Below are 45549 nucleotides of genomic sequence, written 5' to 3'. Positions count from 1 at the left end.
CGCTCGCCGAACTCGACGCCATCGTTGCCGCCGCCGGCGGCGCCGCCGGCGCCTCGGCGCTGCTGCGGCTGGATCTCGCCTTCCACCGCGCGCTCTACCGCGCCTCCGGCAACCCGGTCTTCGAGACGATGACCGGCCCGCATTTCCCCGCCCTCGCCCGCGCCATGGCGGCGGTGCTGGAGACCGAAGACTACCGCGCCCGCGCCTGGCGCGAGCACGCCGAAATCCTCGCCCGCGTGCGCGCGGGCGACGAGGCGGGGGCCGAGGCGGCGGCGCGCGACCATGCGCGCAATGCCGGCGAGACCACCGCCCGCCGCCTCGCCGAACTCGCGCGGGCGGCCTGACGCCATTCGACCAGACAAGGAGGACACGACATGAAACTCACCCCGCAGCAGATCGAGGATTTCCACCGCGAGGGCTGGCTGTTCCTGCCCGAGCTGTTCAGCCCCGAGGAGGTGGCGCTGCTCAAGCGGGAATCCGAGGCGATCTACCGCGAGCATCGCCCGGAAGTGTGGCGCGAGAAGACCGGCGCGCCGCGCACCGCCTTCGCCGCGCATACCTATAACGAGGCCTTCGGCACGCTCGGCGCGCATCCCCGCCTGATCGGGCCGGTCGAGCAGCTCTTCGGCGAGCAGGTCTACATGCACCAGTACAAGATCAACGCGAAGGCCGCCTTCACCGGCGAGGTATGGCAGTGGCACCAGGATTACGGCACCTGGAAGCGCGATGACGGGATGCCCGAGCCGCGGGCGATGAACATCTCGGTGTTCCTCGACGAGGTGATGCCGATCAACGGCCCGCTGCTGCTGGTGCCGCGCAGCCACAATGCCGGCGACCTGGAGGCGAGCCACGATGTCGAGACCACCTCCTACCCGCTCTGGACGCTGGACGAGGCGACGGTGAGCCGGCTGGTCGCCGAGGGCGGGATCGTCGCCCCCACCGGCAAGCCTGGCGGCGTGCTGATGTTCCACGGCAATCTCGTGCATGGCTCGGCCGGGAACATCACGCCCTATCCGCGCCGCATCGTCTATCTCACGCTCAACGCGGTCTCCAATTACATCCGCACGCCGACGCGGCCGGAGTTCATCGCGCACCGGGATTTCGCGCCGATCGTGCCGGTGGCGGACGACGCGCTGGCGCGGCTGGCGGCGGCATCCCAGCCCCGCGCGGCGGCGGAATAGGGCGATGAACCTCTCCCACCTCCTCGCCGCCCGGGCCGACGCCGGGCGGCCGGTTCGCGTGCTGCTGATCGGCGCCGGGAAATTCGGCTCGATGTTCCTCTCGCAGGTGCCGCACACCAGGGGCATCGAGGTCGCCGCCATCGCCGATCTGCGGCCGGACGGCGCCCGCGCTGCCTGCCGCGCCGTCGGCTGGGACGAGGCGCTGATCGCCGCCACGCGCTTCACCGACGATGCCGGCGCCGAATTGCGGCGCGACGACATCGACGTGGTGATCGAGGCGACCGGCAACCCGCCCGCCGGCATCGCCCATGCCCGCGCCGCCTTCGCCGCCGGCAAGCCGGTGGTGATGGTCAATGTCGAGGCCGATGCGCTGGCCGGCCCGCTGCTCGCCGCCGAGGCGGACGCGGCGGGGGTGACCTATTCGCTGGCCTATGGCGACCAGCCCGCCCTCGTCGCCGAGATGGTGGACTGGGCGCGGGCCTGCGGATTTTCCGTGGTCGCCGCCGGCAAGGGGACGAAATACCTGCCGCTCTATCATGGCGTAACCCCGGATACGGTGTGGCAGCATTACGGGCTGACGGCGGAGCAGGCCCGCGAGGGCGGGATGAACCCGCAAATGTTCAACTCCTTCCTCGACGGCACCAAATCCGCGATCGAGATGGCGGCGATCGCCAATGCGACCGGCCTCGCCGTGCCCTCGTCCGGCCTGCATTTCCCGGCCTGCGGGGTGGACGACCTGCCGCATCTGCTCCGCCCGCGGGCGGCGGGCGGGGTGCTGGAGCGCGCCGGCATGGTCGAGGTGGTCTCCTCGCTGGAGCGCGACGGGCGGCCCGTGTTCCGCGACCTGCGCTGGGGCGTCTATGCGGTGTTCGAGGCGCCGAACGACTACGCCGCCGCCTGCTTCGCGCAATACGGGCTGCGGACCGACGCCTCCGGCCGTTACGCCGCGATGTACAAGCCCTATCACCTGATCGGCCTCGAACTGAACGTCTCGGTGCTCTCGGTCGCCCTGCGCGGCGAGCCGACCGGGCGGCCGCGCGGGTTTGCCGGCGATGTCGTCGCCATCGCCAAGCGCGATCTCGCCGCCGGCGAGGTGCTCGATGGCGAGGGCGGCTACACGGTGTGGGGCAAGCTGCTGCCGGCGCAGGCAAGCCTCGCCGCCGGCGCCCTGCCGATCGGTCTCGCCCATCACGCGCGGCTGCGGCGCGGCATCGCCGAGGGCGAGGTGGTGGGGTGGGACGATGTCGATTTCGCCGCCGCCGGATCGGCGCTGCAAACGGCGATCGCCGCGCGCCGGGAGATGGAGCGCCGCTTCGCCGCCCCCCGCGCCGAGGCCGGCGCCGCCTGAGGAAGCGCCGCCGCGCCGCTTGATCTCGATCAACGACGCGGCGGCGCCGGCGGCCCAGAGAGAAGGCATGGAACAGGCCCTTCTCGCGCGCTACGACCGCCCGCTGCCCCGCTACACCAGCTATCCGACCGCGCCGCATTTCTCCGCCGCGACCGGGGCGAAGGACCATGCCCTCTGGCTTGCCGCGATTCCGCCCGGCGCCCGCGCCTCGCTCTACCTGCATGTGCCGTTCTGCCGCACCATGTGCTGGTTCTGCGGCTGCACCACCAGCGCGGTGCACAGCGTCGGCGCGCTGGAGCGCTACGCGGCGGCGCTGGAGACCGAGATCGGCCGCGTCGCCGCCGCGATCGGCCATCGCCTGCCGGCTGGGCAGATCCATTGGGGCGGCGGCACGCCGACCGCCCTGCCCGCACCGCTCCTGCGCCGGGTGCATGCGGCGCTCGCCCGCCATTTCGCGCTGGATGGCACGACCGAAATCGCCATCGAGATCGACCCGCGCACCCTGCCGGACGACGCCACGGCGCTGCTGCGCGATCTCGCCGTCACCCGCGTCAGCCTCGGGGTGCAGGATTTCGCGCCCGCGGTGCAGGCGGCGATCGGGCGGCACCAGAGCGTGGCCCAGACCAAAGCCGCCGCCGATGCGGCGCGGGCGGCGGGCATCGCCTCGGTGAATTTCGACCTCGTCTACGGCCTGCCGTTCCAGACCATCGACTCGCTGGAGGCGACGATCGGCGAGGTGCTCGCCCTCGGGCCGGACCGCATCGCGCTCTACGGCTATGCCCATGTGCCGTGGACGCGCAAGCGCCAGCAGGTGATCGCCGAGCGCGCCCTGCCGGATGTCGCGGCGCGCTTCGCCCAGCAGCAGCGCGCCGCCGAACTGCTGGTCGCCGCCGGCTACCGGCGGATCGGGCTCGACCATTTCGCAAGGCCGGAGGACGCGATGGCGCGCGCCGCCGGCACCGGGGCGCTGCGGCGCAACTTCCAGGGCTATACCGTCGACCCCTCCGACCTGCTGATCGGCCTCGGCGCCTCGGCGATCTCGTTCCTGCCGCAGGGCTACGCGCAGAACGCCGTCGGCACCCAGCCCTACCTCGCCGCCATCGAAGCCGGCGCGCTCGCCACCGCCAAGGGGCTGGCGCTGGACGACGAGGACCGGCTGCGCGGGGCGATCATCGAGCGGCTGATGTGCGACCTCGAAGTCGATCTCGCCGCCTTCGGCGCCGATTCCGCCCGCTTCGCCCGCGAATGCGAGTCTCTCGCCCCGCTGGAAGCCGACGGATTCCTGCACCGCGAGGGCAGCCGCATCAGCATCACCGAGGCCGGGCGGCCCTTCCTGCGCCATGCCGCCGCCGCCTTCGACGCCTGGCTCGGCCAGGCGGGGCGGCACGCCGCGGCGATCTGAGCGGGGTCAAAATTCCGCCGCGCGGATCGCCTCCCAGACCCGCAGCGGGGTGCAGGGCAGCGGCGGCAGGGCGGCGCCGATCTGGCGCAGCGCGTCCGCCACCGCATTGGCGACCGCCGGCAGCGCGCCGGTCGTCCCCGCCTCGCCCAGCCCCTTGGCGCCGAGCGGATTGTTGGGCGAGGGCGTCGGCAGGTCGAGGGTGATGAAACCGGGCACGTCGGCCGCCCGCGGCATCGTGTAGTCCATGAAACTGCCGGTCAACGGCTGGCCGGCGGCATCGTAGCGCATCCCCTCGCCCAGCACGCCGCCCACGCCCTGGACGATGCCGCCATGGATCTGCCCCTCGGCGACGACGGGATTGACCAGCACACCGGAATCATCGGCGGCGACATAGCGCGTGAGCCGGACCAGCCCGGTCTCGCGGTCGATCTCCACCTCGGCGATGTGGCAGCCGGAGGGAAAGGTCGCGGCGACGGGTTTGACCCCGGTGACGGCGATCTCGCCGCCAGAAGCCGCCACCGCCTCGGCGAGGGTCATCACCGGGGAACCGTCGCGCCGGAGGATGGCGCCACTGGCGATGGCGAGGTCCTCCGGTGCTTCATTGGCGCGCAGCCCGGCGAGGGCGAGCAGCCGCGCGCGCAGGGCGGCTCCGGCATCGGCCACCGCGCTGCCGGCGCTCACCGTCGAGCGCGAGCCGATCGAGCCGGCGCCGGCCAGCGTGCTGCCGGGCGGGCTTGCCACCAGCTCGATATCCGCCGGGTCGAGCCCGGTTTCGCGGGCGAGGATGAAGGCATAGGTCTCCGCCTGGCTCTGCCCGCTGCCGCCGGTGACCGTCTCGATCCGGGCGACGGCGCGGCCGCCGGCGAGGGACAGCGTCACCTTCGCCTCGTCCTGCGCCGCCGCGCCGCCGCCGGCGATCTCGGTGAACAGCGCGGCGCCGCGCCCGAGAAGCGCGCCGCGCGCGGCGGCTTCGGCGCGGCGGGCGGCGATATCGTCCCAGCCGGATTCCGCCCGGGCGGCGGCGATCAGCGCGGCATAGTCGGCACTGTCATAGGTGGCACCCAGCGCGGTGCGCCAGGGAAAGGCGGCGGCGGGGATCGCGTTGCGCGCCCGCAGATCCAGCGGGTCGGCGCCGGCCGCGGCGGCGGCCTCGTCCACCAGGCGCTCGACCAGCAGCGCGATATCCGGCCGCCCGGCGCCACGATACGGGCCGAGCGGCCCGGCATTGGTGAAATATTGCGCGAACCGCGCATGCGCCGCCGGGATCGCGTAGGTGCCGGTGCCCGATTGCAGCGCGTTATGGACGTTCACGAAGGCGCCGACGGTGGTGACATAGGCGCCGAGATCGGTCTGATACTCGATCTCGATCGCGGTGAAGCGGAGATCGGCATCGAGCGCGAGGCGGCCGGCGAGCCTGGTGCCGCGGCCGTGATTGTCGTTGAGGAAGGCCTCGCCGCGCGTCGGCACGTAGCGCACCGTCCGGCCGGTGGCGCGGGCGGCGAGCAGGAGGGCGGCGTGCTCGGGATAGGCCGGGCTGCGCAGGCCGAACCCGCCGCCGACATCGGGCAGCTCGATCATGATGCGCGACGCCGGGACACCCAGCACGGCCTCGAGATCGAGCCGGATCTCGTTGATGCCCTGGTGCGGGGTGACGAGGTGATAGACGCCCGAAGCCGCGTCATACCGCGCGACGATGCCGCCCGGCTCCATCGTGGAGGGGGCGAGGCGCGGCAGGTCGAACCGCACCGCGGCCACATGCGCCGAAGCGGCGAAGGCGGCGGCGACCGATGCCGCGTCGCCCGCCACATGCCGGAAGGCGAGATTGCCCGGCGCCTCGGGATGGATCGGCGGCGCGTCCGGCGCGGCGTCGAGCCCGACCACCGGCGGCAGCATCTCGTACTCCACCGCGATCGCCTCCGCCGCGTCCATCGCCGCGGCGAGCGTTTCGGCGACCACGCAGGCGACCGGCTCGCCGGCATAGCGCACCCGCCCCTGCGCCAGCACCGGGCGGAACGGGGCGACGAGCGGGCGCTCGCCCTCGGCGCCGTAGCGCATCAGCGCGCGGAAATTGCCGAAGCCGGCGGCGGCGCAATCCTCGCCGGTCAGCACCGCGACGACGCCCGGCATCGCCCGCGCCGCCGCCGCATCGAGGGAGACGATCGCCGCATGGGCGTGCGGCGATCGCAGGAAGGCCGCCGCCAGCGCGCCCTCCGCCCGCACATCCGCCACATACCGCCCCGCCCCGCTCACCCAGCGCGTCCGGTCGCGCGCCGATTGCGTGGGCCGGCCCGAGATGCCCGATCCGTCCATGTTTTCCTCCCTCCCGCGCGTCCGGCCAGCGTCCTTGAAGCGCCACGGCCGTCGAGAAATAACAGCACGTTAACAGAATACCCCGCCATCGCGGGCCCGCAAACCCCGGCCCCGCCAGGCCGGCAGGCCCGCAGCCGAATGCGTCCTCATGAAACTTCAGGTTCGCGAGGATCGGGACAAGCGCCGGCCCGGCGTGCCGGATCAGCGCCGCCGATGCTTACAGGATTTCGGGGTGCTCCGGCATGAACGCAAGGTCGGTATCGTCTGGCCTGACGCCTGCGGCCGTGAGCATGGCATGGATCTGGCCGCGATGGTGTGTCTGGTGATTGAAGAGATGCATGACGATCACGGTCTTCGGCCTCGAAATCTCGCGTCCCAGCGCGCCCGAAAACCAGACGAGATCTTCGGCGAACCAGGCGGCATCCAGCTGCCCTGCCCAGTCCAGCACCTCGCGGTCCATCGCGGCGCGTTGCCCGCAGAATTCGTCCCAGCTCCCGTCAAACCTCGTCGAGCCCGGAATCCCTCCCTCGGGCGGCCGCGTGCCCTTGAACCGGCTCATCCACATGCGGTCCGCCCAGAGCAGGTGGTAGAACGTCGCCTCGATCGATCCGAAGAAGGCGCCCCGGTCGAGCGCCCGCCCTTCGGGTGGCAGCTGGGCCGTCGCGCGGAGAAGGTTCCGGTTTTGCCAGGCATTGTATCTGGCCATCGTCAGCGCGTATTCGGCATTGGCCATGGTGGCCCTCCGCATGGAAATCCCGCTTGGCGCAGTCTTCATAGCGCCGATGGATTGCCATGGGAATGACGGGCCGGGACCGGCAGTCCCGCGAACGAACCGCCGGTCCCCGGCGTGATTGCGAAACGGCGGCGGCGCGGGCGGGCCGGGTATCCGCCCTATTTGAACTGCTGCCCCATCTTCGCCCCCTTGGAGAGTTTGGTGAGATAGGCGATCAGGTCGGTCATCTGCGGGCTGGAAGCGCCGGGCGGCTTGCCTTGCAGGCCGCCGCGAATGCAGTGGACGAGCTGCTGCTCGAGCGTCACCACACGATGCGCATGGCCGTTATATTTCGGGAACTGCGCCGCAACCCCCTCGAGGCTCGGGATCTTCGCGCCGCCCGGCAGGTGGCCGGCCGTGGTGCCGCCATTGACATGGCACGACGAGCAGGTGCGCACGCCGCCGAACTGATCATGATTGAAGATGTGCAAGCCCTCCGCCGCGGCCTGGTCCGGCGAAGTGGCCGGGGCAAGCCCCGCGGCGGCGGCCGTGCCGAGGCCAAGGCCGAAGGCGAGAAGGGCAGCCCCGACGAGACGGGGGCGGGGTAACCGGGTCATCACGAAGCCTCCCAGAGATATATGTCAATTCCGGAATACAGCTAACGTCCCGGCGGCGTGGCCTGTCAATCGTCCGGCGGCGGCGCTGCCCCCCGGCGCGATCAAGCTTCCGTGCGCATGACGGGCGAACACCCCGCCCCGCGTGGCGAACGTGCAGACGGCGCAACGGCCCGTCAGAAAATCAGGGGGACCAGATGCCAGCGCACCCTTGTGCAGTATTCCGTGTATCCCGGCAGGTTTTGCGCGAGGAAATTCTCCTCATCGAGGAGGCGCCAGACGAGGCCGAGAACCGTGAGGGCCGAGGGAATGAGCGTCCAATAGGAACCGAGCGCCAGGGGCATGCCGATCAGGTAGACCAGCGCGCTCGCATACATCGGATTCCGCACGACCCCGTAGGGCCCGGTCGAGACAACCCTCTGATCCTCGACGACCCCGACAGTCGCGGCGCCGAACGGGTTCTCCTTGACGACCCGGTACACCATGAGCATGCCCGCGACGATCAGAAGATCGCCCGTCACCACGAGCCAAGGCGGCACGTTCGACCATCCGAAGCGGTCATCCAGTCCCGGAACGATGAATGCGACGACGATTGAGATGAAGCCGAGCAGCGTAATGCCCTTTTGCACGGACCGCTGCTCCGCCGTCGGACCCGCTTTCATCCTGGCCTCCAGCAGCCTCGGGTTGTCGAGCAGGTATCGCACGTAGGGAACGGCGGCGATGCCGTTCACCGCGAGATACACCCACGCTTGCCAATACCTCACGGTACCCGCCGCGAGAAACAGCACGAGCGCAATGAGCCCGGTGCCAGCCAGACACAAGATCAGCATTCGCATTCTGGCGTTTTTCATGGGGTATGAAACCACCTCGGGCGTCGTCCGATCGGACAAGGATGCCATGATGATCGATATGATGGAGCGCTGCATCCGATCCTGAAGGATCGGAACGCGCTCCAGCCTCGCATTCGCTTCCTCACCTCATGCTCGTATTGACGCCGTACAGAAATCAAGAAAATTTTGTCTTATTAACTGAATTTTTATTCAAATATCGGTTGATATTTTAACGATATGAGACGGGAGGTGGCTGTGCAGGCGGCATTACCGGCGAGACGGCGAATTTTCATCAAGCGATCACGGATCTCGATCGCGTTATGCATCCTGATCACGGTATCGATCGTGACCATGGCGGTCCCCGTTCTGACCTGAACGAGCGCCCTGCCCCTCGACTCTTCGCGACCGGATGTCAGGGATCGGCTTCCGGGCGCCGGCTCGCCATTCTCCCCGATCCCCGGCATCACCCCGATCTGATCCGCTGCCCGGCCACGCCAGGCCCGACATGGCGCGCCGCCGCGTCACCGCACCGCCGAAGAAGCGACACCCCTGGACGGTTCGCGACACCGTGGCCATCGGTCACGGGAATTTCATCACGCCGCCGCGCGAATGCGTTAGGAAGCCACGATGAACACCACCCACCCCCAGGCGGCCGGCATCCCTCCGCGATGCCGCCGGGAGCCTTGAGTCCGTGCCGGAGAAATGCGGTTGACCGTCTGGCTCATCATGGTTCCGGCACTGATCGCGGGCCACCCCGGCGCAACCGTGCCGCACTGGCACCGCACGCATGCCGGATGCCGCGCCGATGAGGCCGCCCATCACCTTCCGCCCGGATCATGCCTGAAAACCGAGGGCGACGCGCCCCCCCACGACCGGCCCGGCGGGACCAGCCGCCCCATTCCACCGCAACCCACCAGATGAACGCGATTGACGTCGCAAAGAGGGGGGTCGGCACGAATCCTCCTGCTTTTGGACGGTATGGACAAAATAGAGACGTATGGCACATTCTTATTATTAAGTCTTAGGAATGAACCATGAGCATCAAACAGATTGGCTTTCTGGTCGGCGACAAGGCTGCCACTCTGTCGGGCGCTCATCCAGCATATCTGTCCGCGTTCGACGGCCAGCAAACGGCCGGGAATGCGCTGTCGGGATTCATCAAGGCGCTTCCCGAGAATGCGCTCTATGTGGATATTGGGGCGAATGTCGGCGCCACCGTTGTCGCGGCGGCTCTCCTGCGGCCCGACATCACCATCGTCGCGTTCGAGCCCGTACCGTCGAACTTTCAGCTTCTGGTGCGCAATGTCGCCGACAACGGCCTTACGAATTGCAAGCTCGTCAACGCGGCGGTCGGCGACCGCACTGGTGAAGTCCTGATCAGCGACAATGGCCCCTGGTCTCTGATCGGCGCCGGCAGCGTTTCCGTGCCACTCGTGACGCTCGATGATTACTTCCAGACCACCCCTCAAGGCCGCCCCGTGGATCTGCTGAAGGTGGACGTCGAAGGTTACGAGCCGCAGGTCATTTTCGGAGCGAAGCGGACCATTGAACAGAGCCGGGCGCCCATCTTCATGGAGTTCAATTCGTGGACGCTCCTGTGTCAGGGCTGCAACCCTCTCAACTTCGCGGCCCAATTATGGTCCATTTTCTCGGTTTCCGACCCGCAGGGGTCACCTCTTCCGTCATCTGAAGTCTTTGTGCACGACAATCTCGTCAAGCACGGATGCGTCGAGGATGTGGTTCTGCGGCTCAATAACATTTCCGCATTGAGATCGTTTTTGTTCAACATGGATCCTGTGCGACAAGAACTCGAATCGGTCTACGCCTCGACGTCGTGGCGGCTGACAGCACCCCTACGCCGCTTGAAGGGCTTCATCAGCAGATAGTTCGGTCTGCGGAACGCCGAGATACCGAGAAAAGGTATCCACACCGGCGTCAGCGTCTCACCTCAGCGCCTCACCACGGCAGCTCCGCGCCGGTATAGTCGAAGAACGCCAGCCCCGGCCTGCCGCGCCGGGCGATCAGCTGGTCGACCACGCGGGGAATGCTCTCGCCGATCGACAGCGTCGCCTGCGGCCCGCCCATGTCGGTCCGCACCCAGCCGGGCGCCACCAGGGCGAGGCTGCGCGCGGAGTCCCTGTGGCGCGCGGCATAGCTGCGCATCAGCGTGTTCAGCGCCGCCTTGCTCGCCCGGTAGGCCTCGAACATGCCGGTCGTGTTGTTGGCCACGCTGCCGAGCCCGGAAGACATCAGCCCGATCCCGCCCTCCGGCGCGACCAGGTCGCCCAGCGCCTCCACCGCGCGCATCGGGCTGAGCGCGTTGGTCACCATCAGCTCGACGAAGGTCTCGGTGCTCACCGCGCCGATCGGCGCCGCCGGATCGCTGGCGATTCCCGCGTTCACGAACAGCTGGTCGAACACCTGCCCCTCCAGCCGCGCCCGCAGGGCGGCGAGCTGGTCCGCGTCGTTGATGTCGAGGCGCTCGATCGCGAGCCGCCCGCCGGCCCGCGCCGCCAGCGCGTGCAGGCCGGTCGGCCCCGCGCCGCGCACCGTCGCCGTCACCCGCCAGCCGCGCCCGAGATACTCCTCCGCCATGGCGAGACCGAGCCCGCGCGAGGCGCCGATGATGAGACAGGACGGTTCCGATGCCATGGCGCTTCTCCTCGATTCCCGGTTTCGCGCGAGGCTACGACGATTCCCGCCCGCACGGCCAGACGCCGCGGGGCGCGGGCGTGGCGAAGCGGAACAGTCTCTCTCGCCGGGATTACCGCAGCTTTACAGGATGGAAGGGTTCATATACCTGCCGCGTAACGAATATGAGAACACCGCCCGGTCGCGGGCGAACCGAACATGGGGAACATTCATGACCAAAGGACACAGGGCCCTGCTCGCCGCGGCGGCCGCGGCGATGCTCTCGCTGCCGGGCCTCGCCCAGGCGGGCTGCGCCAGCGGCGACTTCACCGCCGCCCAGGCGGCGACCGGGCAGACGCTCTACGACGCGAACTGCGCCGCCTGCCACATGACCAACCTCTCCGGCGGGTCGGGCCCGGCGCTGGGTGGCGCGAAGTTCAAGTCCTATCTCGAATTCACCAAGATCACGGGCGCGCAGCTGCTCGCCTTCATCAAGTCGCAGATGCCCTACCAGGCGCCCGGCAGCCTCAAATCCGCGGAGTATGACGCGATCTTCGCCCACATCCTCCAGCAGAACGGCTATCCGTCCGGCAGCACGAAGCTGGACGCCGAAACCGCCTCCTGCATCAAGATGCTGCCCTATCCCGGCAAGTCCTGAAGCAGGGCGGAACCGCCGGCCGCCCCGGGCGGCCGGATCTGGCTGAAACCACAGGGGAAACTCACGAATGACAACGAAAACGGACGATTCCCGCCTCGCGCGGCGACTGCGTCTCGCCGCCCTGCCGGCGGCGGCGCTGCTCGGCCTCGCGCTGGCGCAGACGGCGCAGGCCGGCGCCGTGCAGGCCGAAGGCTCGGAGACCGGCGGCAAGACCGCGGTCGTCGGCAAGACCATCACCGGCGATGTCAGCGTCACCACCAAGATGCTGGAAGCGGCGCCGAAGGCGGACGCGAACTGGCTGGTCTCCGGCCGTGACTACGACAACTCGCGCTTCTCGCCGCTCAAGCAGATCAACGCCGCGAACGTGAAGGACCTCGCCCCGGTCGCCATCGCCCAGACCGGCTACAGCGCGAGCTTCGAGACCACGCCGATCGTGGTCAACGGCATCATGTATCTCACCACGCCGATGGTGAACTCCAAGCAGGCGCTGATCGCGATGAACGCGACCACCGGCCAGACGCTGTGGACCTACACCTACACCGACGGCCAGATCCAGATCTGCTGCGGCCCGGTGAACCGCGGCGCCGCCGCCTCGAACGGCATGGTCTACATGCTGACGCTGGACGACCACCTGATCGCGGTCAACGCCAGGACCGGCAAGCAGGAATGGATGACCCAGGTCGCCGATCCGCGCTACGGCTATTCCGAGACGATGGCGCCGACCGTCTACAAGAACATGGTCATCATCGGCAGCGCCGGCGGCGAGTGGCCGATCCGCGGCTTCATCGCCGCGTATGACGCGCAGACCGGCAAGCAGATCTGGCGCTTCCACACCACCGACAGCAAGGCCGGCTGGGAAGGCGATTCCTGGAAGACCGGCGGCGGCACCGTCTGGACCACGCCGACCGTCGATCCGAAGCGCGGCCTCGTGATCTTCTCGACCGGCAACCCGAACCCCGACCTCAACGGCGCGGCGCGCAAGGGCGACAACCGCTACACCGACTCGATCGTGGCGCTGAACATCCACACCGGCAAGCTCGTCTGGTACTACCAGGAAGTGAAGCACGACGTGTGGGACTACGACGCCGTCAGCAACGCGATGCTGATCGACGTGAAGGACCACGGCAAGATGGTCCCCGCCGTCGGCGAGGCCGGCAAGACCGCCTGGTACTACATCGTCAACCGCGAGACCGGCAAGCTGATCCGCAAGTCGCAGCCCTTCGACAAGCAGGAGAACATGTTCGCGCAGCCCACGCCGAAGGGCGTGCAGATGCTGCCGGGCGCGAATGGCGGCGATGACTGGTCGCCGCCGGCCTTCTCGCCGATCACCCGCGACGTCTACGTGATGGGCATGAACCAGCTCATGACCTTCACCAACGAGAAGAGCAGCCCGGCCATCCCCGGCCAGATCCGCCTCGGCAGCACCTTCAAGAATGTCGATCACGGCATCCAGGACGGCACGCTGACCGCGATCGACGTCGATACCGGCAAGATCGCCTGGAACGACACGGTGCCGCAGCCGATGATGGGCGGCGTGCTGGCCACGGCCGGCAACCTAGTCTTCACCGGCGAGGGCAATGGCTGGTTCGACGCGATGGACGCCAAGACCGGCAAGCGCCTGTGGCGCTTCAACCTCGGCGCCGGCGTGAACGCGCCGCCGATCGCCTATTCGGTCAAGGGCCGCGAATACGTCGCGGTGGCCGCCGGCGGCAACTTCCAGCTCAGCTACCCCTACGGCGACGCGGTGGCGATCTTCGCCCTGCCGAAGAAGTAAGACCCTTCACGCCGGCAACACGGCCGGAGCGCATCGCGCTCCGGCCTTTCTTGTGCCAGGGCCGGCCGGTCAGTTGCCGCCCGAAAAACCGCCGAGCGGGCTCGGGTTGAAGTTGATCTGCAGGTCCATGATCGCCTTCGCCATTTCCATCTCGGCGCGCGCCATGTGCATCATCGCCTCGTGCTCCATCTTCGGCGCGATGGCGAAGTCGGTGTGGTAACTCCGGTTGATCTTGGCGACCAGCGCCTGCGCCTGGGTCAGGTCCGCCTTCATCGTCGTCGCCTGCTGCGGCGTCAGGCGCGTGCCCGCGTTGCCCTGTTGCGCGAATGCCGTGCCCGTCCCGGCCAGAGCAAGGGCGCCGAGCAGAATGAGTGTCTTCATGGTGTCCTCCTTGTCGGATCCGCGAAGCGGATCGTCCCCGCCGTCTCCCGCAACCGCCGATCCGTGGCGCCGCGTGCGGCTCCTGAAAAATGCCGGCGGCGCCTCGATGAATCCAATGCCGTTTGATTATCGTTTCAATGCCGCGACGGGATGCCGTGCGGGACGGACCACGCCGGCGGCCCGCCCGTGGCGCTCCGTGTCGTGGCGAGGGAACATGCCTTCCGAGGAGATTTATGCTTTCGCCCCCTGTTCACCCGGAGCGATCGCGCGAAGCTGCCAAGACATGAGAACATCTTGTATTGTCGACGGCAAGACAATGGGTCGAGATGAGCTGCCGGAATTATCAATGGAAGCAATTTTCCCGATTATGACTGAAAAATCATGCCGTGGATTGACATGAAAATTTACCAATGAGATCAACAACAATTAAAGCTTTCGATGGAGCGGACACTGAAATCCGAACGGGTGGCTTTCCTTGACGGTCTGCGCGGCCTTGCCGCCCTCCAGGTCGTCTTTCTGCACTACGTGAGCGCGTTTCTGCCGGTCCTTGCGATGGCCGGCCTGGGTCCCGCCGACCTCCTGGCCTCCCATGGCTGGCAGGCCGCCATCGCCCGCTCTCCCGCCGTGTTCCTGATCAACGGCTACAGCGCCGTGTATATCTTCTTCCTGCTCAGCGGTTACGTGCTGCGGCGCGCCTTCGCCCGGATCGACGGTTTCGCCTCCGGCCTCTGGCGCCGCCTTGTGCGCCTCGGCCTGCCCGCTTCCGCGGCCGTGCTGTTCGCCGGCGCGTTGCTGTCGCTGGACGACCAGGCGCATCTCCATGCCGCCGCCCTCTCGGGCTCGACGCACTGGCTGGGCATCCTGCTCGCGACCCCGCCCGCCCCCGGCCCCGTCCTTCGCGACGCCATCCTGAACAGCGTCCTCACCGGCTATGCCGGGGCGAACGGCTTTCCGTTCCTCCGCCACCTCATCCCCATGCCGGATCTCCTGCACGCCTTCGATCCGCCGACCTGGACGCTCAATGTCGAACTGTCCGGATCGGTGCTCTGCCTCGGCCTCAGCTATGTCGAGCGGCGCCGGCGCGCGCTGCTGCCCTACGTCATCGCCGCCCTCGCCCTCTGGCTCGGGGCGAGCCAGTGGTTCCTCTTCGCCCTCGGCTACGCGCTTGCCGGCCTGCGCAGGCCGTCACCCGGGCGTCTGCGCCAGGGCCTCGCGATCCTCGCCTTGGCCGCCGGCATCCTGCTCTGCCGCCTGATCCCGCCGGCGCCGATCCTGCTGCTGCACAGCCTGCTGCGCCACCAGCACCCGCCGGATCCGTTTCACTTCTCCAACCAGGTCGGCGCGATCCTGATCTTCCTCGGCGTGCTGCACCTGCCGCGCGCGCAGTACCTGCTGGAACGCCGCCTGCCGCAGTTCCTCGGCCGCATCTCGTTCAGCCTTTACCTGGTGCATTTCCCGGTCATGGCGACCATCGGGTGCGGCGTGTTCAACCTGATCGCGCCACGGTCCGGCGCCGTGCCGGGCTGCATGGCCGCGCTCATCGCCGGCCTCGCGGTCACCCTGCCGGTCGCGGTCCTGTTCGAGCGCCATGTGGACCGGCTGGCGGTGCGCCTCAGCCGCCGCAGCCCGCCCTTCCTCGCTCCCGTGCCAGGCGAATTGAGCAGCTGACCCGATCGGGTCGGCCAGGGCCCCGGTACGACTTGCACGGATGCCGGCCGATCAGGGCCGCACGCAACCGCGCGACCGGCCATGCCGCCACGGCATCCGCGAAACGTCGGTCATGTCCTGGAAAACGCTGGTGGAGCCAATCGGAATCGAACCGACGACCTCCTGAATGCCATTCAGGCGCTCTCCCAACTGAGCTATGGCCCCACCGTGCGTGAGCGCCCTATTAGACCGAGTTCGCGCCCGCGGCAAGGGCATCGGAGGACAAACCCGCCATGATTTGTGACGGCGGCAAGACAGCGCCGCCCGCCGCCCCGCCGCGCCGCCCGAAAACCGTACAACCGTTCAATTCCGGATCGACAGCGCCGCTCCGCCCCGGTATCCTGCGCCCCGCATCCGGGAGCCACCGCCATGTCCATGATCGTCGACCGCCGCGACCTCGACTTCATCCTCTTCGACCTGCTCGGCATGGAGGAGCTGCTCCGCCATCCGCATTTCGCCGCCTTCGACCGCGACGCCTGCACCCAGATGCTCGACACCGCGCAGCAGATCGCCGAGGACCATTTCCTGCCCATCGCCGCCGAGGTGGACGCCAACGAGCCGCGCTTCGTCGGCGGACGGGTGGAGATGCCGGAGGGCACCGGCCACGCCCTGCGCGCCTGCGCCGAGGCGGGATTCTTCGCCCTGCCCTTCGCGCAGGAGCATGGCGGACTGCAGGCGCCGCGGGTGCTGCACACGGCGGCGAGCGGCATCTTCACCTGTGCGAACACCGCCGTCGCCAATTACGCCTTCCTCACCGTCGGCGCCGCCAACCTGCTCGCCGCCTTCGGCGCCGAGCCGCTGCGCCGCCGCTTCCTGCCGCCGATGCTGGAGGGGCGCTGGTTCGGCACGATGTGCCTTTCCGAACCCCAGGCCGGATCGTCCCTCGCCGACATCACCACCACCGCCACCCCGCGCGCCGATGGCACGTTTTCGCTCCGCGGCAGCAAGATGTGGATTTCGGGCGGGGATCAGGAAATATCGGAGAACATCGTCCACATGGTGCTGGCGCGCATCGCCGGCGCGCCGGCCGGCACCCGCGGCATCTCGCTGTTTCTCGTGCCCAAGCGCCGCGTCGATGAAAGTGGCGCCGTCGGCGAGAGCAACAACATCGCCCTCGCCGGGCTGAACCACAAGATGGGCCAGCGCGGCACCACCAACTGCCTGCTCAATTTCGGCGAGAGCGGCGAGACGATCGGCCATCTGATCGGCGCGCCGCATCGCGGCCTCGAATACATGTTCCAGATGATGAACGAGGCGCGCATCGGCGTCGGCCATGCCGCGACCATGTCCGCCCTCGCCGGCTATCGCCATTCGGCGGACTACGCCCGCACCCGCACGCAAGGCCGCAGGGCCGGGCAGAAGGACCCGTCCGCCCCGCCGGTGCCGATCGTCGAGCACGCCGATATCCGCCGCATGCTGCTGGCCCAGAAGGCGGCGGTGGAGGGCGCGCAGGCGCTCTGCCTCTATGCCGCGCAACTCGTCGACCGCCAGGAAATCGCCACGGACGCGGATGAGAAAGCCTGGCTCGGCGCCCTGCTCGGGCTGCTCACGCCGGTGGTGAAATCATGGCCCTCGGAGCATTGCCTCGAGGCCAACAAATGGGCGATGCAGATTCTCGGCGGCTATGGCTACACGCGGGACTATCCGCTGGAGCGGCTTTATCGCGACAACCGGCTGAACCACATTCACGAAGGCACGTTCGGCATCCAGGGCATCGACCTCGTGGGCCGCAAGCTCGGCGGCGACAAGGGCGATGCGCTGCGCCGCTTCGCCGCACAGATGCGCGAGACCGCCGCCACCGCCGCCCGGCAGCCGGCCCTCGCGAACGAGGCCGCCCGCCTCGTGGCGGCACTCGACCAGCTCGGCGTCACCGCCGATGCCCTGCTCGCCTGCGCCGACCTGCCGCGCCGCCTCGCCAATGCCACGGTGTTTCTCGATGCGTTCGGCCATGTCGTCATCGGCTGGCTCTGGCTGTGGCAGGCGCTGGTCGCGGCCACCGTGCTGGAAGGCAATCTCCCAGCGCCGGACAGGCTCTTTCACGAGGGCAAGATACTGGCATGCCGTTATTTCATGGCGCATGAACTGCCGCTTGGGATCGCCCGCCTCGCCCTGTGCGCGACGCTCGAGACCACCAGTCTCGACGCCCCCGCCGCCCTGTTCGCCCTCTAGCGCACGCGGCGGCGGCGCATGGTGCAGGACCGCAGCCTGCGCACGCGGCACCGGATTCACGAAGGTGCCGTCAGCGTTCTTGCCGAAGGTGGCGTCGCCGGCCTGACCCATCGGGCGGTGGCCGCCGCGGCCGGCGTGAGTCTCGCGGCGACGACATATCATTTCGACTCGAAAACAGACCTCATCGCCAGCGCCTCCCGACATCTGATGAGCGGCTATCTCGATGCCTTCGCCAGGCTCGAACGCCGCGTCAGCGCCGGCGAGGCGACCGGGCTTGCGCGGATCGACGATCTCGTCACCCGCGTCGTGCTCAACGCGCTTGGCCGCGAGCGGACACGCTCGCTCGCCTGGTGCGAACTCATCCTGCATGGCGGGCGCGGCGCCGAGGGGCGACGCCTCGCGCAGGACTGGTACGCCCGGCTCGACGACATCTGGCACGCCATCGGCGAGAATCTCGGCTTCGGGCTCGACCGCCGCGCCGCCCGCGCCACGATCGACCGCGCCATCGGCCTCACCTTCCTGCTCCACCCGCTCGGCCTCGACCAGGAGGCGGCGCGCGACCTCATCGAGGGCCGGCTCGACCCCGCGCAACTCGGCCCGCCCGCCCCCGCGCCGGACGACGCGGCCGGACCGGCCACTGCGCGCCAGCGCGAGACCCGGGCGCGGATCGTGCAGGCGACGATCGACATTCTCGTCGAGTCCGGCGCGGGGGCGGTGAGCTGGGCCGCCATCGCCGAGCGCGCCGGCCTCGCCCGCAGCGGCCCGGCCTATTACTTCCCGGCGATCGGCGCCCTGCTCGCCACCGCGCAGGTGGCGCTGTTCGACCGGGCGAAGGCGCGCTACCGCGCGGGCTTCGGCGCGATCGACCCCGCCGAGATCGACGAGATGCGGCTCGTCGATCTCACCACGGCGATCTGGTTTCGCGAGGTGCTGGAACATGCGCGCGAGGCGCTCGGCCATTACGCCGTGTTTCTCCGCGCCGCCCAGGCGCCCGGCGAGAGCGTGGCGCTGCGCGCCGCCATCGCGGCCACGCTGCGCGACCAGCACGGAGCCTGGCGCCGGCGGCTGGCGGCGATTGCCGCCGCACCGCCGCACCCCGCCGGCCCGCTCGCGGTGCAGGCCGTCTTCGTCGGCAAGCTGATCCGCGCCGCCGCCACCGGGGCGGACACGGCGCTGCTCGCGCTGGCGCGGGAGGATTTCGCCGCCGCGATCGCCGGGGCGATCCGCCCGGAAAAACCGTACGCTCATCCAAAACCGGCTTGCCAGCCGGGCCCGCCTGGCTTAGCTGAACAGAGAGAAGCGCCGCTTCGCGGCCCGGAACCATAAGGGAGGACCGGCATGATCGATCCGGCATCGCTGTTTTCGCTACAGGGCCGCGTCGCCCTCGTCACCGGCGGCTCGCGCGGCATCGGCCGGATGATCGCCGAGGGCTTCCTCGCCCAGGGCGCGCGGGTCTACATCTCGGCGCGCAAGGCGGAGCAGTGCCACGCGGCCGCCGCCGAACTCGGCCCCGACTGCATCGCCGTGCCGGCCGATATCTCGACCGTCGAGGGCGCGCGCGCGCTGGCCGCGACCATCGCCGAACGCGAGCCGGCGCTCGACATCCTGGTGAACAACGCCGGTGCCGCCTGGGGCGCGCCGTTCGACAGCTTCCCCGAACATGGCTGGGACAAGGTGTTCGACGTCAACGTGAAGGCGCCGTTCTTCCTCACCCAGGCGCTGCACGGCGCGCTGAAGGCGGCGGCGCGGCCCGACCGCCCGGCCAAGGTGATCTGCGTCGGCTCGATCGACGGGCTGCGCGTCAACGCCTGGGAGACCTACAGCTACCAGGCCTCGAAAGCGGCGATCCATCACCTGATGCGGCGGATGGCGGCACGGCTGATCCACGACAACATCGTCGCCAGCGCCATCGCCCCCGGCGCGTTCCCCTCCGAGATGAACCGCGCCGCCCGCGACCGGGGCGACAGGGTCGCCGCCGCGATTCCCGCCCGCCGCATCGGCCACGCCGAGGACATGGCGGGTGCCGCGATCTATCTTGCCAGCCGCGCCGGCGATTATGTCGTCGGCCAGGTGCTCACCGTCGATGGCGGGCTCGTCGCCGCCAACCCGGTGGAGACGGCCGAACCCTGAGGCCGCCCCATTCCTTTTTCCGCCAGAGGAGCGAACAGACATGCGTGACGCCGTGATCGTCTCGACCGCCAGAACCCCGATCGGCCGCGCCTATCGCGGCGCCTTCAACGCCACGCCGGCCCCCACCCTCGCCGCCCACGCGCTGCGCGAGGCGGTGCGCCGCGCCGGGATCGACCCCGCCGAGATCGACGACTGCCTGATCGGCAGCGCCCTGCCCCAGGGCGGGCAGCACACGATCGGCCGCACCGCCGCCCTCCGCGCCGGCCTGCCCGTCACCGTGCCGGGCATGACGATGGACCGGCAATGCTCCTCGGGCCTGATGACCATCGCCACCGCGGCGAAGCAGGTCATCGTCGACCGGATGGACGTGGTGCTGGCCGGCGGCGTCGAGTCGATCTCGACGGTGCAGACCGAGGCGATGCGGGTCGATCGCGATCCCGAACTCCTCGCCCTGCACGCCGACACCTACATGCCGATGATCGACACCGCCGAGGTGGTGGCGAAGCGCTACAACGTCTCGCGCGAGGCGCAGGACGCCTACGCCCTGCAATCGCAGCTTCGCACCGCCAGCGCCCAGCAGGCCGGCCGGTTCGATGCCGAGATCATCCCCGTCACCGCGACCAAGACGGTGACGGACCGCGCCACCGGCGCCACCAGCCAGCAGACCGTCACCCTCGCCGCCGACGAGGGCAACCGGCCCGACACCACCGCCGAGGGCCTCGCCGGGCTCAAGCCGGTGCGCGAGGGCGGCTGCATCACCGCCGGCAATGCCAGCCAGCTGTCGGACGGCGCCTCGGCCTGCGTGGTGATGGAGGCGAAACTCGCCGAGAAGCGCGGCCTGCAGCCGCTCGGCCGCTATGTCGGCATGGCCGTCGCCGGCACCGAGCCGGACGAGATGGGCATCGGCCCGGTCTTCGCGGTGCCCAAGCTGCTCTCGCGCTTCGGGCTCGGCGTCGGCGATATCGGCCTGTGGGAGCTGAACGAGGCCTTCGCCGTGCAGGTGCTCTATTGCCGCGACCGTCTCGGCCTGCCGGACGAACTGCTCAACGTCGATGGCGGCTCGATCTCGATCGGCCATCCCTATGGCATGTCCGGCGCCCGCATGGTCGGCCACGCGCTGATCGAGGGCAAGCGCCGCGGCGCGCGCCATGTGGTGGTGACGATGTGCGTCGGCGGCGGGATGGGCGCTGCCGGCCTGTTCGAGGTTCTGTGAGCGCCCCGCCGCTCACCCTCGCCGACTATCGCGCCCTGGTCGGCACCGAGGTCGGCTGTTCGGACTGGATCGAGGTCGGCCAGGCGCGGATCGACGCCTTCGCCGAGGTGACGGACGATGACCAGTTCATCCATGTCGATCCCGAACGCGCCCGCGAAACCCCGTTCGGCGGGACCATCGCGCACGGCTTCCTCACCCTCTCGCTGCTCAGCCGCATGGCGTACGACACGCTGCCGCGCCTCGCGGGGGTGGCGATGTCGGTGAATTACGGGATGAACAGCCTGCGTTTCCTCGCCCCGGTCCGCGCCGGGTCGCGCATCCGCGGCCGTTTCGCCCTCGCCGGTCTCGCCGAGAAGGGTGAGCGGCGCCTCCTGCTGACGCATGACGTGACGGTGGAGATCGAGGACCAGCCGAAGCCGGCCCTGGTCGCGCAATGGCTCTCGATGCTCGCCCTCGCGTGATCGCCCCCGCTCTGGCCGGGGCCGCGCGCCCCGGCTAACCTCCGCGCCTCGCCCGCCACGGGCTGAACCGTTCGGAGGTCCCTGATGGAATACACGAAACTCGGCGCCACCGGTCTCGAGGTCTCGCGCATCTGCCTCGGCTGCATGAGCTTCGGCGTGCCCGATCGCGGCAACCACGCCTGGACGCTCGACGAGGCGAGCAGCCGCCCGATCATCCGCCGCGCGCTCGAAGCCGGCATCAACTTCTTCGACACCGCCAACGTCTATTCCGACGGCACCAGCGAGGAAATCGTCGGCCGCGCCCTGCGCGACTACGCGCGGCGCGACGAGGTGGTGATCGCGACCAAGGTCAACGGCCGCATGCGCCCCGGCCCGAACGGCGCCGGCCTGTCCCGCCGGGCGATCATGACCGAGATCGACAACAGCCTCCGCCGCCTCGGCACCGACCATGTCGATCTCTACCAGATCCACCGCTGGGACTATTCGACGCCGATCGAGGAAACCCTGGAGGCGCTGCACGACGTGGTGAAGGCGGGCAAGGCCCGCTACATCGGCGCCTCCTCGATGTTCGCCTGGCAATTCGCCACCGCGCTGGCCACCGCCGAGCGCCACGGCTGGACGCGCTTCGTCTCGATGCAGAACTACCTCAACCTGCTCTATCGCGAGGAGGAGCGCGAGATGCTGCCGCTCTGCCGCGCCGCCGGCGTCGGCGTGATCCCCTGGAGCCCGCTCGCCCGCGGCCGCCTCACCCGCGACTGGGACGACGCCACCGCCCGCGCCGAGACCGACGAATTCGGCAAGACCCTCTACGCCGCCACCGAGGCGGCCGACCGCAAGGTGGTCGAGGCCGTCGCCGCGATCGCCGCCGAACGCGGCCTCAAGCGCGCCCAGGTCGCCCTCGCCTGGGTGCTCTCGCGCCCCGGCGTCACCGCGCCCATCGTCGGCGCCACCAAGCTCGCCCATCTGGAGGACGCGATCGAGGCGATCGGCGTCACCCTCGGCGCCGAGGAGATCGCCCGGCTCGAAGCCCCCTACGTGCCGCACGCGGTGGTCGGCTTCTCGTAATCCGGACCGGCATCGGACGCGACGGACTCAGACGGGTCGAAATCAGACGGGCAGCCTGTCCTCGGCGTCGGTCAGCCCCGGCGCCGTCGCCCAGGCGAGTTCCACAAGCGTGACGATGCGCCGCCCCGCCCCGTCGAGCTGGCAGACGATCAGCCCCTGCTCCTCCATATAGGCGAGCAGCCGCCGCGCCCGGCCGAGCGAGCGCGTGCCATAGGCCCGCGCGATCGCCGGGTCGCCCGGGCAGGGCAGCCCGTCCCGCGCGGCGCGGGCGAGCATCAGGAAAATCCCCTGCATGTCCTCGGGCAGAATCGCGGCGCGGCCCAGCACGTCCTGCCACGCCGCATCCTCGGCCATCGCCGCACTGATCCCGGCCCGCGCCCGCGTCAGCATCCGCCGGAAGGCGGCAAGATCGGGTGCGGCGGCGCCGAGCGCCTCGATCCGGCAGCGCACCAGGAAATCCTGATACAGCACGCCGACCGGCCGGAACCCCGCCTCCGGGTCGGCGAGGATCTCGGCGAGGATGCGCTCCAGCCGCGCCTGCCGCGCCGCCTGTTCCTCCGGGCTCTGCGGCGGCGGCACCTCGGCCCGGCTGTCCTCCACGGCCGGCCGCGCCGCCATCAGCTGGCTCAGCAGGTCGGGCGGCGGCGGCGCCGGGGCGCGGCGCGGCGGGCGCGATGCCTCGGGCGGCGGCGGGGCGAGGATCACGGTCTGCGCATCGGCGATCGCCGCCTCCGGCAGCGGCGTCAGCCGCGGCGTCACATGCCGCGCCTCGGTCTCGGTCGGACCGATCCGGAGGGAGAGCGGCCGGCGCGACAGCGCCGGGCCGAGCGCGATGAAATGCCCCCGCTCCAGGTCGCGGAACGCCTCCGCCTGCCGCCGCTCCATGCCGAGCAGGTCGGCGGCGCGCGCCATGTCGATATCGAGGAAGGTGCGCCCCATCAGGAAGTTCGAGGCCTCGGCGGCGACGTTCTTGGCGAGCTTGGCCAGGCGCTGGGTGGCGATGATGCCGGCGAGCCCGCGCTTGCGGCCGCGGCACATCAGGTTGGTCATCGCCCCCAGCGAGAGCTTGCGCGCCTCGTCCGACACCTCGCCGGCAACGGCGGGGGCGAAAAGCTGCGCCTCGTCCACCACCACCAGCATCGGGTACCAGTGGTCGCGCGGCACCTCGAACAGCCCGCCGAGAAAGGCGGCGGCGCGGCGCATCTGGTTCTCGGCGTCGAGTCCCTCGAGGTTCAGCACGGTGGAGACGCGATGCACCCGCGCCCGCTCGCCGGCCAGTTGCAGCGCCGCCTCGGCATGCGCCTCGGCATCGATCACGAGATGCCCGAACCGCTCCGCGAGGGTGACGAAATCCCCCTCCGGATCGACGATCGTCTGCTGCACCCAGGCGGCGCTCTGCTCCAGCAGCCGGCGCAGCAGATGGGACTTGCCCGACCCGGAATTGCCCTGGACCAGCAGCCGCGTCGCCAGAAGTTCCTCAAGGTCGAGCATCGCCGGCGCCTGGCCGGCCGTCATCCCCATCTCGATCGCCACCGTCATGTCCGACTCGCCGCCTCCTTCGCGCCCCGGGGCTTATCAACCCCGCGCCGCCGCGTCGAGCGCCCGTCCCGCCGCCGCCCGGCGCCGGATTGATGCGATTCGGGAATTATTTCGGCTCGGACGGAAAATGGAAAGGGTTTCTTAACCTTTGCCCGATATGTTCCACCTATGCATCAAAACGCCTAGATGCGTGCATCTGCTGGCTGGTAACCAGCACGCTACAGGCCGTGCAAAATGCACGGGGACCGCGCCCGCCGCCGAAAAATGTCGTCGGCAACTCGGTGACTGCCGTGAGAGAGCGGCACCATCCCCCTATCCCGTTCGGCGCCGCGCCGCGTTCAATCGTCGATCAGCGGATCGCGCGGGCAGACCGCCTCCAGCCCCGCCCAGTCGCGCACCCGCACCCGCGCGCCCTCCACCGTCAGCACCTCGCCGCTCAGCGCCGCGAAGGCCCGCGACAGGCTCTCCCGCGTCATCCCGAGTTCGGCGGCGATCATCCCCTTGTCGTAGGGCAGCTCGATCGTCCCGCCCCCGTCCGCCGGCCGCAGCGCCAGCAGCCAGGCGGCGAGTCGCTGCGTCGTCGTCCGCAGCTTGAGCATCTTCACCTGCCGCGTCATCCGCCGGAACTGCCGCGCGAGGCAGGCGATCACCGCCTGCGCCACCGCCGGCTCCGCCGCCGCCACGGCGCGGAACGTCACCGCCGGCACCAGCACCAGCCGGCACTCCGTCGCCGCCACCGCGCGCAGCAGATAGGGCGAATCCTCCAGCACCGCCGCCGGCAGCAGCAGGTCCGGCGCCCGCACCGTCTCCACCAGCATCTCCGCCCGCCCGCCGGCCGAGGCGGTCAGGTGCACGCGGCCCCCGCTCACGATCACCTGCGCCCCCGGCATCTCGCCCTGCTCGAAAATCCGCGTCCGCCGCGCGACCAGCATCGTCATCGCCGGGGCCGCGAGTCGCCGGCAAGCCGCCTCGTCGAGGCCCGGGAACAGCCGCGAATCGCGCAGCAGCGCCACGAGCTCCGGCGTGCCCGCGTCATCGGTCATGTGCATGGTGGCGGACATCTTCAGGCAACCTCCGGTAGATCGTTTCGCCGGATTACGCCGAGTTTCGGATGCCATCAACAATCTATTTGATCGAAATCAAATCCGCCATTGACCCTTTCGGGTAACGTTTCCGTCAGATCGCATCACGGACGGATCCCGCACATGAGTCATTTCCTCGACCGGCTGACCTTCTTCCGCCGCAAGCCCGAGCCCTTCGCCGGCGGTCACGGCATCACCACGCGGGAAGACCGGAGCTGGGAAGAGGCCTATCGCGGCCGCTGGCAGCACGACCGCATCGTCCGCTCCACCCATGGCGTGAACTGCACCGGCTCGTGCTCCTGGAAAATCTACGTCAAGGGCGGCATCGTCACCTGGGAAACCCAGCAGACCGACTATCCCCGCACCCGGCCGGACATGCCGAACCACGAGCCGCGCGGCTGCCAGCGCGGCGCCAGCTATTCGTGGTATCTCTACAGCGGCAACCGGCTGAAGCACCCGATGGTGCGCGGCCGCCTCATCCGCTACTGGCGCGCCGCACGGCGGATGATGACGCCCGTCGCCGCCTGGGCCGCGATCATGAACGACCCCGAGAAGCGGCGCGCCATCCAGAAGGTGCGCGGCAAGGGCGGCTTCGTCCGCGTCCCCTGGGACGAGGCGAACGAGATCATCGCCGCCGCCAACGCCTACACCATCCGCCGCCACGGGCCGGACCGCATCTTCGGCTTCTCGCCGATCCCGGCGATGTCGATGGTCTCCTACGCCGCCGGCTCGCGCTATCTCTCGCTGATCGGCGGCGTCAATCTCAGCTTCTACGACTGGTATTGCGACCTGCCGCCCGCCTCGCCGCAGACCTGGGGCGAGCAGACCGACGTGCCGGAGAGTGCGGACTGGTTCAACGCCGGCTACCTGATCCTCTGGGGCTCCAACGTGCCGCAGACCCGCACGCCGGACGCGCATTTCTACACCGAGTCCCGCTATCGCGGCACCAAGAGCGTCGTCGTCTCGCCCGACTACAGCGAGGCCTCGAAATTCGCCGATCTCTGGCTGCATCCCAAGCAGGGCACCGACGCCGCCCTCGGCCTCGCCCTCGGCCATGTCGTGCTGCGCGAATTCCACATCGACGATCCCGACCCCTATTTCACCGACTACTGCCGCCGCTATTCCGACATGCCCTTCCTCGTCCGCCTCGTCCGGCAGGATGGCGCGCTGGTCCCCGAGCGCCTGCTCCGCGCCGCCGATCTCGCCGGCGCGCTGGGCGAATCGAACAACCCCGAATGGAAGACGCTGGCCTTCGACGAGACCACCGGCCGCCTCGTCGCCCCGCACGGCTCGCTCGGCTTCCGCTGGGGCGAGCAGGGGCGCTGGAATCTCGAGGAAAAGGCCGCCGACGGCAGCGAGGTCCGCCTCGCCTTGTCCGTCGCCGCCGCCGCCGACGGGTTCGAGGATGTCGCCTTCCCCTATTTCGGCGGCAAGGGCCACGCCCATGTCGCCGGCACCGATCACCCCGACATCCTGCTCCGCCGCCTGCCCGTCCGCCGGATCGAGGGGGCGGAGGGCGAAATCCTCGTCGCCACCGTCTTCGACCTGCTCGCCGCCAATTACGGCATCGACCGCGGCTTCGGCGGCGCCAACGTCGCCGCCGGCTATGACGACGACATCCCCTTCACCCCCGCCTGGCAGGAGCGCATCACCGGCGTGCCGCGCGGCCATGTCATCGAGGTCGCGCGCGGCTTCGCGCAGAACGCCGCGAAGACCCACGGCAAGTCGATGGTCATTCTCGGCGCCGGGCTGAACCACTGGTACCACATGGACATGAGCTACCGGGCGATCATCAATCTCCTGGTGCTCTGCGGCTGCATCGGCCAGTCCGGCGGCGGCTGGTCGCATTATGTCGGCCAGGAAAAGCTCCGCCCGCAGACCGGCTGGCTGCCGCTCGCCTTCGCGCTCGACTGGTCGCGCCCGCCGCGGCAGATGAACGGCACCTCGTTCTTCTACGCCCATACCGACCAGTGGCGCTACGAAACGCTCGACATCGCCGACCTGCTCTCGCCCACCGCGCCGAAGGGCGACTGGTCCGGCGCGCTGATCGACTACAATCTCCGCGCCGAACGCCTCGGCTGGCTGCCCAGCGCGCCGCAGCTCTCGGCCAATCCGCTCCGCCTCGCCGCCGCCGCCGACGAGGCAGGACTCGCGCCCGCCGACTACGTCGCCGACCGCCTGGCGAAGGGCGAGCTGCATTTCGCCGCCGAGGACCCCGACCATCCGGACAACTGGCCGCGCAACCTCTTCGTCTGGCGCTCCAACCTGCTCGGCGCCTCGGGCAAGGGACACGAATATTTCCTCAGGCACCTGCTCGGCACCTCGCACGGCGTGCAGGGCGCCGATCTCGGCGCCCGCGGCGGGGCAAAACCGCGCGACGTCGCCTGGCACGACGAAGCGCCGGAGGGCAAACTCGACCTGCTGGTGACGCTCGATTTCCGCATGTCCACCACCGCGCTGCATTCCGACATCGTGCTGCCCACCGCCACCTGGTACGAGAAGAACGACCTCAACACCTCGGACATGCACCCCTTCATCCACCCGCTCTCCGCGGCGGTCGAGCCGGCCTGGGAAGCCCGCAGCGACTGGGACATCTACAAGGGCATCGCCGAAACCTTCTCGCGCATCGCCCCCGAGGTGCTCGGCCGCGAGCGCGACGTCGTGCTGACCCCGCTGATGCACGACTCGCCCGGCGAGCTCGCCCAGCCCCTCGGCGTCGATGACTGGACGCAGGGCGGAACGAAGCCGGTCCCCGGCGTCAACCTCCCGCAGGTCAGCGTCGTCGAGCGCGACTACCCGAATGTCAGCGCCGCCTTCAGCGCGCTCGGCCCGCTGCTCGACCGGCTCGGCAACGGCGGCAAGGGAATCGGCTGGAACACGCGGGAGGAAATCGAATTCCTCGGCAAGCTGAACGGCACCGTCGCGCACGGCCCCGCCGCCGGCCGCCCGCGCATCGAAACCGATATCGACGCCGCCGAAACCATCATGGCCCTCGCCCCGGAAACCAACGGCGCCGTCGCCGTCAAGGCGTGGGACGCGCTGGCCGCGACCACCGGGCGCGAACACGCCCATCTCGCCATCGCCCGCGAGGACGAAAAGATCCGCTACCGCGACATCCAGGCCCAGCCGCGCAAGATCATCTCCTCGCCGATCTGGTCCGGCCTCGAAAGCGAGCACGTCAGCTACAACGCCGGCTACACCAACGTCCACGAGCTGATCCCCTGGCGCACCCTGACGGGCCGTCAGCAACTCTACCAGGACCATCTCTGGATGCGCGCCTTCGGCGAGGCGCTCTGCGTCTGGCGCCCGCCGATCGACACCCGCAGCATCGCGCCGATGATCAAGGCCCGCGCGGCCGACGGCAAGGATCTCGTGCTGAACTTCATCACCCCGCACCAGAAATGGGGCATCCACAGCACCTATACCGACAACCTGCTGATGCTGACGCTCAACCGCGGCGGCCCGGTGGTCTGGATCAGCGAGGTCGACGCGAAAGCCGCAGGCATCGCCGACAACGACTGGATCGAGGCCTATAACGCGAACGGCGCGCTCGTCGCCCGCGCCGTGGTCTCCCAGCGCGTGCCGCAGGGCATGACGCTGATGTACCACGCGCAGGACAAGACGGTGAACACCCCCGGCTCGCCGCTCACCGGCCAGCGCGGCGGCATCCACAATTCCGTCACCCGCACGGTGCCGAAGCCGACGCACATGATCGGCGGCTACGGCCAGCTCGCCTACGGGTTCAACTATTACGGCACCGTCGGCTCCAACCGCGACGAGTTCGTCATCGTCCGCCGCCTCGACCATGTCGACTGGCTCGACCGCCCGCTCGATGCCGCCGCGAAGGAGACCGTGTAATGAAGATCCGCGCCCAGGTGGCGATGGTGCTCAACCTCGACAAGTGCATCGGCTGCCACACCTGCTCCGTCACCTGCAAGAATGTCTGGACCTCGCGCGAGGGCGTCGAATACGCCTGGTTCAACAATGTCGAAACCAAGCCCGGCGTCGGCTTCCCGCGCGAATGGGAGAACCAGAAACGCTGGAACGGCGGCTGGCGCCGCCTGGCGGACGGCACGATCCAGCCGCGCATCGGCGCGAAATGGCGCGTGCTGGCCAACATCTTCGCCAACCCCGACCTGCCCGAGATCGACGACTACTACGAACCCTTCACCTTCGATTACGAGCATCTCTATTCCGCGCCCGAAATGGAAGCAACGCCCACGGCGAAGCCCCGCTCGCTGATCAGCGGCGCGCCGATCGAGAAGATCGAGCGCGGCCCGAACTGGGAGGAGATCCTCGGCGGCGAGTTCGAGAAGCGCAGCGCCGACTACAATTTCGAAGGCATCCAGAAGGAAATCTACGGCCAGTTCGAGAACACCTTCATGATGTACCTGCCGCGCCTGTGCGAGCACTGCCTCAATCCGGCCTGCGTCGCCGCCTGTCCCTCGGGGGCGATCTACAAGCGCGACGAGGACGGCATCGTGCTGATCGACCAGGACAAGTGCCGCGGCTGGCGCATGTGCGTCTCCGGCTGCCCCTACAAGAAAATCTACTACAACTGGAAGTCCGGCAAATCCGAGAAGTGCATCTTCTGCTACCCGCGCATCGAGGCCGGCGAGCCCACGGTCTGCTCGGAAACCTGCGTCGGCCGCATCCGCAATCTCGGCGTCGTGCTCTACGACGCCGACCGGATCGAGGCCGCCGCCAGCGCGCCCGACGAGAAGGACCTTTATGAAAGCCAGCTCTCGATCTTCCTCGACCCGAACGACCCGGAGGTGATCCGCCAGGCCCGCGCCGACGGCGTGCCGGAAAACTGGCTCGTCGCCGCCCGCCGCTCGCCGGTGTGGAAGCTGGCGATGGAATGGAAGATCGCCTTCCCCCTGCATCCCGAATACCGCACCCTGCCGATGGTCTGGTACGTCCCGCCGCTCTCGCCCATCACCGCCGCGGCGAATGCCGGCGCGATCGCCGAGCGCGACGGCATGCCCGATATCCGCAGCCTGCGAATCCCGCTGCGCTACCTTGCCAATCTGCTGACCGCCGGCGACGAGGCGCCGGTCGCCCAGGCGCTGGAGCGCATGCTCGCCATGCGCGCCTACATGCGCGCGAAGACGGTCGACGGCGTGATCGACGAAAGCATCGCCGCCCGCGTCGGCCTCACCGCCGCCGAGATCGAGGCGATGTACCAGCTGATGGCGATCGCGAACTACGAAGACCGCTTCGTCATCCCCTCGACGCATCGCGAAGCCGGCGAGAACGCGTTCGACCTGCGCGGCGGCTGCGGCTTCAGCTTCGGCAACGGCTGCTCCGGCGGCGCCGCGAAACCCAGCCTGTTCGGCTCGCCGAGCCATCGCCCGGTGCCGATCGCGCCGGAAAACGCCTGAGGCCGCCATGCGAATTTTCAAGCTGCTCAGCCTGCTGCTGACCTATCCGGACGACGCGCTGCGCGACGCCGCACCCGACATCGCCCACCTCTGCCGCGCCGCCGATGCCCTGCCGCCCGACCTCGCCGAGCGTCTCGCCCGCCTCGCCCTGCGCATCGCCGCCGACGACCTGCTGGACACCCAGGAACGCTACGTCGCCCTGTTCGACCAGACGCGCTCGCTCTCGCTCTACCTCTTCGAGCACGTCCACGGCGAATCGCGCGACCGCGGCCAGGCGATGGTCGACCTGCGCGCGCAATACGAGGCGCACGGGCTGGAGATGGCGCCGGGCGAACTGCCCGACTTCCTGCCCCTCTTCCTCGAATATCTCGACGCCATCCCGGCCGACGAGGCGCTGGCCCTGCTCGGCGAGATCCGCCCGATCGCCGCCTCGCTGGCGCAGCGCCTCGAAAAGCGCCGCAGCGACTACGCCGCCCCCCTCGCGGCCCTGCTCGCCCTCGCCCCCAAGGCGGCCGCCGATCGCGCGCCGGAGGCGACGGCCGATCTCGTCCCCGCCTCGCCGGACGACGAGCCCGCCGCCGCGCGCGACGCCGCCTGGGCCGACGCCCCGGTCCGCTTCACCGCCGCCCCCTCGCCCGCCGCCTGCGCCGGAGACCTCCCATGAGCAGCTGGATCAACACCGCCCTGTTCGGCGTCTACCCCTATGTCTGCCTCGCCGTGCTGCTGGTCGGCAGCCTGATCCGCTTCGATCACGGCGCCTACACCTGGAAGAGCGACTCCTCGCAGCTGCTGCGCCGCAAGCGCCTGCGCCTCGGCTCCAACCTCTTCCATTACGGCGTGCTCACCGTGGTCGGCGGCCATTTCGTCGGCTTCCTGATGCCGGACTGGGCGGTCTCCTGGCTGATCAGCCCGGCGCAGCACGAATTGCTGGCGATGGCGGTCGGCGGGCTGGCCGGAATCATCGCCATCATCGGCCTGTCCATCCTCATCCACCGCCGCCTGACCGACACGCGCATCCGCAGCACCAGCCGCAAGCGCGACATCGCGATCGTGCTGATGCTCTGGTGCCAGCTCGCCCTCGGCCTGCTCACCGTGCCGGTCTCCGCCCTGCACATGAGCGGCGGGCTGTTCGAGCAGCTGGTCGGCTACGTCAAGGGCGTCGTCACCTTCCAGCCCGACGTCGCGCAACTGCTGGTCGGCACGCCGCTGGTCTACCGCCTGCACATCCTGCTCGGCTTCACCATCTTCCTGGTCTCGCCCTTCACCCGGATGGTCCATGTCTGGAGCGCGCCGGTCTGGTATCTCGGCCGCCGCGGCTACCAGATCGTGCGCACCCGCCGCCCCGCCCCCGCCCTCGTGCGGGAGCGCCGGCCATGAGCGCCGCCCTCTCCGAAGCGGCGATCGCCGCCGAGCTTCAGCACCACCCCGCCGCCACGCGCGAGGAGGCCTGGCGCCGCGCCGAGCGCGCGCTGCGCCTGCGCGCCGCCCTCCTCGCCGAGGCCGACCGCGCCGGCCTCGCCCCCGAACCGGAGGACGACGCGCCGGTGCGCGAAACCGCGGACGAAAGCCGGATCCGCCGCCTGCTCGAACGCAGGATCCGTGTCGCCGACGTGTCGGAGGCCGACTGCCGCGCCGAGTTCGCGCGCCACCGTGCCCGCTTCCGCACCCCGCCCCTGTTCGAGGCCGCGCATATCCTGATCGCCGCCGACATGTCCGCCGAGGACGCCCGCGCCCCCGCCCGCGCCGAGGCCGCCCGCCTCGCATCCCTCCTCGCCGCGCGCCCGGACAGCTTCGCCCGCCTCGCCCGCGAGCACTCCGCCTGCCCGAGCGGCGCGGATGGCGGCGGCCTCGGCCAGATCACCGCGCGCGACGTCACGCCGGAAATCGCCAGCATGCTGGCGGCGATGACGCCCGGCACGATCTGCCCCGTCCCGGTGCCGACGCGCCACGGCTACCACCTCCTCCGCCTCGACCGCCGCGAGGACGGCCGCGACCTCCCCTTCGAGGCGGTGCGCGACCGCATCCGCGACCACCTGCGCCAGCGCGCCTGGCTCGATGCGGCACGCGCCTACGCCGCCACCCTGACCGACGTTTCAGCAGAAGAGGAACCCGCGCCATGAGCGACCCGCTTCAACCGCGCGCCACCCCCCGCCCCGCCCTGCGCGGCAGCCCGAACCACGCCCTGTTCGGCGCCACGATCGGCTTCTTCATCGGCTTCGGCGCCGTCTCCCTGTTCGGCCCGACGGCGCACAGCTTCGTGCGGGTGATGCATCTCTCGCCCGAGCAGGTCGGCTTCCTGGTGGCGATCCCGATGCTCACCGGCTCGCTGCTGCGCATCCCCTTCGGCGCCTGGGTCGACACCACCGGCGGCAAGCTACCCTTCCTGATCCTGCTGGTGCTCTCGGTCATCGGCATCGGCGGGCTCTACTACATGCTGCTGACCCTCTACCCCACCCATCTCGGCCAGCAGCATTATCCGCTGCTCCTGCTCTTCGGCGCCCTCGGCGGCTGCGGCATCGCCACCTTCTCGGTCGGCATCGGCCAGGTCTCCTACTGGTTCCCGAAGCGCAACCAGGGCTGGGCGCTCGCCGCCTATGCCGGGTTCGGCAACACCTCGCCCGGCCTGGTCGCGCTGATCCTGCCGCTGCTGATCGTCTTCATCGGCCTCTGGGGCGCCTATCTCGTCTCCCTCGGCATCGTCGTCGCCGGCATCGCGGCCTATCTCGTGCTCGGCCACAACGCCCCCTTCTTCCAACTCCGCCACGAAGGCCTCTCGCGCGAGGGCGCCGCCGCCGAGGCCGCCGCCTGCGGGCAGGAGCTCTTCCCTCAGGCCAGCGCCCTGCGCGCCCTGCGCGAGGCCGCCGCCGAATGGCGCACCTGGGCGCTGGTGCTCCTCTACTTCACCACCTTCGGCGGCTTCCTCGCCCTCACCGCCTGGTTCCCGATCTACTGGCAGAGCTTCTTCCGCACCACGCACTGGACGGCGGTGATCCTGACCGCGGGCTTCTCGCTGCTCTCCTCGCTGATCCGCGTGCCCGGCGGCGCCTGGGCCGACCGCTTCGGCGGCGAGGCGGTGGCCGCCCTCGCCCTGCTCGTCCTGCTCGCCGGCGCGCTGATCATGACGCTGTCCGGCAGCTTCGCCCTGTCGGTGAGCGGCGAACTCCTGGTCGGCGCCGGCATGGGCGTGACCAACGCCGCCGTCTTCCGCCTGGTGCCGAACTACGTGCCGCACGCGGTCGGCGGCGCCGCCGGCTGGGTCGGCGGCCTCGGCGCGCTGGGCGGCTTCGCCGTCCCGCCGCTGCTCGGCCATTTCGTCGGCACGATGGGTGCCGCCGGCTACGCGCGCGGCTTCCTCGTCTATGTCGTCCTCGCCGTCGCCAGCCTCGCCCTCACCGGCGTGCTCCGCCTCGGCCCGCGCCGGGCGGACCCGACGATGAACCCGAAGGCCGCGCTGTCGCGCTGACCGCCTCCCTCACCCCTGGACGAGCGCGCCGAAGCCGCTCGTCCAGAATTCGGCGCTCGCCGTGTCGTTGATGCAGAGGCACCCGTCCGGCGCGAAGCGCGTCGCCCGCTCCAGCAGCTGGATATCCGCCTCATGCTCCCGCGCCACATGCGGGTCCTCGAAAAAGATCAGCCGCCGGCAGCGCCCTTCCAGCACCTCCTCGGCGATCTGCGCATCCCCGCCCCGCGGGCCGGACTGGAAGGCGGTGGTCCATCCCGGCACCGCCGGCGGCAGCAGCGGCAGCAGCGTCGCCGTCTCGGCCCGCAGCCGCGCCGGCACCGTGCCGTTCAGGAGCCCGCCGGTCGTCCCCGTCGCCAGCCGCCGGCCGAAGCGCGAGAGCAGCGCGTGATGCCGCCGGGCGAAATCCAGCATCACCGGCTTCTGCGTATCGTGGGCGATCAGCCCGATCGTCTCCGTCGCCGTCGCCTCCGGCCGCACCCAGCGGGCGAGCTGCGCCGCAAGCCCGGTGCGGTCGATCCCCGCCATGCCGTTCCAGACCAGCGCGCACCATTCCGAGGCCGCGCCCCTGTTGGTCAGGAACGGCCGCCCATGCACCACGCATTGCCGCTTCAGCGCCTGCATCTCGGGAAACACGCCGATCGGGTCGACCGGATCGATCAGGTAGATCACGAAATCCAGCGCCGCCCGCCCCTCGGCGTCGGGCACCACCATCGAGGTCAGGGTGATCACCCCGCCCTCGCGCGCCGGCCGCAGCCGCGCCGGCGGGTTTCCCGCCAGCAGGCCGGAGGCGAGGATGGCGTCGCAGGTCGCCCCCACCGCGTGCAGCGCCACCGCCGGTGACGACAGGAACGGCGCGAAATCCCGCAACAGGCCGAACAGCGGCGAGACCTCGCTGCTCCGCATCGCCGCCGACGCCGCGATCCCGATTCGCAACCGTCCCCCCTCGCCCGCCGCCGCGCCGTCCATTGCGTCCCTCCCCGCATTCGTTCCGCCCCAGCTTCGAAGCCGGCGGCGCAAAAATCAATAGACGGCGCCGCCGCCAGCCCGGCAAACACCGCGTTTGACCAATAATCGAAACATCAACGTCCAAATTTCATGGATTTCGTATCCGTCAGTGAGACTATCGATTCCGTTAATCGTGATTTAACCACCCGCCCCAATACTAGGCGAGATTGTAACGATAACGTGACGTTCCATCTCCTTTGGAGGCCATTTGATGAAGTTTCCGTTCAACGGTGCCAGCCGACGTGTGCATGCGTCGCTGAACGCCATGGCCGGCATCGTCCAGGTCGGGGCCGACGGTACCGTGACCGAGGCGAACGAGGCGTTCTGCGCCCTGCTCGGCCGCACGCCGGCGCAGCTCGCCGGCCAGCCCCGCGCCGGGCTGATCGCCGGCGCCGCCGATGCCGGCTATCTGCGCCATCTCGCCGCCGGCGGCGGCTGGCGCGGCATCCAGAAACTCGTCACCGCCGGCGGCGAGCCGGTCTATGTCCATGTCGCCGCCCACGCCCTCGCCGCCGGTGCCGCGCGCGGCACGGTCGAGCTGATCCTCCCGCTCACCGAGGACGAGCTGCGCACCATGCGCGAGGCGCGCGGCCTGCACACCATCGCCAGCGGGCGCGGCATGATCGAATGCGCGCCGGACGGCACGATCATCGACGTCAACAACAATTTCCTCCGCGCCGTCGGCTACCGGCGCGAGCAGCTGGTCGGCCAGCATCACCGCATCCTCGCCACCCCGGAAGACGTCAGCGGCGACGCCTATCGCCGGTTCTGGGACCGGCTGCGCACCGGCGAGCATTTCGTCACCGAGGTCCGCCGCCGCCACCACGATGGCAGCGCCGTCTGGCTCGCCGAATCCTACAACGGCATGCGCGATGCCGAAGGCCGACTCGCCAGCATCATGATCTTCGCCACCGACGTGACCGACCGCGTCCGCGCCGTCGACCTGATCAAGCAGGCCCTGGCCGGCCTCGCCGCCGGCGAGCTCGACGTGGCGGTGCCCGCCGGCCTGCCCGCGCCCTTCGATGCGATCGCCGGCGACCTGAACGGCGCCGTCGGCGCCCTGCGGACGACGATGCTCCAGCTCCACCAGTCCTCCGCGGTGATCGACACCTCGATGAGCGAGATCCGCGCCGCCGCCGACGATCTCGCCCGCCGCACCGAGAGCGAGGCGGCGAGCCTCGAGGAATCCGCCGCCGCCCTCGCCCAGCTCGACCGGCATTTGCGCACCACCGCCGAGGATGCGAAACGCGCCCGCGCCAGTGCCACGGCCGCGGCCGGCGTCGCCGGCGAATCGAGCCGCCTGGTCAGCGAGGCCGTCGCCGCGATGCACGCGATCGAGAATTCCTCCGGCCAGATCGCCCAGATCATCGACATGATCGAGGAGGTCGCCTTCCAGACCAACCTGCTCGCGCTCAACGCCGGGGTCGAGGCCGCCCGCGCCGGCGAGGCCGGGCGCGGCTTCGCCGTGGTCGCCTCCGAGGTGCGCGCCCTCGCCCAGCGCTCGTCCGAGGCGGCGAAGGAGATCACCGCGCTCATCCTCGCCTCGCGCAGCCAGGTCTCCGCCGGCGTCGATCTCGTCGGCCGCACCGGCGAGACGCTGCAGGGAATCTTCGGCAATGTCGACGAAATGAACCTCCGCATCGCCGACATCGCCGCCGCCGTCACCGCCCAGTCCGACGATATCGGCGCGATCAACACCGCGATCAGCCATCTCGACAAGGCGATCCAGCAGAACGCCGCCATGGCCGAGGAGGCGAACGCCGCCACCGCCACCCTCGCCGGCGAGGCGACGGCGCTGGCCAACATCGTCTCCCATTTCCGCTTCTCGCAGCAATCGCCGCAAGCCGCCGCCCGCCGTCTCGAACTCGCGGCGTCATGAATCCCGGCGCGGCGCGACGGTGCTGCCCCGCGCCGCCAGCCGGAGTCCGACCTCGATCCGCTCCGGCGCTGCCGCCTCGCCGCGGCGGCGGGCCGCCACCGCGCGCACCAGCATCGCCCCGGCCCGCTCGCCGATCCCCCGCGCATCCACCGCCACCGTGCTGATCGCCGGCACCGCGCAGCGCGACACCTCGAAATCCCCGAACCCGCCGATGGCGATCCGCTCCGGCACGCCGATCCCCCGCCGCTGGCATTCGGCGATCGCGCCGAAGGCGATCAGGTCGCTGGCGCACACCACCGCGTCGGTCTCCGGCCAGCGTTCCAGCAGCAGCGCCATGCCCTCCGCCCCGTGCCGCATCGACAGCGGCGGCTGGCCGTGGCGGAACAGCAGCGGCGGCCCGAGCCCGGCGGCCGCCAGCGCCTCCTCATACCCCCGGCCGCGATCCTCGCCGCGCGGGTCCCGCCTTGAGGCGCCGCCGAGAAAGGCGATCCGCCGCCGCCCGATCGCGGCGAGATGCGCCGTCATCAGAGCCCCCGCCGCACGGTTGGAAAACCCGACCACCCCGCCGATGGGGGATGAAGGCAGGTCCCAGGTCTCCACCACCGGCAGCGCCGAGCGGCCGAGCAGCGCGGCCACCCGCCGGCTGTGCACCCCGCCGGTGAGCACGATCCCCTCCGGCCGGTGCCGCATCAGCGTATGCAGCAGCTCCTCCTCGCGCGCATTGCTGTAGAGCGTGGTCCCCAGCAGCAGGTCGAGCCCCGCCTGGCGCAGCGCCGCCTCCAGCCCGGCGATCGTCTCGGCGAAATTCGAATTGTCCATCGAGGGCACGATGGCGGCGACGAAGCCGGACCGCCGGCTCGCCAGCGCGCCCGCCGCCGCGTGCGGCACATAGCCGAGCCGCGCCACCGCCTCCATGATCCGCGCCCGCGTCGCCGCCGCCACGCGCGCGCCGCGCAGCGCCCGCGAGACCGTCATCTTCGACACGCCGGCGGCGGCGGCCACATCGTCCATCGTCGGCGCGCGGTCGGGCGGGGAGGCCATCGCGGAACCGCCTAGAAGGCGAGCTGGACCTTCACCGCCCGCGCCTTGTCCGCCGCGAGCGCGAAGGCCTCCGCCGCCCGCTCCGCCGGCAGCACCGCGCTGAGCAACGGGTCGGGGTCGATCGCGCCAGAGGCGAGCAGCGCCACCGCCTCGGCGAATTCGGGGCCGAAGCGGAAGGCGCCGGCCAGCTCGATCTCCTTGCTCACCAGCGCCATCAGCGGCAGGCTCATGTCGCCGCCGAGGCCGAGCTGGACGATCCGCCCCTGCGGCCGCACCACCCCGATCAGCCCGGCGAGCGAGGAAGCGGCCCCCGACGCCTCGATCCCCGCATCGAACCAGCCCTTGCCCCCGGCGAAGCGGGCCAACCCGTCCGGCTCCCGGCCGAGATCGACCGTCTCCGTCGCCCCCAGCCTTGCCGCGAGGGCGAGCGGCGCGCCGAGCACGTCGCAGGCGACGATCTCGGCGGCCCCGCGATGCCGTGCGGCGAGCAGGGCGAGCAGGCCGATCGGCCCCATCCCGGCGATGATCACCCGCATCCCCGGCCCGATCCCGGCCCGTGTCGCGGCGTGCAGCCCCACCGCCAGCGGCTCGGCGAAGGCGGCGCGCTCGACCGCCAGCCCCGCCGGCAGCCGCACGAGCTGGCGCGCCGGCACCGTGATCGCGGAGCGGAACGCGCCGTGGATATGCGGCCGGCGCATCGCGCTGCCGAAGAACCGCATGTCGGTGCAATGCTGCGTCGCCCCGGCGGCGCAGAACCGGCAGGCGCCGCAGGGCAGCGACGGGTCGATCGCCACCGCCTCGCCCGGCGCGAAGCCCGTCTCCGCCCCGGCATCCTCCACCTCGCCCGCCACCTCGTGGCCGAGCACCATCGGCTCGGCCAGCCGCACCGGGCCGAACCCGCCATGGCGCATGTAATGCAGGTCGGAACCGCAGATCCCGCCTCGCCGCACCCGTACGCGCACCTCGCCCGGCCCGGGCGGCGGCGCCGGCCTGTCCTCGATCCTGAGATCGCCCGCGGCGTGGATCACGATCGCTGTCATGGTGATTTCCTCCTTGAGCGGTGGCCCGACTTCGTGTTACGCCATCTTGTGTTACCGCTAACATGCGCCGGTTCCCGCACTTCGGCAACCATCCGGCGCCAGCCGGCGGAGCAAAAAATGCCGGCATCCGCCGGCGGAGCAAAAAAATGACCGGCGCGGACCGGTCGAGGGATGGATACGTGGGACTGACTCTGTTCGACCTTTCGGGCCGCAGGGCCCTGATCACCGGCGGGCGCAGCGGCATCGGCCGCGCCATCGCCACCGGGCTCGCCGAGGCCGGGGCGACGGTCATCCTGAACGCGCGCGATGCCGGCCGGCTGGAGGCCGCCGTCGCCGAATTGCGCGCCCTCGGGCTCGACGCCCACGCCGCCTGTTTCGACGTCACCGACGCCGACGCCACCGCCGCCGCCATCGAGCGCATCGAGGCCGACGGGCCGATCGACATCCTGGTCAACAATGCCGGGCTGCAGCACCGCGCCCTGGCGGCGGATTTCCCGCTCGACGCCTTCGACCGCATCATGGCGCTCAACGTCCGCGCCGCCTTCGTCATGGCGCAGGCGGTCGGCCGGCGGATGCTCGCCCGCAACCGCGGCAAGATCATCAACATCGCCTCGGTGCAGAGCGAGCTCGGCCGCGCCTCGATCACCCCCTACACGATGAGCAAGGGCGCGGTCCGCCAGCTCACCCGCGGCCTCTGCGCCGAATGGGGCGGGCGGAACATCCAGGTCAACGCCATCGCCCCCGGCTATTTCCGCACCGAGCTGACCGCGGCCCTCACCGAGGATGCCGAGTTCTCCGCCTGGCTCGCCGCGCGCACCCCCGCCGGCCGCTGGGGCGAGCCGGACGAGCTGAAGGGCGCCGCGATCTTCCTCGCCAGCGCCGCGGCGGATTTCGTCAACGGCCAGATGATCTTCGTCGATGGCGGGCTGACGAGCGTCGTATGACCGCGATCGGGCTGATCGGCGCGGGGGTGATGGGCAGCGCGATCGCCCGCCGCCTGCTCGCCGCCGGCTTCAGCCTGCGCGTGCACGACCGCAACCCGCCCAAGCTCGCCGCCCTCGCCGCGCTGGGCGCCCTGCCCGCCGCCACCCCGGCCGAGGCCGCGCGCGGCTGCCCCTTCGTCATTCTCAGCCTGAACGACGCCGCCGGCATCCGCGCCGTCACCTTCGGCGTCGGCGGCATCGCCGCCGCCGCCGGGCCGGAGACGCTGGTGATCGACATGTCCTCGATCGACCCGGTGGCGACCCGCGCCCTCGCCGCCGGCTTCGCCGCCGCCTGCGGCGGGCGCTGGCTCGATGCCCCGCTCTCCGGCGGCGCGCCGGGCGCGCTGGCCGGGCGGCTCACCGTGATGGCCGGCGGCACCAGCGCCGATTTCGAATCCGCCCGCGCGGTGATGGACCATCTCGCCGCCCGCTTCACCCTGATGGGCGGCACCGGCGCCGGCCAGGCGGCCAAGCTGGTCAACCAGCTGCTCTGCGGCGCCGGCTTCGCCGCATTGGCCGAGGCGATCGCGCTGGCCGAGGCCGCCGGGGTCGATGCCGCCCGCCTGCCCGAGGCGCTTGCCGGCGGCCGCGCCGACTCCGCCATCCTGCGCGAGTTCGGCGCGAAATTCGCCGCCCGCGACGAAACCCCGACCGGCCGGCTCGACAACATGGTGAAGGATCTCGCCGGCGCCGCCGGCCTCGCCGCCGAGGCGGGCCTCGCGCTGCCGCTGCTCGAGGCGGCTCTGGCCACTCACCGCGCCCGCGTCGCCGAGGGCCTCGGCGCGGCCGATACCGCCGCCCTGATGCGCGCCTTTCCCCGGCGCGAGACCGGCGCGACATGACCGCCCCGCTGCTCGCCATGCGCGGCATCTGCAAGAGTTTCGGCGGCACGCGGGCGCTGGATGCGGTCGATCTCACGGTCAATGAAGGTGAAATCGTCGCCCTGCTCGGCGAGAACGGGGCGGGCAAATCCACGCTGATCAAGATCCTCGCCGGCGTCTACCCGATGGATCGCGGCGAGATCGGCTTTCGCGGCGCGCCGGCCACCCCCGGCGCCCTGCCGGTCCGCTTCATCCACCAGGATCTCGGCCTGGTGGACTGGATGACGATCGCCGAGAATTTCGGCCTCGCCCTCGGCTTTCCCCGCCGCCTCGGCCTGATCGACCGCCGTGCCGCCGCCCGCCGCGCCGCCGCCGCGCTGGCCGAACTCGGCGTCGATCTCCACCCCGAAACCCGCATCCGCGACCTCGCCCGCGCCGAGCGCGCCTTGGTCGCCATCGCCAGGGCGCTGGCCGGCGAGGGCGAGATGCTGGTGCTCGACGAACCCACCGCGAGCCTGCCCGCCGCCGAGGTCGAGCGGCTGTTCACGGCACTGCGCCGGCTGCGCGCCAAGGGCGTGGGGATGCTCTATGTCTCCCACCGGCTGGACGAGGTGTTTGCCCTGGCCGACCAGGCGGTGGTGCTGCGCGACGGAAGGCTGGCGGGGTCCGGCGCGGTCGCGACACTCGATGCCGGGGCGCTGATCGGCATGATCGTCGGCCGCGCCGTCGCCCGCCATCGCCGCGCCGATGCCGCACCCGGCCCGGTCCGGCTGGAATGTCGCGACCTCTCGGTCGCCGGCGGCCCGCCGGTCAACCTTTCGGTCCGCGCCGGCGAAATCCTCGGCCTCGCCGGCCTCGTCGGCGCCGGACAGGAGCGCCTCGGCCGCGCCCTGTTCGGCCTCGCCCCGCGCGGCGAAGGCCGCATCCTGCTCGACGGAATCGCGTCCGCGCCGGACTCCCCGCAGGCGGCGATGGCGCTCGGCATCGGCTTCGTCGCCGGCGACCGGGTGGGCGAATCCACCGCGCCGCGCCTGACCGTCGCCGAGAACGCCTTCCTCAACGCCTATGCCCACGGCATGAAGCCGCTTTCCATCGTCCCGCCCGGCCGCCTCGCCCGCCGCGCCATCGCCCTCGGCCGCGCCGTCGGCCTGCGGCCGAACGATCCCGCCCTGCCGATCGAGCAGCTCTCCGGCGGCAACCAGCAGAAGGTCGTGGTCGGCCGCTGGCTCGACCAGTCCGCCCGGCTGCTGGTGTTCGAGGACCCGACCGCCGGCGTCGATGTCGGTGCCAGGGCCGACATCTACCGCCTCTTCGCCGCCGCCGCCGCGTCCGGGGCGGCGATCGTCGTCGTCTCGTCGGATTTCGAGGAGATCGCCGAACTGTGCGACCGCGCGCTGGTCTTCGACCGCGGCGCCGTGGTCGCCGAGATCGCCGGGGCGGCGCTGACCATGGAACGCCTGCTCGCCGCCGCCTCCGCCGGCATCGCGGCGGCGGCACCACCTGAAGCCGGGGAGATCCGCGATGGAATCGCTTAAGTCCGACGCGCTGGAGCCGAGCGGCGCCGAGCGCGCCGCCCTGCCGCGCGCCGAACTCCGCCGCCGCATGCTCACCGTCTATGGCCTGCCGATCCTCACGGTGGCACTGATCGTGCTGTTCTCGCTCCTGCTGCCGGACACTTTCCCCACGGCCGGCAACATGCGGGCGATCTTCGTGGTGAAATCGGTCGTCGCCCTGCTCGCACTCGCCGCCCTGCCGCCGATGATCGCCGGGCGGATCGACCTGACCGTGGGCTACGGCATCGTGCTGTGGTCGATCATCGCGATCAGCCTGCAGGTGCAGTATCACTGGCCCTGGCCGCTCGCGGTGCTGGCGGTGCTCGTCCTCGGCGGGCTGTTCGGGCTGATGAACGGCATGCTGGTCGAGATCGCGCAGATCGACAGTTTCATCGCCACACTCGGCACCGGCACCATCATCTACGCCCTCGCCGAATGGTATACCGGCGGCGAGCAGGTGGTCGGCACGCTGCCCGCCGCCTTCACCGCCATCAACGACGGCCGCCTGTTCGGCCTGGTGCCCTTCCCCGCGCTCTACGTGCTGGTGGTGGCGCTGCTGCTCTGGCTGGTGACCGAGCGAATGCCGCTCGGCCGCGTGCTCTACGCGATCGGCGCCAACCGCCGCGCCGCCGAGCTGAACGGCATCGCGGTGCGCCGCCACGTCATTCTCGTCTTCGTCGCCTCCGGCGTGCTGACCGCCTTCGCCTCGGTGGTGCTGGCGGCACAGCTGCGGATCGGCGCGACCAGCCTCGGCCTGAGCTACCTGCTGCCCGCCCTGGTCGGCGCCTTTCTCGGCTCGACCACGATCCGCCCCGGCCGGGTGAACGTGTGGGGCACGGTGGTGGCGGAGCTGCTGCTCGCGGTCGGCATTTCCGGGATCGAGCAGCTCGGCGGCGCGTTCTTCGTCTCCAGCCTGTTCAACGGCGTCACCCTCGTGGTCTCGATCGGCCTGGCCGGTCTCGCCCAGCGGCGGCGCGGCGGTCTCATCAAGGCGGCGCCGCCGGCGCCCGCCGCAACCGGGGAGGACTCATGAAAAGGAAAACCACCTTGCTGGCGGCGCTTTCCGTCGCCGGCTTCGCGACACCGGCGCTGGCCGCGCCCTCGATGCTCGCGACCGCGCGGCAATATGTCGCCGCCGCGACCAATCCCGCCCTGCCCTATACCGGGCCGACCACCGGGCCGAAGGCGGTGGAAGGCAAGTTCATCGTCTATGTCTCGTCGAACCAGTCGAATGGCGGGGCGCGCGGCGTGGGCGAGGCGGTGCGCGCGGCGGCGAAGGCGATCGGCTGGCGCTTCCGCCTGCTCGACGGCAAGGGCACGGCGGCCGGGCAGAACGCCGCCCTGTCCGAGGCGATCGCGCTGAAGCCCGCCGGCATCGTCCTTGGCGGGCTGGATGCGACGCAATCCGCCCCCTTCATCGAACAGGCCGACAAGGCCGGGATCAAGGTGGTCGGCTGGAATGTCAGCCCGCACCCGGGGCCGATCGCCAAGCCCGCCATCGTCTACAACGTCGCCCAGGACCCGCTGGAGGTCGCCCGCGCCGCCGCCCTCTACGCCATCGCCCGCTCGGACGGGCATGCCGGCGTCGTCATCTTCACCACCAGCGAATTCTCGATCGCGCTCGCCAAGTCGAACCGGATGGCGGCGATCATCCGCGCGTGCAAGGGTTGCCACCTGCTCGGCATCGAGAACGTGCCGCTCTCCTCCACCGCGACGCGCATGCCGCAGGTGACCGCCGCCCTGCTCGCCAAATACGGCAAGAGCTGGACCTATTCGCTCGCCATCAACGACCTCTATTACGACTACATGGCCCCCGGCCTGTCCGCCGCCGGCCATCGCGGCGACGGCCCGCCCTACAACGTCTCGGCCGGCGACGGCTCGCAATCCGCCTTCCAGCGCATCCGCTCGAAACAGTTCCAGACCGCGACCGTCGCCGCCCCGCTGGAGCTGGAGGGCTGGCAATGCGTCGACGAGTTGAACCGCGCCTTCGCCGGGCAGAAGCCGGTCGCCGAGCCCGACCCGGTGCACCTCTTCACCCCCGAGAACGTCAACCAGGACGGCGGTGCGAAGGACGTGTTCAACCCGCCCAACGGCTACAAGAAGGTGTTCCTGCGGATCTGGGGCCGCGCCGGCTGAAACCGGCGCCGCCATCCCCCGCCCCGCTTCCGATCCACCGTCTCGCGGGGCGGGCACCGCGCCCGCCGCGAACCAGCCGCGCCGATTTCGCAACACGCATGGCGCGACAATTCGACTATCAGCAAAACCAGCAGTTGCGGCCGGCCCGGAGTCCGGCCGCGCGGAACCGCGCGAAGGAGACGTCCATGCCCACCACCACCGAACTGACCGACCGCATCGTCTTCGACCCGCACGTCACCACCCTGCGCCGCGGCATCGCCCGCTGGCAGCAGGCGGAAAACCTCGCCGTGCTGTTCGCCTATGCCGGCTTCGCCGCCGCCCCCCTGCTGCTCGCCGCCTTCGCCCGCTGACCGCCGCGCCTCCATCCCATTGATAAAGATGCTCTAGTGTCCCGAATCTGAAATCCATCGGATTTCAGATTCACAGTGGACACTTGAAAAAACAATAGTTTAGACCAGATGTTCGCCTGAGATTGGGGTGACCCGTCTCGCAGTATGCAGGTTTCCGAGGGTTGCGCCGGGAGGTCCGGTGCCGAGCCTCAATGCATAGGAGACGGGTCATGGGAAAGCATATCACTTTTATCGGGCTGGACGTGCACAAGGAGACGATCACGGTCGCGCTGGCGGAATCTGGCGGCCGCGATGACGTGCGCGAGTATGGCCGGATCGCGAACACCCCGGAGGCGCTGACGAGGGTGGTGACGAAGTTGCAGCGCGTGGGCGGGGAACTGCGATTTTGCTATGAAGCGGGTCCATGTGGCTACGGGATCCAGCGACAGCTGACGGCGGCCGGGCATGACTGCGTGGTGGTGGCGCCGTCGCTGATCCCTCGGCAAGCCGGGGGAACGRRTCAAGACGGATCGTCGGGATGCGGTGAACCTGGCCAGGCTGCATCGGGCGGGGGAATTGACGGCGGTCTGGGTGCCGGATCCGGCGCATGAAGCGATCCGTGACCTGGTCCGGACTCGATTGATGGCGGTGCGAGCACTACGGCAGGCGCGCCAGCAGCTGTCCGGCTTCCTGCTGCGTCATGGGCGC

38 protein-coding genes, 1 tRNA gene and 1 pseudogene are annotated in these 45549 nt (G+C 70.3%); 28 read left to right on the top strand and 12 right to left on the bottom strand.

Going from position 1 to position 45549, the window contains the following annotated elements; all coding sequences use genetic code 11:
- The 4 genes from RT91_RS04145 to hemN all read left to right on the top strand — a co-directional run.
- A partial coding sequence (locus tag RT91_RS04145) for an FCD domain-containing protein (RefSeq protein WP_152982790.1) occupies positions 1-344 on the top strand: 344 nt, incomplete at its 5' end.
- Positions 345-374: 30 nt separating this feature from the next.
- A complete protein-coding gene (locus RT91_RS04140) occupies positions 375-1181 on the top strand; it encodes a phytanoyl-CoA dioxygenase family protein (protein ID WP_007422436.1) in 807 nt (268 codons plus the stop codon).
- Between the two features lie 4 nt (positions 1182-1185).
- Positions 1186-2529 carry an NAD(P)H-dependent oxidoreductase gene (locus RT91_RS04135; protein ID WP_035185804.1) on the top strand — a complete coding sequence of 448 codons (1344 nt, stop codon included), beginning with the start codon at positions 1186-1188 and terminating at the stop codon, positions 2527-2529.
- A 67-nt stretch (positions 2530-2596) separates the two neighbouring features.
- On the top strand, positions 2597-3931 hold the full coding sequence (gene hemN, locus RT91_RS04130; protein WP_035185805.1) for an oxygen-independent coproporphyrinogen III oxidase: 1335 nt from the start codon (positions 2597-2599) through the stop codon (positions 3929-3931).
- 6 nt (positions 3932-3937) lie between these two features.
- Here the strand turns inward: hemN and RT91_RS04125 are convergent, their stop codons facing one another.
- The 4 genes from RT91_RS04125 to RT91_RS04110 all read right to left on the bottom strand — a co-directional run bounded on the left by RT91_RS04125 (position 3938) and on the right by RT91_RS04110 (position 8493).
- Complete coding sequence (locus RT91_RS04125) at positions 3938-6241, bottom strand: xanthine dehydrogenase family protein molybdopterin-binding subunit (RefSeq protein ID WP_035185803.1); 2304 nt, start codon at positions 6239-6241, stop codon at positions 3938-3940.
- A 217-nt stretch (positions 6242-6458) separates the two neighbouring features.
- Positions 6459-6974: a DinB family protein gene (locus RT91_RS04120; RefSeq protein ID WP_007423243.1), complete on the bottom strand. Its 516-nt coding sequence runs from the start codon at positions 6972-6974 to the stop codon at positions 6459-6461.
- A 158-nt stretch (positions 6975-7132) separates the two neighbouring features.
- Positions 7133-7570 (bottom strand): hypothetical protein, encoded by a 438-nt coding sequence (locus RT91_RS04115; RefSeq protein WP_007423242.1) that lies wholly within the window; start codon positions 7568-7570, stop codon positions 7133-7135.
- A gap of 173 nt (positions 7571-7743) precedes the next feature.
- Positions 7744-8493, bottom strand: a complete 750-nt coding sequence (locus RT91_RS04110) for an isoprenylcysteine carboxylmethyltransferase family protein (RefSeq protein WP_240314178.1) — start codon at positions 8491-8493, stop codon at positions 7744-7746.
- Positions 8494-9431: 938 nt separating this feature from the next.
- Between RT91_RS04110 and RT91_RS04100 the strand changes: the two genes are divergently transcribed.
- On the top strand, positions 9432-10283 hold the full coding sequence (locus tag RT91_RS04100) for an FkbM family methyltransferase (RefSeq protein WP_007423240.1): 852 nt from the start codon (positions 9432-9434) through the stop codon (positions 10281-10283).
- Between the two features lie 70 nt (positions 10284-10353).
- On the opposite strand, the gene RT91_RS04095 is transcribed toward RT91_RS04100, so the two are convergent.
- A complete protein-coding gene (locus RT91_RS04095; RefSeq protein ID WP_011942340.1) occupies positions 10354-11049 on the bottom strand; it encodes an SDR family NAD(P)-dependent oxidoreductase in 696 nt (231 codons plus the stop codon).
- 211 nt (positions 11050-11260) lie between these two features.
- Between RT91_RS04095 and RT91_RS04090 the strand changes: the two genes are divergently transcribed.
- Positions 11261-11686: a c-type cytochrome gene (locus RT91_RS04090; RefSeq protein ID WP_007422213.1), complete on the top strand. Its 426-nt coding sequence runs from the start codon at positions 11261-11263 to the stop codon at positions 11684-11686.
- A 67-nt stretch (positions 11687-11753) separates the two neighbouring features.
- On the top strand, positions 11754-13460 hold the full coding sequence (locus RT91_RS04085) for a PQQ-binding-like beta-propeller repeat protein (protein WP_007422214.1): 1707 nt from the start codon (positions 11754-11756) through the stop codon (positions 13458-13460).
- 69 nt (positions 13461-13529) lie between these two features.
- On the opposite strand, the gene RT91_RS04080 is transcribed toward RT91_RS04085, so the two are convergent.
- Positions 13530-13841, bottom strand: a complete 312-nt coding sequence (locus RT91_RS04080) for a hypothetical protein (protein ID WP_007422215.1) — start codon at positions 13839-13841, stop codon at positions 13530-13532.
- Between the two features lie 465 nt (positions 13842-14306).
- Between RT91_RS04080 and RT91_RS04075 the strand changes: the two genes are divergently transcribed.
- Complete coding sequence (locus RT91_RS04075) at positions 14307-15509, top strand: acyltransferase (RefSeq protein WP_240314177.1); 1203 nt, start codon at positions 14307-14309, stop codon at positions 15507-15509.
- Positions 15510-15637: 128 nt separating this feature from the next.
- Here the strand turns inward: RT91_RS04075 and RT91_RS04070 are convergent.
- Positions 15638-15713: transfer RNA gene (locus tag RT91_RS04070), tRNA-Ala, on the bottom strand.
- A 204-nt stretch (positions 15714-15917) separates the two neighbouring features.
- On the opposite strand from RT91_RS04070, the gene RT91_RS04065 reads away from it, so the two are divergent.
- From RT91_RS04065 to RT91_RS04040, 6 genes are all read left to right on the top strand, one after another.
- Complete coding sequence (locus RT91_RS04065) at positions 15918-17717, top strand: acyl-CoA dehydrogenase (RefSeq protein ID WP_035185799.1); 1800 nt, start codon at positions 15918-15920, stop codon at positions 17715-17717.
- Between the two features lie 18 nt (positions 17718-17735).
- On the top strand, positions 17736-19043 hold the full coding sequence (locus RT91_RS04060; RefSeq protein WP_035185798.1) for a TetR family transcriptional regulator: 1308 nt from the start codon (positions 17736-17738) through the stop codon (positions 19041-19043).
- A gap of 12 nt (positions 19044-19055) precedes the next feature.
- Positions 19056-19847 carry an SDR family oxidoreductase gene (locus tag RT91_RS04055; protein WP_035185797.1) on the top strand — a complete coding sequence of 264 codons (792 nt, stop codon included), beginning with the start codon at positions 19056-19058 and terminating at the stop codon, positions 19845-19847.
- A gap of 40 nt (positions 19848-19887) precedes the next feature.
- Positions 19888-21060 (top strand): acetyl-CoA C-acyltransferase, encoded by a 1173-nt coding sequence (locus RT91_RS04050; RefSeq protein WP_007423901.1) that lies wholly within the window; start codon positions 19888-19890, stop codon positions 21058-21060.
- Entirely contained in the window at positions 21057-21521 is a 465-nt protein-coding gene (locus tag RT91_RS04045) for a MaoC family dehydratase (RefSeq protein ID WP_035185796.1), read from the top strand. Before RT91_RS04050 ends, RT91_RS04045 begins: the two co-directional genes overlap by 4 nt.
- A gap of 84 nt (positions 21522-21605) precedes the next feature.
- Positions 21606-22586, top strand: a complete 981-nt coding sequence (locus RT91_RS04040; RefSeq protein ID WP_013640092.1) for an aldo/keto reductase — start codon at positions 21606-21608, stop codon at positions 22584-22586.
- Positions 22587-22628: 42 nt separating this feature from the next.
- On the opposite strand, the gene RT91_RS04035 is transcribed toward RT91_RS04040, so the two are convergent.
- Positions 22629-24125 (bottom strand): ATP-binding protein, encoded by a 1497-nt coding sequence (locus RT91_RS04035; protein WP_013640093.1) that lies wholly within the window; start codon positions 24123-24125, stop codon positions 22629-22631.
- Positions 24126-24463: 338 nt separating this feature from the next.
- The gene (locus RT91_RS04030; RefSeq protein WP_007423946.1) at positions 24464-25186 is read right to left on the bottom strand and encodes a helix-turn-helix domain-containing protein; all 723 of its coding nucleotides are present in this window, start codon (positions 25184-25186) and stop codon (positions 24464-24466) included.
- A gap of 144 nt (positions 25187-25330) precedes the next feature.
- On the opposite strand from RT91_RS04030, the gene RT91_RS04025 reads away from it, so the two are divergent.
- The 6 genes from RT91_RS04025 to RT91_RS04000 are packed head-to-tail and all read left to right on the top strand — an operon-like array spanning position 25331 to position 34054.
- Positions 25331-29065, top strand: a complete 3735-nt coding sequence (locus RT91_RS04025) for a nitrate reductase subunit alpha (protein ID WP_035185795.1) — start codon at positions 25331-25333, stop codon at positions 29063-29065.
- Positions 29065-30591 carry a nitrate reductase subunit beta gene (gene narH / locus RT91_RS04020; protein WP_007423944.1) on the top strand — a complete coding sequence of 509 codons (1527 nt, stop codon included), beginning with the start codon at positions 29065-29067 and terminating at the stop codon, positions 30589-30591. The genes RT91_RS04025 and narH overlap by 1 nt, the downstream gene beginning before the upstream one ends.
- A 7-nt stretch (positions 30592-30598) precedes the next feature.
- Positions 30599-31255 (top strand): nitrate reductase molybdenum cofactor assembly chaperone, encoded by a 657-nt coding sequence (narJ, locus tag RT91_RS04015; protein ID WP_035185794.1) that lies wholly within the window; start codon positions 30599-30601, stop codon positions 31253-31255.
- Positions 31252-31968, top strand: coding sequence for a respiratory nitrate reductase subunit gamma (gene narI, locus RT91_RS04010; RefSeq protein ID WP_035185793.1), 717 nt, complete (start codon positions 31252-31254; stop codon positions 31966-31968). The genes narJ and narI overlap by 4 nt, the downstream gene beginning before the upstream one ends.
- Positions 31965-32711 (top strand): peptidylprolyl isomerase, encoded by a 747-nt coding sequence (locus RT91_RS04005; RefSeq protein WP_035185792.1) that lies wholly within the window; start codon positions 31965-31967, stop codon positions 32709-32711. Before narI ends, RT91_RS04005 begins: the two co-directional genes overlap by 4 nt.
- Positions 32708-34054: a nitrate/nitrite transporter gene (locus RT91_RS04000; RefSeq protein WP_007423599.1), complete on the top strand. Its 1347-nt coding sequence runs from the start codon at positions 32708-32710 to the stop codon at positions 34052-34054. The genes RT91_RS04005 and RT91_RS04000 overlap by 4 nt, the downstream gene beginning before the upstream one ends.
- Positions 34055-34063: 9 nt before the next feature.
- On the opposite strand, the gene RT91_RS03995 is transcribed toward RT91_RS04000, so the two are convergent.
- Positions 34064-35020, bottom strand: coding sequence for a hypothetical protein (locus RT91_RS03995; protein ID WP_011942352.1), 957 nt, complete (start codon positions 35018-35020; stop codon positions 34064-34066).
- Between the two features lie 250 nt (positions 35021-35270).
- On the opposite strand from RT91_RS03995, the gene RT91_RS03990 reads away from it, so the two are divergent.
- Entirely contained in the window at positions 35271-36938 is a 1668-nt protein-coding gene (locus tag RT91_RS03990; RefSeq protein ID WP_035185791.1) for a methyl-accepting chemotaxis protein, read from the top strand.
- Here the strand turns inward: RT91_RS03990 and RT91_RS03985 are convergent.
- Positions 36933-37979: a LacI family DNA-binding transcriptional regulator gene (locus RT91_RS03985; protein ID WP_011942354.1), complete on the bottom strand. Its 1047-nt coding sequence runs from the start codon at positions 37977-37979 to the stop codon at positions 36933-36935. The genes RT91_RS03990 and RT91_RS03985 overlap by 6 nt on opposite strands.
- Before the next feature lie 11 nt (positions 37980-37990).
- Positions 37991-39019, bottom strand: coding sequence for an L-idonate 5-dehydrogenase (locus tag RT91_RS03980; protein WP_035185790.1), 1029 nt, complete (start codon positions 39017-39019; stop codon positions 37991-37993).
- 146 nt (positions 39020-39165) lie between these two features.
- Here RT91_RS03980 and RT91_RS03975 point away from each other — a divergent pair, with 146 nt between their 5' ends.
- From RT91_RS03975 to RT91_RS03950, 7 genes and pseudogenes are all read left to right on the top strand, one after another.
- Positions 39166-39963 (top strand): glucose 1-dehydrogenase, encoded by a 798-nt coding sequence (locus RT91_RS03975; protein ID WP_013640101.1) that lies wholly within the window; start codon positions 39166-39168, stop codon positions 39961-39963.
- Positions 39960-40844: an NAD(P)-dependent oxidoreductase gene (locus tag RT91_RS03970; protein ID WP_035185789.1), complete on the top strand. Its 885-nt coding sequence runs from the start codon at positions 39960-39962 to the stop codon at positions 40842-40844. Before RT91_RS03975 ends, RT91_RS03970 begins: the two co-directional genes overlap by 4 nt.
- Positions 40841-42358 carry a sugar ABC transporter ATP-binding protein gene (locus RT91_RS03965; RefSeq protein WP_035185788.1) on the top strand — a complete coding sequence of 506 codons (1518 nt, stop codon included), beginning with the start codon at positions 40841-40843 and terminating at the stop codon, positions 42356-42358. The genes RT91_RS03970 and RT91_RS03965 overlap by 4 nt, the downstream gene beginning before the upstream one ends.
- Positions 42345-43409 (top strand): ABC transporter permease, encoded by a 1065-nt coding sequence (locus RT91_RS03960; protein WP_035185787.1) that lies wholly within the window; start codon positions 42345-42347, stop codon positions 43407-43409. Before RT91_RS03965 ends, RT91_RS03960 begins: the two co-directional genes overlap by 14 nt.
- Positions 43406-44512: a substrate-binding domain-containing protein gene (locus RT91_RS03955; protein WP_035185786.1), complete on the top strand. Its 1107-nt coding sequence runs from the start codon at positions 43406-43408 to the stop codon at positions 44510-44512. Before RT91_RS03960 ends, RT91_RS03955 begins: the two co-directional genes overlap by 4 nt.
- A 185-nt stretch (positions 44513-44697) precedes the next feature.
- Entirely contained in the window at positions 44698-44862 is a 165-nt protein-coding gene (locus RT91_RS21930) for a hypothetical protein (protein ID WP_160321841.1), read from the top strand.
- A gap of 209 nt (positions 44863-45071) precedes the next feature.
- Positions 45072-45549, top strand: a pseudogene (locus tag RT91_RS03950) (transposase); the annotation flags it as partial.

The sequence above is a fragment of the Acidiphilium sp. JA12-A1 genome, from assembly GCF_000724705.2.
Classification (GTDB): Bacteria; Pseudomonadota; Alphaproteobacteria; order Acetobacterales; family Acetobacteraceae; genus Acidiphilium; species Acidiphilium multivorum.
The sequence above is the reverse complement of the archived record's forward strand: the minus strand, read 5'-3'. Positions and strand labels throughout refer to the sequence as shown.

Coding starts and splice junctions, on each gene's coding strand:
- RT91_RS04140 (WP_007422436.1), top strand. CDS start 375: ATGAAACTCACCCCGCAGCAGATCGAGGATTTCCACCGCGAGGGCTGG.
- RT91_RS04135 (WP_035185804.1), top strand. CDS start 1,186: ATGAACCTCTCCCACCTCCTCGCCGCCCGGGCCGACGCCGGGCGGCCG.
- hemN (WP_035185805.1), top strand. CDS start 2,597: ATGGAACAGGCCCTTCTCGCGCGCTACGACCGCCCGCTGCCCCGCTAC.
- RT91_RS04125 (WP_035185803.1), bottom strand. CDS start 6,241: ATGGACGGATCGGGCATCTCGGGCCGGCCCACGCAATCGGCGCGCGAC.
- RT91_RS04120 (WP_007423243.1), bottom strand. CDS start 6,974: ATGGCCAATGCCGAATACGCGCTGACGATGGCCAGATACAATGCCTGG.
- RT91_RS04115 (WP_007423242.1), bottom strand. CDS start 7,570: ATGACCCGGTTACCCCGCCCCCGTCTCGTCGGGGCTGCCCTTCTCGCC.
- RT91_RS04110 (WP_240314178.1), bottom strand. CDS start 8,493: ATGCAGCGCTCCATCATATCGATCATCATGGCATCCTTGTCCGATCGG.
- RT91_RS04100 (WP_007423240.1), top strand. CDS start 9,432: ATGAGCATCAAACAGATTGGCTTTCTGGTCGGCGACAAGGCTGCCACT.
- RT91_RS04095 (WP_011942340.1), bottom strand. CDS start 11,049: ATGGCATCGGAACCGTCCTGTCTCATCATCGGCGCCTCGCGCGGGCTC.
- RT91_RS04090 (WP_007422213.1), top strand. CDS start 11,261: ATGACCAAAGGACACAGGGCCCTGCTCGCCGCGGCGGCCGCGGCGATG.
- RT91_RS04085 (WP_007422214.1), top strand. CDS start 11,754: ATGACAACGAAAACGGACGATTCCCGCCTCGCGCGGCGACTGCGTCTC.
- RT91_RS04080 (WP_007422215.1), bottom strand. CDS start 13,841: ATGAAGACACTCATTCTGCTCGGCGCCCTTGCTCTGGCCGGGACGGGC.
- RT91_RS04065 (WP_035185799.1), top strand. CDS start 15,918: ATGTCCATGATCGTCGACCGCCGCGACCTCGACTTCATCCTCTTCGAC.
- RT91_RS04060 (WP_035185798.1), top strand. CDS start 17,736: ATGGTGCAGGACCGCAGCCTGCGCACGCGGCACCGGATTCACGAAGGT.
- RT91_RS04055 (WP_035185797.1), top strand. CDS start 19,056: ATGATCGATCCGGCATCGCTGTTTTCGCTACAGGGCCGCGTCGCCCTC.
- RT91_RS04050 (WP_007423901.1), top strand. CDS start 19,888: ATGCGTGACGCCGTGATCGTCTCGACCGCCAGAACCCCGATCGGCCGC.
- RT91_RS04040 (WP_013640092.1), top strand. CDS start 21,606: ATGGAATACACGAAACTCGGCGCCACCGGTCTCGAGGTCTCGCGCATC.
- RT91_RS04035 (WP_013640093.1), bottom strand. CDS start 24,125: ATGACGGTGGCGATCGAGATGGGGATGACGGCCGGCCAGGCGCCGGCG.
- RT91_RS04030 (WP_007423946.1), bottom strand. CDS start 25,186: ATGTCCGCCACCATGCACATGACCGATGACGCGGGCACGCCGGAGCTC.
- RT91_RS04025 (WP_035185795.1), top strand. CDS start 25,331: ATGAGTCATTTCCTCGACCGGCTGACCTTCTTCCGCCGCAAGCCCGAG.
- narH (WP_007423944.1), top strand. CDS start 29,065: ATGAAGATCCGCGCCCAGGTGGCGATGGTGCTCAACCTCGACAAGTGC.
- narJ (WP_035185794.1), top strand. CDS start 30,599: ATGCGAATTTTCAAGCTGCTCAGCCTGCTGCTGACCTATCCGGACGAC.
- narI (WP_035185793.1), top strand. CDS start 31,252: ATGAGCAGCTGGATCAACACCGCCCTGTTCGGCGTCTACCCCTATGTC.
- RT91_RS04005 (WP_035185792.1), top strand. CDS start 31,965: ATGAGCGCCGCCCTCTCCGAAGCGGCGATCGCCGCCGAGCTTCAGCAC.
- RT91_RS04000 (WP_007423599.1), top strand. CDS start 32,708: ATGAGCGACCCGCTTCAACCGCGCGCCACCCCCCGCCCCGCCCTGCGC.
- RT91_RS03995 (WP_011942352.1), bottom strand. CDS start 35,020: ATGGACGGCGCGGCGGCGGGCGAGGGGGGACGGTTGCGAATCGGGATC.
- RT91_RS03990 (WP_035185791.1), top strand. CDS start 35,271: ATGAAGTTTCCGTTCAACGGTGCCAGCCGACGTGTGCATGCGTCGCTG.
- RT91_RS03985 (WP_011942354.1), bottom strand. CDS start 37,979: ATGGCCTCCCCGCCCGACCGCGCGCCGACGATGGACGATGTGGCCGCC.
- RT91_RS03980 (WP_035185790.1), bottom strand. CDS start 39,019: ATGACAGCGATCGTGATCCACGCCGCGGGCGATCTCAGGATCGAGGAC.
- RT91_RS03975 (WP_013640101.1), top strand. CDS start 39,166: ATGACCGGCGCGGACCGGTCGAGGGATGGATACGTGGGACTGACTCTG.
- RT91_RS03970 (WP_035185789.1), top strand. CDS start 39,960: ATGACCGCGATCGGGCTGATCGGCGCGGGGGTGATGGGCAGCGCGATC.
- RT91_RS03965 (WP_035185788.1), top strand. CDS start 40,841: ATGACCGCCCCGCTGCTCGCCATGCGCGGCATCTGCAAGAGTTTCGGC.
- RT91_RS03960 (WP_035185787.1), top strand. CDS start 42,345: ATGGAATCGCTTAAGTCCGACGCGCTGGAGCCGAGCGGCGCCGAGCGC.
- RT91_RS03955 (WP_035185786.1), top strand. CDS start 43,406: ATGAAAAGGAAAACCACCTTGCTGGCGGCGCTTTCCGTCGCCGGCTTC.
- RT91_RS21930 (WP_160321841.1), top strand. CDS start 44,698: ATGCCCACCACCACCGAACTGACCGACCGCATCGTCTTCGACCCGCAC.